46 protein-coding genes and 1 pseudogene (1 of these 47 running past the window's edge) are annotated in these 57,671 nt (G+C 46.9%); 23 read left to right on the forward strand and 24 right to left on the reverse strand.

Translation table 11 applies throughout. The annotated features are described in order from the left end of the window. Positions 1-325: pseudogene (locus tag Q0R17_RS02890) on the forward strand (hypothetical protein); the annotation flags it as partial. A 279-nt stretch (positions 326-604) separates the two neighbouring features. On the opposite strand, the gene Q0R17_RS02895 reads toward Q0R17_RS02890, so the two are convergent. The 4 genes from Q0R17_RS02895 to Q0R17_RS02910 all read right to left on the reverse strand — a co-directional run bounded on the left by Q0R17_RS02895 (position 605) and on the right by Q0R17_RS02910 (position 5,197). Further along, positions 605-955 carry a 5-carboxymethyl-2-hydroxymuconate Delta-isomerase gene (locus tag Q0R17_RS02895; RefSeq protein WP_293931967.1) on the reverse strand — a complete coding sequence of 117 codons (351 nt, stop codon included), beginning with the start codon at positions 953-955 and terminating at the stop codon, positions 605-607. Positions 956-1,012: 57 nt separating this feature from the next. Further along, positions 1,013-1,870 (reverse strand): mechanosensitive ion channel family protein, encoded by an 858-nt coding sequence (locus tag Q0R17_RS02900; RefSeq protein ID WP_293931969.1) that lies wholly within the window; start codon positions 1,868-1,870, stop codon positions 1,013-1,015. A 110-nt stretch (positions 1,871-1,980) separates the two neighbouring features. Continuing rightward, a complete protein-coding gene (locus Q0R17_RS02905; RefSeq protein WP_293931970.1) occupies positions 1,981-3,378 on the reverse strand; it encodes an aspartate aminotransferase family protein in 1,398 nt (465 codons plus the stop codon). A gap of 490 nt (positions 3,379-3,868) precedes the next feature. After that, the gene (locus Q0R17_RS02910; RefSeq protein WP_293931972.1) at positions 3,869-5,197 is read right to left on the reverse strand and encodes a glutamine synthetase family protein; all 1,329 of its coding nucleotides are present in this window, start codon (positions 5,195-5,197) and stop codon (positions 3,869-3,871) included. 140 nt (positions 5,198-5,337) lie between these two features. On the opposite strand from Q0R17_RS02910, the gene Q0R17_RS02915 reads away from it, so the two are divergent. Further along, on the forward strand, positions 5,338-6,114 hold the full coding sequence (locus Q0R17_RS02915) for a type 1 glutamine amidotransferase (protein ID WP_293931973.1): 777 nt from the start codon (positions 5,338-5,340) through the stop codon (positions 6,112-6,114). Between the two features lie 22 nt (positions 6,115-6,136). On the opposite strand, the gene Q0R17_RS02920 is transcribed toward Q0R17_RS02915, so the two are convergent. After that, positions 6,137-6,892 (reverse strand): gamma-glutamyl-gamma-aminobutyrate hydrolase family protein, encoded by a 756-nt coding sequence (locus Q0R17_RS02920; protein WP_293931974.1) that lies wholly within the window; start codon positions 6,890-6,892, stop codon positions 6,137-6,139. Between the two features lie 441 nt (positions 6,893-7,333). On the opposite strand from Q0R17_RS02920, the gene Q0R17_RS02925 reads away from it, so the two are divergent. Then, positions 7,334-7,879, forward strand: a complete 546-nt coding sequence (locus Q0R17_RS02925; protein ID WP_293931976.1) for a cupin domain-containing protein — start codon at positions 7,334-7,336, stop codon at positions 7,877-7,879. Here the strand turns inward: Q0R17_RS02925 and thrH are convergent. The 3 genes from thrH to Q0R17_RS02940 all read right to left on the reverse strand — a co-directional run bounded on the left by thrH (position 7,876) and on the right by Q0R17_RS02940 (position 9,998). Beyond that, a complete protein-coding gene (thrH, locus tag Q0R17_RS02930; RefSeq protein ID WP_293931978.1) occupies positions 7,876-8,499 on the reverse strand; it encodes a bifunctional phosphoserine phosphatase/homoserine phosphotransferase ThrH in 624 nt (207 codons plus the stop codon). The genes Q0R17_RS02925 and thrH overlap by 4 nt on opposite strands. Positions 8,500-8,580: 81 nt before the next feature. After that, positions 8,581-9,198 carry a LysE family translocator gene (locus Q0R17_RS02935; RefSeq protein ID WP_293931980.1) on the reverse strand — a complete coding sequence of 206 codons (618 nt, stop codon included), beginning with the start codon at positions 9,196-9,198 and terminating at the stop codon, positions 8,581-8,583. Positions 9,199-9,215: 17 nt separating this feature from the next. Next, positions 9,216-9,998 (reverse strand): 2OG-Fe dioxygenase family protein, encoded by a 783-nt coding sequence (locus Q0R17_RS02940; protein ID WP_293931982.1) that lies wholly within the window; start codon positions 9,996-9,998, stop codon positions 9,216-9,218. 140 nt (positions 9,999-10,138) lie between these two features. On the opposite strand from Q0R17_RS02940, the gene Q0R17_RS02945 reads away from it, so the two are divergent. Next, a complete protein-coding gene (locus Q0R17_RS02945) occupies positions 10,139-11,041 on the forward strand; it encodes a LysR substrate-binding domain-containing protein (protein ID WP_293931984.1) in 903 nt (300 codons plus the stop codon). 206 nt (positions 11,042-11,247) lie between these two features. Here the strand turns inward: Q0R17_RS02945 and arcC are convergent, their stop codons facing one another. From arcC to arcD, 4 genes are all read right to left on the reverse strand, one after another. Beyond that, entirely contained in the window at positions 11,248-12,177 is a 930-nt protein-coding gene (arcC, locus tag Q0R17_RS02950) for a carbamate kinase (protein ID WP_293931986.1), read from the reverse strand. A gap of 561 nt (positions 12,178-12,738) precedes the next feature. Beyond that, complete coding sequence (locus tag Q0R17_RS02955) at positions 12,739-13,749, reverse strand: ornithine carbamoyltransferase (RefSeq protein WP_293931988.1); 1,011 nt, start codon at positions 13,747-13,749, stop codon at positions 12,739-12,741. A 466-nt stretch (positions 13,750-14,215) separates the two neighbouring features. Continuing rightward, entirely contained in the window at positions 14,216-15,472 is a 1,257-nt protein-coding gene (arcA, locus tag Q0R17_RS02960) for an arginine deiminase (protein WP_293931990.1), read from the reverse strand. A 13-nt stretch (positions 15,473-15,485) separates the two neighbouring features. Then, complete coding sequence (gene arcD / locus Q0R17_RS02965) at positions 15,486-16,913, reverse strand: arginine-ornithine antiporter (RefSeq protein WP_293931992.1); 1,428 nt, start codon at positions 16,911-16,913, stop codon at positions 15,486-15,488. 1,528 nt (positions 16,914-18,441) lie between these two features. Between arcD and Q0R17_RS02970 the strand changes: the two genes are divergently transcribed. Genes Q0R17_RS02970 through vioE form a run of 5 tightly spaced genes read left to right on the forward strand, consistent with a single transcriptional unit; the run spans position 18,442 to position 25,811 of the window. Continuing rightward, complete coding sequence (locus Q0R17_RS02970) at positions 18,442-19,722, forward strand: FAD-dependent oxidoreductase (RefSeq protein ID WP_293931993.1); 1,281 nt, start codon at positions 18,442-18,444, stop codon at positions 19,720-19,722. A 57-nt stretch (positions 19,723-19,779) separates the two neighbouring features. After that, the gene (gene vioB, locus Q0R17_RS02975; protein ID WP_293931995.1) at positions 19,780-22,806 is read left to right on the forward strand and encodes an iminophenyl-pyruvate dimer synthase VioB; all 3,027 of its coding nucleotides are present in this window, start codon (positions 19,780-19,782) and stop codon (positions 22,804-22,806) included. A gap of 3 nt (positions 22,807-22,809) precedes the next feature. After that, a complete protein-coding gene (locus Q0R17_RS02980) occupies positions 22,810-24,099 on the forward strand; it encodes an NAD(P)/FAD-dependent oxidoreductase (protein ID WP_293931997.1) in 1,290 nt (429 codons plus the stop codon). Beyond that, positions 24,099-25,229, forward strand: a complete 1,131-nt coding sequence (locus tag Q0R17_RS02985; RefSeq protein ID WP_293931998.1) for a tryptophan hydroxylase — start codon at positions 24,099-24,101, stop codon at positions 25,227-25,229. Before Q0R17_RS02980 ends, Q0R17_RS02985 begins: the two co-directional genes overlap by 1 nt. Next, positions 25,230-25,811, forward strand: coding sequence for a violacein biosynthesis enzyme VioE (gene vioE / locus Q0R17_RS02990; protein WP_293932000.1), 582 nt, complete (start codon positions 25,230-25,232; stop codon positions 25,809-25,811). It begins immediately after the preceding gene. 110 nt (positions 25,812-25,921) lie between these two features. Here vioE and Q0R17_RS02995 read toward each other — a convergent pair whose 3' ends face one another. Continuing rightward, positions 25,922-27,322, reverse strand: a complete 1,401-nt coding sequence (locus Q0R17_RS02995) for an MATE family efflux transporter (protein ID WP_293932001.1) — start codon at positions 27,320-27,322, stop codon at positions 25,922-25,924. A 467-nt stretch (positions 27,323-27,789) separates the two neighbouring features. On the opposite strand from Q0R17_RS02995, the gene Q0R17_RS03000 reads away from it, so the two are divergent. Further along, on the forward strand, positions 27,790-28,173 hold the full coding sequence (locus Q0R17_RS03000; RefSeq protein WP_293932002.1) for a DUF6394 family protein: 384 nt from the start codon (positions 27,790-27,792) through the stop codon (positions 28,171-28,173). Positions 28,174-28,183: 10 nt separating this feature from the next. Further along, complete coding sequence (locus Q0R17_RS03005) at positions 28,184-29,878, forward strand: TrkA family potassium uptake protein (RefSeq protein ID WP_293932003.1); 1,695 nt, start codon at positions 28,184-28,186, stop codon at positions 29,876-29,878. Between the two features lie 325 nt (positions 29,879-30,203). On the opposite strand, the gene yaaA is transcribed toward Q0R17_RS03005, so the two are convergent. The 7 genes from yaaA to Q0R17_RS03040 form a co-directional block, all read right to left on the reverse strand. After that, the gene (gene yaaA / locus Q0R17_RS03010) at positions 30,204-30,965 is read right to left on the reverse strand and encodes a peroxide stress protein YaaA (RefSeq protein ID WP_293932004.1); all 762 of its coding nucleotides are present in this window, start codon (positions 30,963-30,965) and stop codon (positions 30,204-30,206) included. Positions 30,966-31,131: 166 nt separating this feature from the next. Beyond that, a complete protein-coding gene (locus Q0R17_RS03015; RefSeq protein WP_130106433.1) occupies positions 31,132-31,746 on the reverse strand; it encodes a response regulator transcription factor in 615 nt (204 codons plus the stop codon). An 83-nt stretch (positions 31,747-31,829) separates the two neighbouring features. After that, the gene (locus Q0R17_RS03020) at positions 31,830-34,076 is read right to left on the reverse strand and encodes a PAS domain S-box protein (protein ID WP_293932007.1); all 2,247 of its coding nucleotides are present in this window, start codon (positions 34,074-34,076) and stop codon (positions 31,830-31,832) included. A gap of 150 nt (positions 34,077-34,226) precedes the next feature. Continuing rightward, complete coding sequence (locus tag Q0R17_RS03025) at positions 34,227-35,222, reverse strand: 2-hydroxyacid dehydrogenase (protein WP_293932009.1); 996 nt, start codon at positions 35,220-35,222, stop codon at positions 34,227-34,229. A 24-nt stretch (positions 35,223-35,246) separates the two neighbouring features. Beyond that, entirely contained in the window at positions 35,247-35,504 is a 258-nt protein-coding gene (locus Q0R17_RS03030) for a hypothetical protein (RefSeq protein WP_293932011.1), read from the reverse strand. Positions 35,505-35,540: 36 nt separating this feature from the next. Then, entirely contained in the window at positions 35,541-36,476 is a 936-nt protein-coding gene (locus tag Q0R17_RS03035) for a complex I NDUFA9 subunit family protein (protein ID WP_293932013.1), read from the reverse strand. Positions 36,477-36,488: 12 nt separating this feature from the next. Then, positions 36,489-38,387, reverse strand: a complete 1,899-nt coding sequence (locus Q0R17_RS03040; protein ID WP_293932015.1) for a lytic transglycosylase domain-containing protein — start codon at positions 38,385-38,387, stop codon at positions 36,489-36,491. Positions 38,388-38,719: 332 nt separating this feature from the next. Here Q0R17_RS03040 and Q0R17_RS03045 point away from each other — a divergent pair, with 332 nt between their 5' ends. From Q0R17_RS03045 to Q0R17_RS03075, 7 genes are all read left to right on the forward strand, one after another. Then, entirely contained in the window at positions 38,720-42,358 is a 3,639-nt protein-coding gene (locus Q0R17_RS03045) for a PAS domain-containing hybrid sensor histidine kinase/response regulator (RefSeq protein WP_293932017.1), read from the forward strand. Between the two features lie 121 nt (positions 42,359-42,479). Beyond that, the gene (gene glyQ, locus Q0R17_RS03050) at positions 42,480-43,370 is read left to right on the forward strand and encodes a glycine--tRNA ligase subunit alpha (RefSeq protein WP_130106439.1); all 891 of its coding nucleotides are present in this window, start codon (positions 42,480-42,482) and stop codon (positions 43,368-43,370) included. Positions 43,371-43,379: 9 nt separating this feature from the next. Next, positions 43,380-43,859, forward strand: a complete 480-nt coding sequence (locus Q0R17_RS03055) for a hypothetical protein (protein WP_293932018.1) — start codon at positions 43,380-43,382, stop codon at positions 43,857-43,859. 180 nt (positions 43,860-44,039) lie between these two features. Then, the gene (gene glyS / locus Q0R17_RS03060) at positions 44,040-46,112 is read left to right on the forward strand and encodes a glycine--tRNA ligase subunit beta (RefSeq protein WP_293932020.1); all 2,073 of its coding nucleotides are present in this window, start codon (positions 44,040-44,042) and stop codon (positions 46,110-46,112) included. Positions 46,113-46,180: 68 nt separating this feature from the next. Further along, entirely contained in the window at positions 46,181-46,729 is a 549-nt protein-coding gene (gene gmhB / locus Q0R17_RS03065; RefSeq protein WP_293932021.1) for a D-glycero-beta-D-manno-heptose 1,7-bisphosphate 7-phosphatase, read from the forward strand. A gap of 96 nt (positions 46,730-46,825) precedes the next feature. Continuing rightward, on the forward strand, positions 46,826-47,464 hold the full coding sequence (locus Q0R17_RS03070) for a 1-acyl-sn-glycerol-3-phosphate acyltransferase (protein WP_293932022.1): 639 nt from the start codon (positions 46,826-46,828) through the stop codon (positions 47,462-47,464). Further along, positions 47,448-48,134, forward strand: a complete 687-nt coding sequence (locus tag Q0R17_RS03075; RefSeq protein ID WP_293932023.1) for a M48 family metallopeptidase — start codon at positions 47,448-47,450, stop codon at positions 48,132-48,134. Before Q0R17_RS03070 ends, Q0R17_RS03075 begins: the two co-directional genes overlap by 17 nt. A 339-nt stretch (positions 48,135-48,473) precedes the next feature. On the opposite strand, the gene Q0R17_RS03080 is transcribed toward Q0R17_RS03075, so the two are convergent. The 4 genes from Q0R17_RS03080 to Q0R17_RS03095 form a co-directional block, all read right to left on the reverse strand. Next, on the reverse strand, positions 48,474-49,928 hold the full coding sequence (locus tag Q0R17_RS03080; protein ID WP_293932025.1) for an NAD(P)H-hydrate dehydratase: 1,455 nt from the start codon (positions 49,926-49,928) through the stop codon (positions 48,474-48,476). Beyond that, entirely contained in the window at positions 49,925-50,668 is a 744-nt protein-coding gene (locus Q0R17_RS03085) for a flagellar brake protein (protein ID WP_293932027.1), read from the reverse strand. The genes Q0R17_RS03080 and Q0R17_RS03085 overlap by 4 nt, the downstream gene beginning before the upstream one ends. 133 nt (positions 50,669-50,801) lie before the next feature. Then, on the reverse strand, positions 50,802-51,392 hold the full coding sequence (locus tag Q0R17_RS03090) for a hypothetical protein (RefSeq protein WP_293932028.1): 591 nt from the start codon (positions 51,390-51,392) through the stop codon (positions 50,802-50,804). 91 nt (positions 51,393-51,483) lie between these two features. Further along, the gene (locus Q0R17_RS03095) at positions 51,484-53,787 is read right to left on the reverse strand and encodes a penicillin-binding protein 1A (RefSeq protein ID WP_293932030.1); all 2,304 of its coding nucleotides are present in this window, start codon (positions 53,785-53,787) and stop codon (positions 51,484-51,486) included. A gap of 232 nt (positions 53,788-54,019) precedes the next feature. On the opposite strand from Q0R17_RS03095, the gene Q0R17_RS03100 reads away from it, so the two are divergent. The 5 genes in view from Q0R17_RS03100 to pilQ are tightly spaced (at most 1 nt apart) and all read left to right on the forward strand, a layout consistent with a single transcriptional unit that may run on beyond the window. Beyond that, the gene (locus Q0R17_RS03100) at positions 54,020-55,093 is read left to right on the forward strand and encodes a pilus assembly protein PilM (RefSeq protein WP_293932032.1); all 1,074 of its coding nucleotides are present in this window, start codon (positions 54,020-54,022) and stop codon (positions 55,091-55,093) included. After that, positions 55,090-55,686: a PilN domain-containing protein gene (locus tag Q0R17_RS03105; RefSeq protein WP_293932033.1), complete on the forward strand. Its 597-nt coding sequence runs from the start codon at positions 55,090-55,092 to the stop codon at positions 55,684-55,686. Before Q0R17_RS03100 ends, Q0R17_RS03105 begins: the two co-directional genes overlap by 4 nt. Position 55,687: 1 nt before the next feature. After that, positions 55,688-56,320 carry a type 4a pilus biogenesis protein PilO gene (locus Q0R17_RS03110; protein ID WP_293932035.1) on the forward strand — a complete coding sequence of 211 codons (633 nt, stop codon included), beginning with the start codon at positions 55,688-55,690 and terminating at the stop codon, positions 56,318-56,320. Then, on the forward strand, positions 56,317-56,862 hold the full coding sequence (locus Q0R17_RS03115; protein ID WP_293932037.1) for a pilus assembly protein PilP: 546 nt from the start codon (positions 56,317-56,319) through the stop codon (positions 56,860-56,862). Before Q0R17_RS03110 ends, Q0R17_RS03115 begins: the two co-directional genes overlap by 4 nt. After that, positions 56,859-57,671: the start of a type IV pilus secretin PilQ gene (gene pilQ / locus Q0R17_RS03120; protein ID WP_293932039.1), read on the forward strand. Its footprint extends 1,308 nt past the window's final position; 813 of the gene's 2,121 nt are visible here — the first part of the coding sequence; the start codon lies at positions 56,859-56,861; its stop codon lies off the right edge, out of view. Before Q0R17_RS03115 ends, pilQ begins: the two co-directional genes overlap by 4 nt.

The raw sequence follows: 57,671 nt of genomic DNA on the forward strand, positions 1-57,671 counted from the left end.
AGGCGGCATTCTTAAATATCTGGAAACAGTAAAACAGGAAGAAACCAAGTGGAATGGCGACTGCTTTGTGTTTGATAACCGCGTCACCGTTCGCCACGATTTAAGCGAAGGCGATTTCGACCTCTGCCACGCCTGCCGCCAACCGGTGTCGGTGGAAGAGCGACTATCACCGCATTACGTCGCTGGGATTAGCTGCCCGCACTGCTGGAATTCGCTCAGCGAAAAAACCAGAAATGGCGCGCGCGAGCGGCAAAAACAGATCGAACTGGCCAAAAAACGCAATCAGCCTAATCCGCTTGGCCGAGTAATAAAGAAGGGTGAATAAAGATCTGGCCGTGATTTGATCGTTATTTTGGGATTTACTTCGAGTCCCTCCCTAAATAGATCATGCAATTTGGGTATTTCACCAGTCCTATTAACGTAAGCAATATGCCATTCGTAGGGCGGGTGAAACCCGCGTTTTTTCAATGTCGCTCGCGGGTTTCACCCGCCCTACGATGTTTCAAGGCTTGCAATAAAAGGATTAAAGCTAAAGCCAGTTTGTTGATCAATATCTTGCCCTTAGCTTGCTAGGGCTGGGTATTTCCCCCACCTTATGCTTAGCTTAATTTATATCCTTTTTGCCATATGATGCGCGGTCGATATCGATAATTTCGGTGCGAATCTGAATGCTAAGCTGATTTGGATGATCAATTTGAATGGCATTGAGTAGTGCGTCTGAAAGAGATTTTTTAATTTCGGCAGAGCGGCCACTCAGCATACGCAGCTTAATATGAATAAAGGCACGGCCCTCGCCCACATTGCCTATTAAAAAGTCATCAAAGCTCATGGCGCGGCTTTGGATTTCGTCTTCAATAAAATGGCCAGATTCAATGAGCGCAGTATTTAATTGCAATAGAGCAGCTTGGGCGTTTAATGAAAGATTATTGCTGTATTCAAGATTAAGGTGGGGCATGAGCTGGCCTATATCAGGGCAGGCTAGAAACTAGCCAAACCCTGATCATATCGCTATTTATTCAATGTGCTCAAGTTGGGATGTTGCCAATGGCTTGCCGCGAGTATTCGCCGTATGTTGAATATGGTGTACCGTGCGCTGCGGAAATGGAATAGAGATTTTTGCCATATCAAAAGCCTTTTTGATGTTTTCAGTGGTATCAAAAAAGATAGGCCAGTAATGTTCACTATTAGCCCAAGCGCGTACCGTAAAATTAACCGAACTTTCGGCTAAGGATGACACCACGACCATTGGCGCTGGGTCTTGATGAATGCGGCGGTCTTTATTGAGCACCGATAAAATAACTTGGCGGGCGTGATCTATATCATCGTCGTAGCCAATACCAAATACAAAATCTACACGGCGAGTTGGCATGGCTGAATAATTGGTTAGATTGCCGTTGGCTAATGGGCCATTGGGCACCACAATTAATTTATTGTCACCGGTGCGCAAGCGTGTGGTGAAGATTTGAATTCCTTCTACCGTACCTGCTTGCCCCTGCGCTTCAATATAGTCGCCCGCTTTAAATGGCTTAAACATTAAGATTAATACCCCTCCAGCAAAATTAGAGAGGCTACCTTGTAATGCCAAGCCAATGGCCAAACTGGCCGCACCTAAAATAGCGATAAATGAAGTGGTTTCAATACCTATCATTGAAGCGGCACTAATCAGCAGCAGCGCTTTTAATGCCACATTGGCAAGGCTGCCTAAGAAGTGGCGCAAAGTGGATTCAACATTGCTGCGAGCCAGCATTTTTTCTAGTAATTGCGTGGCAATGCCAATGAGTTTCCAGCCGATAAAAAGTGTGAGCAGGGCAGAAAATAATTTTGGCGCGTAGTTGATTGCTTGTGCTTGCAGTATTTCAATCCAATTCATTCGATACTCATCTATTTGGGTGACAGTTCCTTTTAGTTTCACAGAAATGGCGCTCTATTCGAAGTGAATAAATTACGCTTTGAATAGGAAATGCTGCACACATTGTCTTGTTACCTGCCAATCTCCCGCGCATATTCATCCACGCATTGCAGTGCTAGCGCTACAAATTCGGCGGCTTGTGCACGGCTCATAATCAACGGTGGGGCGGCGATCATGCTATCGCCGGTGGCACGCATAATCAGTTTGTTTTTTAGGCAGATATCGCGGCAGCGCAGTGCCATTTTGCTGCCGTTGCTAAAGCGCTTGCGGCTGGCTTTGTCTTCTACCAAGGTGAGCGCAAAGAAAAATCCTAGGCTGCGCACATCGGACACCAGTGGGTGATTGTCGAAAGCGTCGTGCCAGAGCTGGGCGGCGTAGGGGGCGACGTCTGCGTGCATGCGCTCGATGATCTGTTCATTTTGCAGTATATGAATATTGGCGACGGCAACGGCGCAGGCCACAGGGTGGCCAGAATAAGTAAAACCGTGGTTAAAATCGCCGCCTGCTATCAGCACATCGGCCACTTTATCGTGCACAAGCACGCCGCCAATTGGGATATATCCAGAGCTTAAGCCCTTGGCGATAGTCATGAGATGTGGGCGGATGCCGTAGTGCTGGCTGCCAAACCAGGCGCCGGTGCGGCCAAAGCCGCAGATGACTTCGTCTGCAATCAGTAAAATTCCATAATGATCGCAAATGCGTTGGATTTCTGGCCAGTAAGTGGAAGGGGGGATAATAATGCCGCCCGCGCCCTGCACTGGTTCGCCAATAAAGGCGGCAACGTTTTCAATGCCTAGCTCTAGAATTTTGTCCTCTAGTGCTCTGGCGGCTTTAAGCCCGTATTCCTTGGGGCTAAGCTCGCCGCCATTGGCGAACCACCAAGGCTGCTCAATATGGGCAATACCTGGGATGGGTAAATCGCCCTGCTCGTGCATATAGTGCATGCCGCCCAAGCTGGCCCCGCCTATGGTGGAGCCGTGATAGCCGTTGATGCGGGCGATGATGGTTTTCTTGTTGGGCTGGCCGAGTGTGGCCCAGTAATGGCGCACCATGCGAATAATGGTGTCGTTGCCTTCGGAGCCTGAGTTGGTATAAAAAACGTGCTTAAAGCCATCGGGGGCGACTTGCGCCAGCAGGCTGGATAGCTCAATCACCGGTGGGTGGGTGGTTTTAAAAAAAGTATTATAGAAAGGTAGCTCCAGCATTTGCTGGTAAGCCGCATCCGCCAGCTCACGTCTGCCATAGCCAATATTGACGCACCACAGCCCGCTCATGGCATCAAAAATTTTATTTCCGTCTGAGTCATATAAATAAATCCCTTCGCCTCGGGTAATCACTCGCGAGCCGTGGGCATTGAGCGCGGCGGTATCCGAGAAGGGGTGGATATGGTGGGCGGCATCCAGCGCTTGGTACTCGGCGGTGCTGCGGCTAGGGCTGGAGTTGCCTGGGCTGATGGGATTCGGATTCATCGAGTGCCTCCTTGTTGCGGGGTGGGCCTGTGCCCACGTGGGTGCATTGTAGGACGGGTGAAACCCGCCGTTTAAGTAAGCCAAGTCAAAAACTGTATTTCTATTAAGTGCCTTCGGCACGTTGTATTTTGGTGCGGGCGTCCCGCTGGACCTTCCTTTCTTGCTTCGCCAAGAAACGAAGCCAAAGAAGGCGACCCCTAAAACACGAAATCCCCTCGCTGTGGACAATCGAGGTGGCGTCAATTCAACTCGCTTCGCTCAAACACGAATTGACGACTACCCCGCCCCGCTTGTTCCTCGCTCGGCGTGTTTTCAGGGGAGGGTAAAAGCCCCTTGCTGCGAGTCGTGATATAAATTTATTTTTCAGTGTTTGAATCAATTAAAAACCTAAGACTCGGCTCAACTCTAAAAGCTTTTCCTCCGTGAAACTCCGTGTTCTCTGTGTCCTCCGTGGTTCAATATTTGGGTTTTCTCGGAGCAACATCTGCCATCACACATGCAGCAGCAAATGTTTTCTTTCCCATGGGCTGATGACTCTGGCGTATTCCACGTATTCGGCTTCTTTTACTGCGCAATAGGCTTTGATAAATCGTTCTCCCAGTAGCTTGGATATTGGGGCGCAATCGCTGAGGATTTGCGTGGCGGCATCTAGCCCGCGCGGGAAGGCGAAGGGTAGGGTGTAGGCGTCGCCGGTGAGGGGTTCGCTGGGCTTTAGCTGCTCTTCAATACCTAAATAGGCGCAGGCCAGCGTGGCGGCGAGGGCCAGATAGGGATTGCAGTCCACGCCAGGTAGGCGGTTTTCTATGCGGCGGGCGGCGGGGTCAGAGTGCGGTACGCGTATGCCGCAGCTGCGGTTATCAAAGCCCCATTGCACATTGATCGGCGCGGCGTAGTAGCGGGTTAGGCGGCGGTAGCTGTTTACAAAAGGGGCAAAGAGCGCAATCACCTGCGGGAAGTATTTTTGCATGCCGGCTACCGATTGATAAAACACCTCGCTAGGTGTGCCATCGATATTTGAGAACACATTCTGGCCGCTGATGGCATCCACCACGCTCATATGGATATGCATGGCCGAGCCTGGTTCGTTTTCCATGGGTTTGGCCATAAAGGTGGCGTACATATTGTGGCGGATCGCCGCTTCCCGCACCGTGCGTTTAAATAGGAATACCTGATCGGCTAACTCTAAGGCATCGCCGTGCAGAAAGTTGATTTCCATCTGGCAAGCGCCCACTTCGTGGATCAGCGTATCGATCTGCAAGCCCTGTGCATCGCAGTAATCGTAAACATCTTCAAATAGATCGTCGTATTCATTTACTGCGTCAATCGAATACGCTTTGCGGCCGGTTTCTGGCCGACCCGTGCGGCCTAAGGGCGGCTGCAGTGGCAGATCGGGATCGCGGTTGATATCAACCAGATAAAATTCCATTTCTGGCGCAACAACCGGTTTCCAGCCTCTATCTTCATAGAGTTTGAGCACGCGGCGTAATACATAGCGGGGGGACAGCTCAACGGGGCTGCCATCAAAGTAAAAGCAATCGTGAATTACCTGCGCCACTGGGTCTTTGGCCCATGGCACGATGCGGATAGTGTTGGGGTCTGGGATCAGAATCATGTCCGGATCGGTGATCGGCGTGATGTGTTGCGCGTATTCGCCGGTCACGGTTTGCACCAGCACGGTAATAGGCAGGCGCATGCCTTCTTCTTCACTGAATTTTTCTTTGGGCACAATTTTGCCGCGGGCTATGCCGGTGAAATCGGGCGTGACACATTCCACTTCAGTGATTCGACGTTCTCGCAGCCAGTCGCTGATTAAGCTCATGCTGCCTCCCTTTTTGATTTGTTAAGACGGGGCGGGCCTACATCTTTATATAAATTTAATACTGGCCTGCTATGTTTTTACAGTTTCTTTCCTTTGGAATGCTTAGGCTTAATGCGTCGATTACGCCTAGGAGCTTGCCGGTGAAACCCATTGCCATTTGTCGTCATGAGGCCACTCAGGGGCCAGGCTATTTACAATCTTTTTTAGATAAGCACGGCGTGCCTTATCGGATTTTTGCCATTGATGCGGGGGATACACCTCCTCGTTGTGCTGCTGAATTTAGTGGTGTGGTGGTTCTGGGCTCTAATGCCGGTGTGAACGATGGCCTAGCTTGGATTAAGCGGGAAGAGGCGCTACTTAAAGATGCTTTACGGCTGGAGCGCCCCATTCTTGGCCATTGTTTTGGCGGGCAATTGCTATCCAAAAGCCTGGGGGGCAAGGTACGTCGTAATAGCGTGCCGCAAATCGGCTGGGGCAAGGTGCTGGTGACCAAGTTTGATGAGGCGCGCCACTGGCTGGGCGACAAGCGCGAGCTGGATCTGTTTCACTGGCACTTTGATACCTTTGAAGTGCCGCGCGGTGCAAAGCGGATGCTGTTTGGGTATTACTGCATGAATAAAGGCTTTGCGCTGGGCCCGCATCTGGGCTTGCAATCGCATCTGGAAGTCACTGCGCAGAGTATTCGCCAGTGGTGCGCTGAGGATAGACAGGTGTTGCAGCAGTGGCAAGCACAAAGCTCGGTGCAGAGCGAGGCGCAGATTCTGCATCGCTTGGATGAAAAAGTAGCCGTGCTGCACCAAGTTGCCGATCATGTTTACCGGCAGTGGCTGGGCGGGGTATCGGGTGCTCTGCACGCACATTTGACCAAAACACAGCGTCCACATGGTGGTGCTGGCTGGTTGGAGGCGCTGAAATAGGGGCTGGATAGGGCGCATAGGCTTACCTTTTTTTAGCGCTAAGTTGGCGCTGCGTACAAGCCGCCGCAAATCCAGTTAGCATGGCCATAGAGAGTGAATTATCTTGGAATCTCCACTCTGGGTGCCATTGCACCGCCAGTGCAAAGCGGGCGGCATGGCTAACGCTAAAGGCTTCGATCAGCCCATCGGGGGCCAGCGCTTCTATCTGCAAGCCCGCTCCTAATGTGGCAACCCCTTGATGATGTAAAGAGTTAACTCTGGCGCTAGTCTGGCCATATAACTGGTGTAGTAGCCCGCCGGTGACCAGCTCAATTTCATGCGCTGGGCCGTACATTTCATCAAGGCTGCTGCCCTGTTCACGATGATCGAGCTTGCCCGTTTGCTGATGCACGGCTTGCTCTAGTGTGCCGCCAAACGCCACATTGACTTCTTGTGCGCCTCGGCAAATACCTAAAACCGGTACACCCAACGCAACCGCCGCTCTAATCAAGGGCAGGGTGGTGGCGTCTCTTTGCGGATCATTAAAATCGTTCGCGAGCACTTGGCCTTGGTAGTGCTGTGGCTCGATATTGGATTGGCTGCCGGTGAGTAGCAGGCCATCGATGCTGCTTAAAATTTGCTCAAGCTGGCTGGCGTCCCCCAGCGCGGGGATCAGCAGCGGTAATCCGCCAGCGGCCACGGCCGCCTGAATATATTTCTCCCCCACTAGATGAAAGAAATGGCCATCTTCTTTTAAGCGCCAACGGCAGCAAGTGATTCCAATAATGGGCTGAGCCATGATACGTCTCTGCTGATATGGGGCGAGATAGTGGAGTTACAGGCTCCGCTCTGAGTACTAAGCTGGCTGGCGGGTTTTACCCCAGTCCTATCAACTTAGATCTATCTAAATTGCAAGTATTGAAACATCGTAGGGCGGGTGCAACCCGCGTTTTTTAGCATCGCTCGCGGGTTTAACCCACTCTACAAAACCAAGTCTTTGCTCTAAAGAAGGGCGCTGCGCCTTATTTTTTGTGTTGTTTGAGGCGGGTGCTTGCAGATATGCACGCATGTCACCTTATGTATTAAGACTAGCCTGTTAAATATATTTGACAAGGTGAGGCTTTGCGCTTGGGCTAAGTAAATTCCTGTAGCGCAAAAAAATGCAGCATTGGCCCGCTGGCTTATTCTTGCTGCATGACATAGTTTAAGTGGGTGTTGATTATTTTGAACGGGGCTGGCTATGGACGTTGGCGCAAGGCTAAAACGAGTGCGGCAGCGCTTTGGCTTATCGCAGCGGGAGCTGGCGAAAAGGGCTGGCGTCACCAATGCTACCGTTTCATTAATTGAGCAAAATCGGGTTAGCCCATCGATTAGCTCATTAAAAAAACTGCTGGAAGGCTTTCCGATGTCTTTGGCAGAGTTCTTTATCTTTGAGCAAGATAGTATTGTGCCTAGCTATATCTTCCCCGCTGGCGAGCAACCCAATCTGGGCAATGCCGCTTTGCAAATGCATTTGGTTGGATCTGGGTTTCAGGATCGTCATATCGGCTTATTGCGGGAGCAATACCAGCCGGGGGCGGATACCGGCAGTGAAATGCTGCAACATGAGGGGCAGGAGTGCGGTGTGCTGGTGAGCGGGCATATGGAGCTGACTATTGCTGGGCAGGTGCATCATTTACAGGCAGGGGATGGTTATTACTTTCCAAGCAATTTGCCACATCGTTTTCGAAATATCGGCGCTGGCGCTGCCGAAGTGATTAGCGCCAATACGCCGAGCTCTTTTTAATTCACCGAGCTTAATACGGCGTTATGCTCGAGGATGATGTCATCCAAAATCTCTTGGTAACTTAGCGCCACACGTAAGTCAGGTGCGGCTTGCCTTGTTTCTGCAGAGGGGCAAAATAAATAGCTCTGCGTGGCTTTGCGCAGCATGCTGAGATCATTAAATGCATCGCCTACGGCTAAGGTGCGAGCGCCCATCGCTGCAAATTCTTCGATCACTTCATGCTTACCATGAGCGCGGCTATAGCGGGCGAAGCGAATTTGGCCGTTTGGTTTGCAAACAAAGCGATGGCAGCGTAGCTCTGGCTGGCCCAGCGTATGCCATAGCGGCGTGAGCATTTCTTGAAAAGCATCAGAAACCAGTACAACGCGGTAGTGTTTTTGTAGCTGATTTATAAAATTAATCGCGCCAGGTAAGGGCGCAAGTTTGGCAATCATATGTTCAATATCGGCAATGCCTAAGCGGTTTTCATTCAAAATGCAGATGCGTTTTGAAACCAACTGTACATAGTCAGGCTCTTCACGCGTGGTAATCGCCAGCGATTTAATCCCAGTATATTGGGCAATATGTGGCCACATTTCTGGAATCAACACGCCTTCCATATCGATGCATGCAATTTTCATTTGCTTAGCCCCTTGGGATAAAAGTGTGGATGGAGTAAAGCCGGAAGATGCACTCCATCAGAGCAGAGTGCATTCTTTGGCTTAATGTGTGAGCGGTGCAAAGGCAAGCGATACACCCAGCCCAAGCAGGGCGCTACCAATGATTTTATTGAGCACACTTTGTCCATTAATCATGGCGGATCTTAAGGTTTGGTGAGAGAAAAACAGCGCCACAAGCGAAAACCAAATACCGTGCGCTAATGACATAAATAAGCCATAGCCAATTTGCTGAGTTAGCGGGGTGCTTGGGTTAACCACTTGGGTGTAGGTGCTCACCACGAAAAGCGTGGTTTTAGGGTTAAGCACATTGGTTAAAAAGCCGTTTCTTAGTGCAGATAAAGGGCTTAAAGCTGAATCAGCGCTTAAATCTATATCGAGCTTACTTTTGCTGGTAAAGGTTTTGTAGCCGATATAAATTAAGTAAATCGCCCCCGCTATTTTGATCACGGTAAACAGTGCTGGCGATTGCGAAATGATCAGCCCCACACCCAACATGGTGTACATCACATGGATTTGCACACCCAAGGCAATCCCCAGTGCGGCCAATAAACCGGCTTTGCGGCCATAGAGGTAGCTATTGCGGGTAACCATTGCAAAATCAGCGCCGGGGCTGATAACGGCCAGAATGGTGATGAGCGCGACGGCAAAAATTTCGTTCATTGGATTTATCCTTTAAATCAATCGGCAGTCGTTGGAGATTGCGTTTTGCGGCGGAAGGTAATAACCAGCACATCACGAGCAGCTAGCCGATCACTATCGAGCTGCATGATGGGGGTGACGCCATGGAAAACTTGCTCATCATTGACGAGCGCCATATCCAGCGGGTTGGTTAAAACAAACTGGTCTAAGCGGTTTTTGTTGAGGTCATAAATAGTGGTTGCGCCATTCACCATATTGGCGCGCTGCACCATCAGCATCATCACAAAATTAACGCCATCTCTATGCACGCCTTCTGGTGTGGGCAGGCCTGCTTGCTCTGCATTAGCTTCAATGCGAAATTGGTGCGCTTCAATATGCCAAGCATGCTCTGGCATCAGTTGGCCAAAAATATCGCAAGCCAAGGTGAGCAAGTTATTCATGCTGTGGCTTTGCATTACCGCATCGCTAATTGGTGCGTAGTGGCGAGCAATTCCGCCATTCAAATTGTTGTAAGTTAAACTTTGGTAATGCGGCTGGTGGGCTTCTTTTTGCCAAAGGCGGCTGGCTGCAGGGGCGCTCAGTGTGGCGTGTTTACGTTTGCGATAGCTGCCTTGGTCGGCCATATAGGTGTCTAGAGCCAGATCAGACCAGCTATTTTGAAAAGTACTCCAGTCTTGCAGTGCGGTAGCTTGCTGCTGTTGCAATAGTGATCTGACCTGCTCTGCAGGAATAAAACAGAAGTTTTTTTGAGCCATTTGCATACGAACTTGCTCTAGATCTGAATACGCTTGCTTGTCATCACGATAAGGTGTTTGCAGCATTTGAAAGCCTATTTTTCATGTGTTGATTTATTGATGGAAGTTACGCGTCAGCTATTGCATAGCTTGTTGCTATTTTGTCTATCTTGCTCGTTCAGCAAAATCGATTTATGCTCAATAAAATCAATGAGAAAAAGTCAACGATGAGTATCCGAATTCCTTCACTCAATGCTTTACGGGTATTTGAGGCCGCTGCACGGCATCTCAGCCTGATTCGTGCTTCAGAAGAGTTGTTTGTGACGCAGGGAGCGGTTAGTCGCCAGATTAAGCAGCTAGAAGAAAGCTTGGGTGTGTTGTTATTTGAGCGCCGGAACCGAGCTATTTTTCTGACCAGAGAGGGCGAGCTATTAAAAAACACTTGCCAAGAGATGCTGGCGCAATTGGCGCTTACATTGCAAAAACTCAAGGGAAATCCTTACGACAGGCCTTTGGTTGTATCGTGTGAGCCAACCATTGCCATGCGCTGGCTTATTCCTCGGCTAAGCGATTTTCATAGCCGCTACCCAGCAATTCAGCTGCATTTATTTACAGCAGGAGGCGTGGTTGATTTTCAAGGCGGGCATATTGATCTAGCGATCAGACGCAATGATTTCAACTGGGGGAAAGATTGCTATTCAGAAGAAATAGGGCAGGAAAAAGTAGGGCCGGTGTGTGTGCCAGAGCAGTTGCAAGATGGGTGCATAAACCTAGAACAGAGCAGTCTTTTGCATACCCGCACCCGAGCAAATGCTTGGGCGCGTTGGGGGGAGGAGGCGCAGCAGGCGGTAACGAGCCGCCAAAATTCATATTTTGAGCATTTTTATTTAAGCTTACAGGCGGCAAGCGCTGGCTTAGGTGTGGCGATTGCTTCGGCCTATATGATAGAAGAAGAGCTAAAAAATGGCCGCCTAGTTGCGCCATTTGGCTTAGTGCCCGATGGCTCACGGTATTTTGTTTTGTCCGCAGAGCCGTTTGCCCAAGATGAGCGGCGTTTAGTGTTTTTGGATTGGATTAGGCAGGAGTTTCAAAAATCGGATGAGGTGCTGGGGCGCTTGCTGGCGATTTAGACGCCGTAACGCTTTGCGCTACGGCATGGAAACATAGGTTCCCCCCTTTGAAAAAGGGGGGCTAGGGGGGATTTGGCACGGCATATCATTGCAAAAAGGCAGCAGTTAATGCAAAGGCAAATCCCCCTCAATCCCCCTTTTTCATAGGGGAAACAAATACATCAATCTTATGCAGATACTTATGGAAGTGAAGGGTGCAATCAATATCAACGATAGCTTAACCCTAGTGTGTGGGTTGAAACCCGTGTGCCTGCCGTGCCTTGCACAATGGCTTCAATATCACTGAGCGAGCCGATGACGGCTACTTTGCCAGTATTGCGGGCAAATTCGCAGGCGGCTTGTACCTTGGGGCCCATTGATCCGGCGGCAAAGCCTAAGCGTTCTAATTCATCGGGGTGGGCGCTGGCGATGGCTTTTTGCGTGGGCTTGCCATAGTCAATAAACGTGGCGCTGACATCGGTGGCAATCACCAGTAAATCGGCGCTTAGCTCTTCTGCCAGCAGGGCGGAGCAGAGGTCTTTGTCGATAACGGCTTCAATGCCGTGCAATTTTCCTGCCTTATCGTAGCAAGTCGGAATCCCCCCGCCACCCGCACAAATCACGATGGTGCCGTGCTCTAACAGCCATTTTACTGGGCGAAGCTCAAAAATACGTTTGGGCCTTGGGCTGGCTACCACGCGGCGAAATTTATCGCCATCTGGGGCAATAGCCCAGCCTTTTTCGGCGGCGAGCCTATCGGCGTCTTCTTTGCTGTAAATAGGGCCAATGGGCTTGGTCGGGTTTTTAAAAGCAGGGTCGGCCGCGTCGACTTCTACTTGGGTCAAAATCGTGGCAAACGGCGTTTCAACCGGCAGCAGATTGCCTAGCTCCTGCTCAATCATATAGCCAATCATGCCCTCGGTTTCGGCGCCTAATACATCCAGCGGATAGGGACTGACTTGGCTGTAGGCGGCATTTTGTAAGGCGAGTAGCCCCACTTGCGGGCCATTGCCGTGGGCGATGACTAGCTCATTATTGGGTGCAACACGGGCGATTTGTTTGACGGCGATGATGACGTTTTCACGTTGATTATCTGCACTCATGGCTTCGCCACGACGAAGCAGAGCATTGCCGCCTAGGGCGATGACGATACGCATAATGAATCCTTTATTGCGGTTTACACCGCAACTTTTAGTGCCTTCGGCACCTTGGTTTTTGAGTGGCTGTTACTGCTATACGTCTGCAAGCATTGAATCATCGTAGGGCGGGTGGAACCCGCCGTTTTTGTAGCGTTTTATGCCAATGTCTGGCGGGTTTTTTTCATTGGCGCTAAGCAAAAAAGATCTTTTTAGTGCCTTCGGCACGTCGATTTAGGAGCGGTAGCCACCGCGGGGCCTTCCTTTCTTGCTTCGCCAAGAAACGAAGCCAAGCGACAACAGCAAAGCACGAAGGCTCCTGCTGCGGTCCAATCGAGTCGGCGGCGGGCGGGATTGGCTGGATCCTTCGCTCCCAAGCGATCCCCCGACCCGCTTGTTCCTCGCTCCGGCGTGTTTCAAGGGGGCTCTAAAGCCCCTTGCGGAGAGCTGCGATGACTATTTAGATCACTGAGTTTGAAAATATTCAAAACCCTAAATGAACAGGCTTACTTCAAACCTGTTTTCCTCCGTGAACCTCCGTGGTCCAAGATTTGGGTTTTGCTATGCCCGCGTCAGGCAAAGTCAGATATCCCCCAAGGTTGAAACCAGAATGGCTTTAATGGTGTGCATGCGGTTTTCTGCTTGCTCGAAGGCGATGTTGGCTGGGGATTCGAACACTTCTTCGGTGACTTCTACGCCATTGGCGAGGAAGGGGTATTGCTCGGCGATTTGCTTGCCCATTTTGGTATCGCTGTTGTGAAAAGCGGGCAGGCAGTGCATAAATTTGGTGCGTGGATTGCCGGAGGCTTTCATCATGGCGCTGTTGACTTGGTAGGGGAGCAGCTGTTTGATCCGCTCGGCCCATGCTTCAACCGGCTCACCCATCGATACCCATACATCGGTGTGGATAAAATCGACGCCTTTTACGGCTTCTAGTGGGTCTTCGGTTAGCGTGATTTTTGCGCCGGATTCTTGTGCAAAATGGCGGCATTGTGCAACAAAATCTTCGTGGGGCCACAGCGCTTTAGGTGCGGCAACGCGCACGTCCATGCCTAGCTTTGCGCCAATTAAGAGCAGCGAATTGCCCATATTATTGCGGGCGTCGCCCAAATAGGCGTAGCTGATATCGTGCAGTGGTTTGTCGCTGTGTTCACGCATGGTGAGCACGTCGGCCAGCATTTGGGTGGGGTGATATTCGTCGGTGAGGCCATTAAACACCGGCACATCGGCAAAGGCGGCCAGCTCTTCTACAATTTCCTGACTATAGCCGCGATATTCGATGGCATCGTATAAGCGCCCCAGCACACGGGCGGTGTCTTTCATACTTTCTTTATGACCAATTTGCGATGAGCTTGGGTCGATATAGGTGACGTTTGCGCCTTGATCATAGGCTGCTACTTCAAAGGAGCAGCGGGTGCGGGTGGAGGTTTTTTCAAAAATCAGCGCTATGTTTTTGCGTTTTAGATGCTGCTGCTCGGTGCCGGTGTATTTAGCGCGTTTTAAATCCCGAGATAAATCCAGCAGATAACGTAGCTCACGGGTGGTGTGATGCATTAGGCTAAGCAGATTACGATTATGCATATTGAAGGACATGATTTTCTCCAGCAAACGAAAGAAATACAAAATGGACCAAGCGGCATCAGTAGGCCGCTGATTTCCTATGAGCAAAGCAAAAAAAGATCGTTTAAGTGCCTTCGGCACGTTGATTTAGGTGCGGGATTCCCCCGTGTGGGACTCCCTTTCTTGAACGGCCAAGAAAGGAAGCAAAGAAGGCCGCCCCAGCCAGCACGAAAGCCCCTCACTGCGGATAATCGGCTCGGCGAAAAAGGCTGCTCGGGAGCAAGCCCGCTACCCCTTTTCCGAAATCCCGAGCCGCTTATTCCTCGTGTCGCGGCTTCAAGGGGAGGGTAAAAGCCCCGTGCTACGAGCCAAGAAGAACCACAGATTGCGGCGTTTGAAAAAATTTAAAACGCAAAGAAAACGATTTTTCTCCGTGAAACTCCGTGTTCTCTGTGCCCTCCGTGGTTCAAGATTTGGGTTTTCTAATCACTCCCAATAATTAGTAATCAACTGGGTCGCGGATAATTGGGCAGGTCATGCAGTGGCCACCGCCTCGGCCACGGCCTAGTTCGGCGGAGCTGATGGTGATGACTTCTACGCCTGCTTTGCGTAGTAGGGTGTTGGTGTGGATGTTGCGGTCGTAAGCTAAAACCACGCCGGGTTGTAGGGCGACGACGTTATTGCCGTCATCCCATTGCTCACGTTCAGCTTCAAAGGAGTTGCCGCCGGTTTGCACCACGCGTAGCGCAGGTAATTTGAGCGCTTCGGCGACAACATCTAGGAAGGGTTTGCTTTCGCGGCGCAGATCAATGCCATTCGGTTTGCTTTCATCGGGGCGCAGGCTGAAGGCGACAATTTGTTTGACCACTTCGGGGAAGATGGTGACCAAATCCCGATCACAAAAGCTAAATACAGTGTCGAGATGCATGGCGGAGCGGGATTTTGGCAGGGCGGCTACGATCACTCGTTCGACAGCTCCGGCTTTAAAGAGTGACATGGCGACTTGGCCAATGGCTTGATGCGAGGTGCGCTCGCCCATACCAATTAAGACTACGCCATTGCCAATCGGCATCACATCGCCGCCTTCTAGTGTGGCGCTGCCATGATCGACATCGGGGTCTCCCCACCAAACTTTGACATCGGCGGCGGCAAAATCAGGGTGGAATTTATAAATAGCAGTGACGAGCAGGGTCTCTTGTCGTCGTGCTGGCCAATACATTGGGTTGAGCGTTACGCCGCCGTAAATCCAGCAGGTGGTATCGCGGGTAAATTGGGTATTCGGTAACGGCGGCAAAATAAAGCTAGCATTGCCGAAGTTTTCACGGAAGATGCTCAGCACTTCGGATGGCGTATCGGCTGGCAAATCGGGAGCAACTACACCGCCCATTAAGAATTCAGCCAAATGGCGTGGTTCTAATGAATCTAGCCAGCTGCGTACTTCTTCTAGCAAACCAATGCCGACTAAATCTGCAGTAATCTTGCGATCAAGTATCCATTCTTTGGCTTCAGGAATCGCTACGGTGGTGGTAAGCAGATTGTGCATCTCTATCACATCCACACCGCGCTCACGCATTTTGGAAACAAAATCAAAGTGATCGCGTTTGGCTTGGCTAACCCACAGCACATCGTCAAATAATAAAGAATCGCAGTTATTGGGTGTCAGCCGCATATGCGCCAACCCTGGCGAGCAAACCATCACCCGCCTTAGCATGCCTACTTCAGAATGCACACCCAATTGTAGATTTTCGGTACTCATCACATAGCTCCTATTAAAGCTTTAGAAAACCGGTGTAAAGGCCGTAACTTGCCGCGATGGCCCCAATTACAGCGGCTGCAAAAATGAATTTTTCGATGGAGGTAAAGATAATCTGGCCGCATTCTTTACGCGCCTTGGCATAAAGAATGGCGCCTGGCGCATACAGCAGGGCGGATAGCAGTAAGAATTGCACCCCAGCTGCGTAGATCAGCCATACGCTGTAGAGCGCAGCCACCACGGCAATCACCAAGTCTTTGTTGCGATTACCGCCATGCTCTACGTAGCCTTCCCCCTTGTAAGCCACTATCACGCCGTAAGCGGTAGACAAGAAGTAGGGCACTAAAATCATTGAGGTAGCTAGCAGCAGCAGGCTGGTGTAAGTGCTGGCCGCAAACAGGGTAATAATGAGGAAAACTTGCACCGCGCTGTTAGATAACCAAAGTGCATTGGCTGGCACACCGTTGGCGTTTTCTTTGTGCAGAAAACTCGGCATGGTTTTATCGCGGGAGGCAGAGAACAAAATCTCGGCACAGAGTAGTGTCCATGAGAGCAGAGCACCCAGCAGTGAAATCACCAGCCCAATCGCAATAAAAATCGCGCCCCAGTGGCCCACAATATGTTCCAGCACATAGGCCATTGATGGGTTCTTTAAGCCTGCTAATTCTGGCTGGCTCATTACCCCAAGCGACAACACATTCACCAGTACCAAGAGCAGCAGGGTACTAAGAAAACCAATCACGGTAGCGCGGCCCACATCGGCACGTTTTTCGGCACGGGCGGAATAAACACTTGCGCCTTCAATGCCGATAAACACCCAAACGGTGACCAGCATCATATTGCGCACCTGATCCATCACGCTGCCCAGCTTAAGATTACCCCTGCCCCAAAAATCGGCAGTGAACACATCTAGCTTAAAAGCCACGGCGGCCAGAATAATAAACATCACCAAGGGCACAATCTTGGCCACGGTGGTGACCTGATTAATAAACGCAGCCTCTTTAACGCCGCGCAATACTAAAAAGTGCACTGACCACAGCAAAATTGATGCGCCGATAATGGCGGGAACCGTATTGCCATCGCCAAACATGGGGAAGAAATAACCTAAGGTGCCAAATAGCAAAACAAAATAACTAACATTGCCCAGAAAGGCGCTAATCCAATAACCCCAAGCCGATGAAAACCCCATGTAATTACCAAAGCCTGCTTTGGCATAGGCATATACGCCGGCGTCTAATTCTGGTTTTTGGTTGGCAAGGGTCTGAAACACAAATGCCAGCATTAGCATCCCCACCGCCGTGATAGCCCAACCAATCAGCGTGGCACCCGCACCAGCGCTCTGCGCCATATTCTGTGGCAAAGAGAAAATCCCCCCGCCTATCATTGATCCGACCACCATCGCAGTGAGCGCGGTGAGCCTTAGCTTATGGGACGATTGCGTCATGATTAGAGCCCTCGGTGCGGTATGAGACAAACGCTACTCGTGCTGGCTTTTAGCTCAATTTTGTAAGTAATGTAGATGCTTAAATGATGATATTTTCCATCATTATGTAAGCTTATCTTTTGAGTTTGAGCATGGGTCACAGCAGTAGGTGTTTGTAGTTTGTTCTTTTACGACTACGTATTTTTTGATAAAAAACAAAATTATTATTATTTGTTAAATTTAGAGGTATTTAAAAAAACAAAACGTATATTAATCATTAACTTAGCGATATTTTTAATCTAACTATTAAAATTAAAAAATATTCTATTTGTATTTTTTTGTAAATTAATTAAAAAATTTACAATGTATTTTTATGCAAAATAAATTGTAAATAAAGTATTTATGCTTGTTTTTTGAGGTTTATCCAATAATTTATTGGTTAGATGGATTTGATTTTTTATTGCAATACAGTGTTGTTGTTGATGGGGCCTATTCTTGAGAATTGACAATGTATAAGTAAATAAAATAAAAAGTGTTTTGACGTTATTAAGGTTTTTCTCGTTGTTTGTGTTGGCTAACTACAATTTTGCCATTGGTATAAAAAGCCTTTACTTGCTCATTCGCCAAGGGGGTGTCCCTCTTTGTTGTGTTTTCTGACAAGTTTGCTGGCAAACATTAGTAGTGTTTTATCTAATTTTTGTAAGCAATGAAGGGGGAGGGGTAGGGCTTAAATCGAACAATTTAAGCCTGATTATTGGCATATGCGCGAGTGGGCCTTCGGGCATATCGTGCAGCCAGTTTCTTGGTTGCCTAAACATGAGCTAGCAGCTTCCCTCAATGCGTAAGTACATCTGCAAGGCAGGCTGTCGAGACGTATTGCTTGCTTAAGTCATAGGGGCAGAGAAGAGTAGTTAAAACGACAGTACGTTTTTTAGCTTGTTTTATAGAATCTGTGTGTTAAATGAAAATTTTTAGGCAAGAACTTTTGCCTCTTTCAAATCGCTAAGGGGAGTTATATATCGCTCTGGGGCAGAGCAAAGGTTGCTCGCTGGTTTATAAACTGGTGTACAAGGCTATTTTTTTAGCAGGTCATACCATTTTTAGTGCATATGCTTACTAAATAATTACACTTTCTTTTGTTAACCTTTTATTAAGTTTTCGTTGTATTTACAACAATCTGCTCTACTTATGTTTACAATTGCTGCGTTGTTGAATTACATTCACACAATATTATTTTATTCTAAAGTAATAAAAGTGAAGTTTTATCCTGAATTTTACATATTTGCACCAAGATGCAAAATCAAATGAAATAGACCACACCTAGGCGGTGGTAAATAAAAGCTCGCAATATTTTGCAGCTAAGTGCTATTGCTACGCCTAATGTTATGGTAATTATTATTACCAGAATATGAATGATATAGATCATTGCAAATTATATAAATGGATCTATTACGATTCAACCTCATATTTTTTACAGTTTAGTTATCAGTATTTTAATTAAATACTAAAAGATAGATATTCCTTTTTATTTACATTGAGGTATTTTAAAGTGTTAAACGACAAAGTAATCTCTATAGTAGGTGCTGGGATATCCGGGCTAAGCTGCGCATTAAAATTAGCTGGCTCCAAACTAACTAAAGGCCATACCATCCGCATATTTGAAAATGGGGACAGAACGGGAGGCCGGGCTCACTCAATTAAAGTAGATGATTTCAGCATAGATTTAGGAGCAGGGAGATTTTCGCCAGCTTTACATCCAAATGTTTCAAAACTTATTAATGAGCTAGGCGAGAAAATAGAGGTATTTCCTTTTACAAAAATTGCATGTCCGCACCCACATCATGCTGGCCTAAAAGAAATACTGGCACAATTAAAGCCAAAAATGCTAAGTAGTTATAATGAATCATTTTTTCAATTTCTATGCAATCATATGGGAAATGAAAAATCCCATGCAATTATTAATGGCTTGGGTTATGACTCCTTATACTTGCTGCAAATTTCACCAAAAATTGCATACGATATTATTGAAAAACATCCAGAGATTCAGTGTTTCTCAGATAATGAAGGATATGAGTGGTTTAATTTAGTAGATGGTTTTTCTGCTCTTGTGAAAAGCTTGTACGAAAGAGCTGCCGTATTGGGTGTTGAATTTTATTTCGAACATAAATTAGTCAATATACAAACCAAATCAAATAGTACTTTGCTTGAGTTTTCTGGCTGTGATCAGCAGGAGATATGGAACAACAGTAGCTACACCGTACTAGCGCTTCCGCCAACAGCAATGTCATCACTTAATGTAGATTTCCCAAATAGTTGGAGTGATTTTACTTATGGTTCTATCCCTCTTTTTAAAGGATTCATATTTTTTGATAGCCCTTGGTGGCAAGATTATAATTTAGAAAATAAAGTAACTATTGTGGATAACCCATTAAGAAAATTATATTTTAAAAGCGATAAATATATTTTCTTTTATACCGATAGTGCCTATGCTGATTTTTGGCATGAAGAAACAAAAAAAGGTGATAAGGAATATATAAATACCGTAATGAAATTGATTAGTATGGCCTTAAATATTTCAATTAAAGAATTGCCTAGGCCAAGTAGTAATAAATTTAAGTATTGGCCAAGTGGTGTTGAGTTTGCTTTAGAGGCTTACCCTGAGCACCCCCCTGTTTTATCTAAAAATAACGGCACAATAATTGCCACTTCAGATGCCTATACCCCGCATTGTGGCTGGATGGAGGGCGGTATTATTGCTGGCCGAAATGCGGCAGAGCATATATTAAAGCAATTAGAAAAATCAGGGGTTACTGAGGAAAAAATGAATTAATTCACAAGAAGATATTGGAAAAACCTCCTTTTTAATTCTAATTGGTATTTATATTTAATGAGTATTTTGAATTTTCCACGCATTTACTTTAAAGGTGCTGCACGGCTTAATGTGCCAACGGGGAATAGAAATATTGCCGGTACTTTAGATATTGCAAAAAATAGTGTGTACCAGGATGGCGCGCTATTTGATTTAAAAAAACACCCAAGTGAGTTTCATCAGTACCTAAGGCAACTACCCCCAAGGTTTAACTTACAAGGCTTACCTGATGATGAGGGTGTATTTAATCAAGCTGCTGGGCATAATTTTTTAGGGAATAATCATTTCTCTTGGGAAAATACACAGATTACCGCGCTGCAAATTCAGCCTGGTGTGCTATTGGAAAATGACTCATTACTTGCCTGCAAACTAGAGCTATGGGGGCATTACAATGAATATTTGCGCACAACATTTAATCGGGCAAGATGGGTAGATATTGATCCTAGCCGTGACGATACGTCGCAAATTTATGCAGGGCAACTATGTATTAAAGAAGCGGTTGCCACTGCAAATGCCCCCTATATATTTTCATCAGAGATAGATTGTGTGCATTCGGTTCGTTGTTATGGTGAAAACCATATTCAGCAAAAACAGCCTCACTTTTTAGAGCCGGAATTTTCTAAGACAAGGGTATTTCAATTTTCTATTGCTAAAGACTCGGAGCATTTTATATTCAAACAACTGGATATAAAATCTGAGTTTATTGAATATTTGCAGCAAGAGCTAAAAAGAGATGATGTATTAGGCTTAAGTATTCAGTACAGCGTTTTTAATATGTCTACTCCACTGCAGCCAGATACACCGGTGTTTTATGATTTAAGTGGCACCATCGGTTTATGGCTAAAGCAAGATATGGCAACATTTGCCAATGATAGGATTTTATATCCAGATAATCATCAGGGATTTGGCCCTGTGGGGATTAAGATTCAAGGTGAATGGGCAAGTATCAGCATGCCTTGCAGTATTCCATTTATTAGCCGTGAAGCCAAATGTGCTGGGCAGCAGCTCACTCATGCCTTGGGGCCCAAATACTCGCTAGGCGGATTAGAGCTAAGGAGTAAAGGTGGCGTCTTATTGGCAAAAATTCCCGAGTCGGTTTATTTACCATACTGGGAGACGGCAGGGGTTTTTGATGTCCCATTATTAAATAACTCTACAGATGATTCATTAATATTGCATGGTGCAGGCAATCAATGGGAAGAGTCTGATTGGTTGATTCAAGCAGAGCAAAATGTTATTTCATTAGAAGCACCAGACAGAAAAAACAATAGCTTCTTTTCTAAAGAGTTAAAAATATTTAGCTATTACCGTGGCAAGCTAAAAGAGAAAAAAGACATTAGTGTATTTATTGAGAACAAATCAATTGTTAGCACTTCTCAATTAATAATTTCAAGCAATGAAAGTGGCCAGGCATCCCTTACCATTACTAGCCAAAATCCAGGTGTCAGTGAGGTATTTGTAGGAGATTACAGGGGGAAGATATTAGTTCGTGTACTCTCTGATGATTGGGCTCTCTTGGATACTCCTGATCATCAGGTGGACTATACTTTTCTATATGAACAGGTAATGAGTTATTACGAGTTGATTTACCCATTTATGGCGGATAAAGTATTTAGCATGGCGGATCAATGTAAATGTGAAACCTATGCACGATTAATGTGGCAAATGTGTGACCCATTGAATCGAGATAAAAGTTATTATATGCCAAGCACTAGAGAAATGTCTTATGCTAAATCGATATTATTTCTCAAGTATTTAAGTAATGTTGAAGCATCTGCCTTAAGCAGCCAAAAAAGTACGGCCGTTATTTCAAATGTAAAAGATGCTGAAATTAGCAGCAAAGAAGAATTAATTCAGGTATTAAAGCAAGCCATTAATTTAGAATTATCTATTATGCTGCAATATCTTTATGCCGCATATTCATTGCCTACCTATGCTGCAGGTGAGCAATTAGTGGCCAGTAAAAAATGGAGTGTAGAGCAATTGGCTTTAGTTTGCGGTGGTGCAGATCGAAGGCAGCATTCTGGATGGCGCGGCACGATTTTAGAAATTGCTCATGAAGAAATGATTCACTACCTAATTGTGAATAATTTATTAATGTCTCTGGGGGAGCCATTTTTCCCAGGAACGCCTTTGTTTGGTTTAAAGGCTGCTGAAGAATTTGGTCTTGATACAGATTTTTCTTTTGAGCCTTTTTCAGAAAATGTACTTGCTAGGTTTGTTAGGTTTGAATGGCCTCATTATTATCCTTCTACAGGAAAATCGATTGCTGATTTCTATGCCTTAATTCGTAAGGCATTTGAAAATATACCTGATTTATTTACCAGTGAATTAGCTAAAACAAGTGGAGAGCATCATTTGTTTTTAAATGAACTGACGAATAGAAAATTCCCTGCTTATCAATTAGAAGTAAATAATCGGGAAACCGCGTTATTTGCAATTGATTTTGTTACCGAACAAGGCGAAGGGGCCGCTGCAGATTCACCTTACTATGCACAAAGCCATTTTAATCGATTAAGGGAAATATCCCGCACTTTACTCGCCAGTGAAACGCCATTTGAGCCAGCAATTTCTGTTTTAAAAAATCCTGTGTTAGACCCAACACCGGGTTGCAATACTGTATTAAACCCTGAGGCTAGGCAGCTCATGCTTTTCTATAAAGGGTGTCATGAGCTGACTTTTAATATGATGATTCAACACTTTGGACAAAAACCTTTAGGTAGCTTGCGTCGCTCAAGAGTAATGAATGCAGCTATCGATATTATGGCTGGGATATTAAGGCCATTGTCAGTGCAAATTATGTCCACCCCTTCTGGTATTCCTGGCCGGAATGCTGGGCCACCTGTGCCGCAGGCGATTCAATTTAGCCTGATTGCTGATTATCAGACGGGTTGTGCTGAACTTGCAAGGCAATGTAGGGCGCTTGCAGAATATGCAAGAGGAATTACATTGATTAAACCAGCAGTGGCGCAAATTGAATTACTTGAATTTTATGATAAGCAAATGATGAATCTTGCAAGCGGACAACTTTCACGTGAAGGCTAAAAAATGAAAAAAATCATTATTGTCGGTGGTGGTTTAGCTGGTAGCTTAACCGCTATTTATTTAGCTAAACGCGGCCATGACGTACATGTTTTTGAAAAGAGGGGTGATCCGTTTATTGCGTATTCAGATTATATAGATCAAGTCAGCTCTCGTGCTATTGGCGTCAGTATGACCGTGCGTGGGATTCAGGCGGTTTTAAATGCAGGTGTCCCAAAGGAAGAGCTAGATTTATGTGGGATTCCTATTTCAGGGATGTCTTTTTGTATTGCTGGAAAATTTAAAGTCAGAGAATTGCCTCCTATAGACTATCTATCTCCTCTTTCATTAAGCAGAGCTGATTTTCAAAAATTATTAAACAAATATGCTGCAATAAATAATGTTCATTATCACTATGGGCAGCGTTGTTTGGAAGTTAACTTAGACGATAAAACAATCACCACAAAAGATAATGATGGGATAATTGTTGAGCATAAGGGTGATTTATTGATTGGCGCAGATGGTGCGCGCTCTTGCGTACGGCAAACCATGCAAAATAATTGCCGCAGGTTTGAATACCAGCAATCATTTTTCAAGCACGGTTATAAAACGCTGGTTATTCCTGATGCCAGCCAGTTAAATTTAAGAAATGATTTAATCTATTTTTTTGGTATGGATTCTGGAGGCTTATTTGCAGGGCGGGCGGCTACTATTCCTGATGGTAGTATTAGCTTTGCAGTTTGCCTGCCTTATCAGGGAGATATTAGTTTACAAACTAAAGATACCGCAATAATGAGGCGCTTTTTTGATAAGTACTATGCAATGTTGCCTGAAGAAACAAGAAAAGAAATGTTATCGCAGTTTATGGAAAAACCGAGCAATGATTTAATTAATGTTAAATCATCTGTTTTTCATTATAAGCAGAATGCCCTGATACTGGGCGATTCTGCCCATGCTACTGCGCCTTTTTTGGGGCAGGGAATGAATATGGCATTGGAAGACGCTTATATTCTGGATAAATTGTTTGAAAAACATGGTGAAGATTTTGAAAAAATTCTGCCTGCATTTACGCAGTTAAGAAAAAGAGAAGCCGATGCCATGCAGGATATGGCCATTAATAATTATGAAGTGTTGTGCAAGTCTAATCCTATTTTCTTTATGCGCTCTAAATATACCCGTTATATGAGTAATAAGTTTCCTGCCAGCTATCCTCCAGATATGGCTGAAAAGCTTTATTTTACCTCAATGGCTTATAGCGAGCTAAGAGATATTCAACAGAAACAAAATGTTTGGTACAAACTAGGGAGAGTAAACTAATGAAAATTTTAGTCGTTGGAGCCGGGCCAGCGGGCCTTATGTTTGCCAGTCAGTTAAAGAAAATTAAACAGGATTGGGATATCGCCATTGTAGAAAAAAATACAGTGGATGAAATTGTAGGTTGGGGTGTAGTTTTACCTGGCAGGGTACCTAATCACCCTGCCAATCCACTAAGCTATTTGTCTGATTACACCGACATTGATGCGCAATATATTGATGAATTTTGCCTCGTTCACCAAGGAGAACAGGCAAAGGCAAGCACGGGTATTACTTTGTGTGGAGCAGAAAGGCGATCTTTAGTAGGCGCATTAAGGGGGCTTTGTCGTGATTTACATATTCCAATTACCTATTCTTCCCCATTGTTTGATGGAAAAGATCTAGATACAGAAGCATACGATTTAATCGTAATTGCTAATGGAATTAATAATATATCTAATTACTTTAATGAAGCTTTAGTGCCTGATGTTGAGTTTGGTAAAAATCGTTATATGTGGTATGGCACGCCACATATTTTTGATTCGATGAACTTGATTTTTAAGGCAACAGATCATGGTGTATTTATTGCTCATGCATATAAGTATTCCAGCACAATGAGCACCTTTGTTGTTGAGTGCAGTGAGGATACATATCATTCCTCCGGTATTGAATCTTTATCGGAAGAAGAAGCAAAAACATTTATTGCCAATATTTTTAGCGCTGAGCTTGATCAGCAGCCGGTTGAAGTTCAGCCTGGTTTGCAATGGCGAAATTTTGTAACGCTCAGCCATGCTAAAGCGTATGAGGGCAATTTAGTGCTGATTGGTGATGCATTACAAACAGGCCATTTTTCTATTGGCCATGGTACGACGATGGCGGTGGTTGCTGCACAAATGTTAGTAAAAGCACTTTATGACCATGCACAAGTAAATAGCGCTTTAGAAGATTTTAATGCAAAGGTTATTCCGCTGATGCAATTATTTAGCGGGCATGCCAGCACCAGCCGCACTTGGTTTGAAACTGCGGCAGAAAGAATGGATTTAAGCGCTGGCGAATTGGCAAAGAGTTTTTCTGAGCGCCGAGAGCAGCTTCCCCCTCTGCCTGTGGCTTTGGCACAGGCGCTTGGCATGGCACTATCGTGTAAGGAATCTTAGATGCTTGCAGAGAAAATTGTGCCGCCACGCTTACCTGAGCAATGGAGCAGTAGCTATATTTCTTACTGGCAGCCTATGCAGAAAGATGACCAAATCACTTCTGGCATCTGCTGGTTTGATTATGAGCAAAACCGCTGCCGGATTGATGGCTTATTTAACCCGTGGTCAGAGGAAAAAACGGGTCATCGCTTATGGATGTCAGAAATTGTGACGGCCAGCGAGGGGAAAACAAAAAAGTCTAAAATTGCTTACTATCGTGAGCCCGCTCAGAGTGAGACGGAGTATGAGGCAGTTGTACTCGATGATGATCTAGATGTTTGCCACGACGTTTTATTAACACAGGATGTTTTATTGCAATACCAGGCCAGCTATGCGGGCAGCCAACATTTGCTAGGTAGGGAAACTGAAGCTTGGACTTTTACTAAGCCAGGTAAAGGCCCTTCAACCTATTACTTTGTAAAAGGCACTAATCAATTGATTAGGATGGTGACGGGGGATCCTGAAGTGCATGCTTCTATTCGTGATTTTCCTAATTTTACAACGCATGCCATTGCTGATGAGATATTTTCAAACGGTGCTTAATTACTATTAAGTTAATTAAAAAGGCAGAGCAATTATTGCTCTGCCTTTTTAATTTTACCATTTTAGCCTAAGCGGGTATCTTGTGTTTATATTACATGCCTGATATAGAATCAGTGTTGGTTTGTTTTTATTGGTTTTGTGAGTTTTATTAAATAGCGGCTTGAGAACGTGAGGGCTATTGCTCCACCAATAAAATCAGCAATGGGGAAAGACAGCCAGATTCCCGTGCTATGAAAAAAGAGTGGCAGTATAAAAATAAGAGGAATAAGCAGAATATATGTTCTAGCTGCATCAAGAAGCATGGCAGGTAGTGCTTTTCCCATTCCTTGAAATAAACCGCTAGACATCATACATACGCCCGAAGCAAGAAAACCAAGAAAACAAATTGCTGCAATCTTTTTGCCTTCATAGATAATTTCATTGCTTTGTGTAAAGAGCTGTAATAGCCATTCAGAATTAAAGCAAAGCAGTACTGTAACGAGTAATCCCCATGTTGTACTACAAATAAGGGCAGAAATATAAGCCTGCTGTACTCGTTTAAATTGGCGTGCGCCGTAGTTAAATGCAGATAGAGTTTGTAAAGCGATCATCATGCCAATAATGGGCAGGAATAAAAACATATAGCAGCGCATTAAAATACCGTGCGCGCTAATCAGTGTGCTAGATTGCTCTGGTGCTACAACAGAAATAGAGTATACCGATATGGCCATGATGATTGAAAAACCACCATGTGAAAGTAAAACAGGCATGCCAAAACTGATTATATCTAAATAAACTTTTAATTTAGATACAAGATACTGTGGCTTGAATTTTGCTGCATTCTCGCCTTTGCGTTGTAGGTGTAATGCTAAAACTAAGGCTAAGGTCATGGCACAAGCGGTGGCCCATGCCGCGCCAGCAACGCCCCATTTAAAAACAAAAATAAAGAGGGCATCAAAAATAATATTTAGAATAGATCCAGTAGATAATACCTGCATCATTGCTTTGGGGTTGCCTGATGCACGAAAGCTTTCGGTGATTTGATTGCTAATAAATCCAACGACAGAGAAAATAAGTACCGGTACAAGGTAGCTATCTGCCTCTTGTATAAATTCATTAGGTACGGCCAATAATGCATAAATGGATGGCCTGAAGATCATGAGTAAGGCTGAAATAATAATTGCGCTAGTAATGGCAAGTAAGAATGATGCAGAAAAAACACGAGAGGCTTCTTCGTATTGTTTAGCCCCTAAATGCCTTGAAATAATTGAGGCCATTCCACTGCCTTGCATTGTGCTCATTGCAAGTAGAAGCATTTGGATAGGGAAAACAGCAGAGACGGCACCCATTGCATGATAGCCAATGCCGCGTGATATAAATAAGCCATTTACAACAATATACATGCCGTTAATAACCAGGCCCACAATGGTGGGGAGCGCCATATATAGAAATTGTTGAAAAACGGGCGATTTTAAAAGAGGAGATTCACTGTTTATATGGTTATTATCTATATACGCCAATTCCATTGACATAGTGGGCCTTTGTTGTGTAGTTTTGTTTCGGAGATAAAGCGACTCTGCTTACGATGGCTTATCTAAGATGAAAAATATAAGCTAAAACTATAGCTGTATCTTATTAAGATGCAATTACACATCATAAAATATAGGGTTAAAATTGTCGTGTAATTTAAGTAAAGCGTTGTAAAAATGTAATTTCTAAAATGATGATTGTAATTGTTTGTGTAAGTATTTTTATTTTGTGTCGGAGAGTGTTATTTGTAAAAAAAAGCTGATTAGTAAGCTGCTTAGCAGCGTGTAGTGCTTACAAATTATCAGCTAATTAATCTTGGTCGCTGTCAAATCGATGAGTGCGTTTTTAGTATTTACTGCTGAATGAAGCGAGATAAATATCGAAAGATATTACAAAGTAAAGATATACATTGTGATATATATCCTATGATTTATCATGCTTTGATTAATTGCGATGGATAAAATGCAGCATGAATATTGAAAAAGTAGTATTTGGATTTTTTATCCTGTTGGCATTTACCCTTAATTTTGGCTTTGTGCTGGGGCCAATGGATGTTGCGCATCAGCATGATGTCTTTGAGCTGTTTTTGGCGATAGTGGTGAGCTTGATTGCTACCGTGATTAAATTTGGCGATCGTACCCAAGTGGGGGCTTTGCATTTGGCAACCAGTTTAGTCGCCGATTTACAATTAATTGCTGCAGCTTTAGTTTGGGGGCACGCGATGTATGTTACCCAAGTTGGGATGACGCCAGATGTTACCTCGATGGTGGTGTCTTTTTCTGCCGGAGCACTCGCCGCCAATGTGGTTTCGGTGGTATTGCTGATTGGCGAAACCTTGCAGCATCGGCGCTAGGCTATTTCTGATGCCTAATATCTTTTTTATGGTGATGCGGCGCATGCGTGCGCCGATTATTACGCTGATTCTTATTTATGCCATTTCGGTTTTAGGCTTGGTGCTGATTCAAGGGATTGATGATCAGGGACGCCCTTATCATATGGATTTTTTCCATGCCTTTTATTTTATTAGCTATACCGCAACCTCTATTGGCTTCGGTGAAACGCCTTACCCGTTTTCTTATTCGCAGCGCTTATGGGTTTTATGCTGTATCTATTTGTCGGTAACTGGTTGGGCTTATAATTTAGGATCTATTTTCACTTTATTTAATGATCAAACATTAAAGCGGGCAGTTCAATACGCTAGGTTTAAAAATAAAGTACATCGTTTGCGTGAGCCATTTTATTTAATTTGTGGCTATGGGCAAACAGGTCGTTTGCTCTGCAAAGTACTGGATGATTTAAATATTCGCTTTGTAGTGGTGGAGCAAAAAGAAGCGCGGGTGAATGATTTATCTCTGGCCGGTTTTCATTCAGATCCTGTTTATTATGCGGGGGATGCCTCTAATCCTGAATTACTAAAAATAGCCGGCATTCAGCACGCCATGTGCCGAGGGGTGTTGGCTATTACAGGGGATGAAAACGTTAATTTGGCAATTGCGATGGCGGCCTTTGTTTTACAGCCTAAATTAGTTTCTATTTGCCGCTGTAAGAACAAGGCGGTTGCAGACAATATGCAATCGTTTGGCGCAAATAAAGTAATTAATATGTTTAATGCGGTGGGCAAGCAATTTCAAATGCTTTTACACGCACCGCATACTTATCGCTTATGGAATTTACTTTCAGATTTTCCTGGGCAGCCCATTGCTGGATTAGTGCGCCCTCCTAGCGGGCATTGGGTGATTGTGGGGTATGGCCGTTTTGGTATGTCCATGCGCGCGGCTTTGCTACAAGAGGGGGCGAGCGTTACCGTGATTGATCCTGATCCGCAGCCTGATTTATTGCCAGCAGAGTTTGTGCAGGCCCTAGGCGTAAATGCCCCCGCTTTAATTGCAGCAGGCATTGAGCGCGCTTCGGGCTTATTGGTTTGCCATGATCACGATATTAATAATTTATCGGCATTGGCTACGGCCAGATCGATTAACCCCAAGCTATTTGTGGTGGCAAGGCAAAATCTGCGCGATAACCATTTATTGTTTGAAGCTTTTAAGCCTGATATTACGTCGATTCGTAGCGAGATTGTGGCGCATGAATGTTTACGTTCGATTGAAACGCCATTATTAGCGCAATTCTTAGATTTAATAAAAGATGAGGATGAAGCTTGGGCTAAGGCCTTAATTGATCAATTGACTAATTTATGCCATGGTAAAGTGCCAGAGATTTGGAGTATTACCCTAAATGCTAAAAGTACTGCGGCGGTGCACGCATTTTTAGCCAATCCGGTGCCATCTTTGCGCTTAGGGCATTGGATTAACGATCCTTTTGCCGAGGGAAAATTAAAATGCCAAGTGTTATTGCGTTTGCACGATGAAGAAGCGCAGCTTTGGCCAGCATTAGATACGCCGCTGCGCTTTGGTGATCAATTACTATTTGCTGGGAACCATGATGCTTATCTTGCGCATATAGCGATGCAAGAGGCGACGCATTTATTAGATTTTGCCCGTACTGGCAAAAGAGAACCGCAAAGCTGGGTATTCAGAAAGTGGGCTGAACGCAATAATTAAGTGGTAGGGTGGGTTACGCCCAATCCTATCAACTTAAGGGCAATGTTTTAATTTTTAAACAGGCTTTAACTTGGATTGCACTATTGCAAGCATTTAAAACATCGTAGGGTGGGCGCGTTTTTTGCCCACGCCGCGTATCCGCGTGGGCAAGATAAACCGCCTTGCCCACCCTACATGTTGCTTAAATCTTAAGTTGATAGGATTGGGGTTACGCCTAGCAAAAAACGCTCGTCTAAGCCACCCTAAAAATAATTGAGCTTGAATGGATGAATATAGCTTGTAGCTGGAGGAAGTAGTAATAAAGCACAACAATATGGCGATATTTCTATTCAATATTACGTCTAAATACCCAGCTCATGCCATTTGATACGCTAGGGGTGAATTGATAGCCTTCGCTATTAAAAGCTTTTAAATCTTCGGCCTGATTAATGTTATGGCTGGCGGCCCAGCGTACCATTAGGCCTCGGGCGCGTTTGGCGTAGAAGCTGATGGTTTTATATTTACCGTTTTTATAATCTTCAAATACCGGTGTAATCAGCGGGCTATTTAATAGCTTGGGTTTAACAGATTTAAAGTATTCGGTAGAGGCTAGATTAACCACCACCTTAGGCTGTAGCTGATTGATTGCCTTGGTAATCGTCTCGCCCCAAAAGGCGTAGAGATGATTGCCCGCAGGATTGGGGAGTGATGTGCCCATTTCTAGGCGATAGGGTTGAATTAAATCCAAAGGGCGTAGCAGGCCGTATAGGCCGGATAAGATGCGCAGATGCTTGGATAGATAATCTAGCTGAGTTTGATTCATTTCCCCCGCATTCAGCCCCTCATAAACATCACCCATAAAAGCCAGTACGGCTTGCTTGGCATTGCTTGGCGTGAAGTTTGGATGCCATGCTTGATAACGCCCAACATTCAACGCAGCCAGTGGATCAGATAGCTTCATCAGGCTGGCAATTTGTGCTGGTGATTGTTGCTTAAGCAGCGTAATCAGCTGGGCGGAGTGATCTAAAAAATCAGGCAGGCTGAAGTCAGAGGTGACCGGCGGAGTAGTGTAATCCAGTGTTTTGGCTGGAGAGAGCAGCATGAGCATGGCGGACTTTGATGGCAGGATGAACGTTGAAGAACTAAATGCGGCAAAAAATATGTGGTCTGTAGGGTGGGCACCCGTGCCCACGCGTTTAATTTAGCAAAACGCACCCACCGCGTGGGCACAAAAACGTGCCCACCCTACATGATTGTTTTAGGTTTTTGAAGTATTAAGGCTCAACCCCAGATCCGCGCAGTAGGGCTGCGAGTTCCATGGCGGTTTTGACCTGCATCTTTTCTAAAATCCGTGCGCGGTGAACTTCGACGGTTTTCATTGAGATGGATAAATCATCGGCGATTTGTTTATTTAAGCGGCCGGTAAGGATCAGCTTCATCACTTCACGCTCACGTGGGGTGAGTGTGCCAAGGCGCTTGGTGATTTGCATTTTGATTTGCCACACACCGCGCTTGGTGGCGTCGTTGGCAAGGCAGCGCTCAACCAGATCAACGATATCGTTATCATTAAACGGCTTTTCAACGAAATCGGTTGCACCTTGTTTTAACGCGCCAACAGCCATCGGCACATCGCCGTGACCGGTTAAAAACACCACGGGAGGGCAATATGGGTGCTCTTTAATCCGATCAAACAGCTCTAAGCCGCCCATGCCGGGCATGCGTACATCCAGTAGCAGGCAGCCATAGCGCTCGGGTGAGTAATCCGCAAGCAGCGCTTCGGCACTGGCGTAGCTATCGGCACGATGATTGCGGGTGGAAAATAGCCAGACGAGGGCATCACGAATAGCGTCATCGTCATCAACAATTGCAATGCGGCGATCAAGGTTCATTAGCGTGGGTTCCTCTGATGGGGCAGTCAAGCGGCCGTCAGTTTAAATATGGGATGAAAAAAACGCTGCATTGCATGCGGCGATCAAGGTTCATTCGCCTGAGATTCCTCAGAGAACGGAACAGTAAAGATAAAGCGGCAACCGCCGCTAGGATTGTTTTCTGCCCAAAGACGGCCTTGGTGGTATTCAATAATCGAGCGGCAAATATTCAGCCCCATCCCCATTCCCGTGTCTTTGGTGGTGTAAAACGGTTTGAACAATTGTTCCATTTGTTCGGCGCTAATACCAGTGCCACGATCCGCAATGATAACTTGTAAGTAATCATGCTCGCGGCTGAGCATAATTGCTAATGTTCTTTGTTCGATCGGGGTATCGCTCATGGCTTCCATGGCGTTTCGGATCAAATTGAATAATACCTGTTCCAGCATGATGGGATCGACATAAAGGTCTGGCAAGTCGCTCGATTCTGAAATACTAATCGCAACTTGTCGTCTAACGGCCTCGTGAGATTGCAAATCCAGCACAGTATCGAGCAGGCCGGTAATGGTGCAGCGGCGGCGATGCGGCGCACGGCGCTGCACAAACTCCCTAATGCCACGAATAATCTGCCCAGCGCGTCTGGCCTGCTCGCCCATTTTGTCGATGGCTTGCGATAGCTGCTGCAAATTAGGCGTGGGATTGCCCAGAATATTGCGGCAGCCAGAGGCATAGCTGGCAATCGCGCCCAGTGGTTGATTAAGCTCATGCGCAAGGCTGGAGGCCATTTCGCCCATCGAGATTAAGCGGCTGGTTTGCTGCAGTTTTTCATTTTGTAGCCGTTCGCGTTCGGCAGCAGATTTTAGCGCGGTAATATCGGTGGCAACTTCTAGCCAAACATCGGAATCATCCACCCATAAATTATGGCGGCTTTTAATCTGAAACCAGCGTTTATGAAGGGCGTCATACCACTCGGAATCAACCGGAGTATCAAAGCGGCGGGCGCTAAATGGCACGATGCAGCAGCGGCCACGTCGATCTGGCAGATTAAATGAGCGATCAAATTGCCGGTTGCTCATGAGCAGCTCGCCACTATCGGCGTCGCTCACGGCCACGGCGGTATCTAGGCCGTCGAGTACCGTGACAAAGCGTTGATGTGAGGCTTGTAATACTTCGCGCTCACGTTTTAGCTCGGTAATATCGTAGAGCGAGCCCATCCAGCCAATATGCCGCCCTTCGGCATTGATTAAGTTGGAGCCGTGCAGGCTCACATCAAAGCGCTCACCATTCTTACGCATAAAGCGCACTGCTTGGCCGTTCGGGTCGGCTCTACCTTGGCGAATAGCATCAAAGGCGGCATGGCAGCGTTCTAGTTCTTCAGGCGGCCAGTAAGGCAGTGGCGGTTGTTGGCCGAGTAATTCTTCGGCGCTAAAGCCGGTCATTTCGCAAAAAGCGCGATTCACATAGATAAGTCGGCCATCCTTATCCATCGCCCGCATCCCACTCACCAGTGAGTCTTCCATTGCTTGACGTAAGGCGGTTTCGGCCCTGAGCTGCGATTCGGCAAAGGAGCGCACACGCATCACGCGGTGCAAGAGTGCGGTGGAGGCCAGCATACCAATCGCCAGCACGAGCAATAACCAAGGCAAAGATTCGGTAAGCTTATGCCTTGGCACGTGATATAGCTCGGCCTGTATTGCAAGGCCTAGCGGAGGGGAATCGAGGGCGATACGGGTTTTTAGGCCGCTGGGATCGAGTTGACGGCTAGATTTTGCGGCAAGGGTAACAAAATTGTGATTCAGCAAGAGCACCTGATAGCGCTGGGCAATCCACCACGGTACTTGTTGCTGGAGTAGGCGATCAAACGATAGCGTGGCCACAATAAAATGTTGGCCATCGGCCATCGGCATCGCAAATTGGGCAAGGGGGGGCTGCTCTGGCGCGGTGTGTAAATAGCTCCAGCCACTTTCTCCGTTAAAAGGCAGTGTTTTTTGCTGTGGGGCGGCCCACCAAATATTGGAATTGTCTTGATTTCTGATCACTAGGCTGACGATTTCTGGGCTGTTTTGAATTAAAGACATGGCCCTTGCCTGAAACAGTGCGGATTGCTTGCTGTAATCGGTGGCGGCTAAGGCGGTGATCGCGTCGGTATCGGCGATAATTTGCTGGGTAATGGCTTGTTTTTGCCAGAGTAAATCTTGCTCCAGCTGATTGCTACGCTCTTTTTTGCCTTCGTCGGTGGTCAGTAAAATCCAGCTGGCAAAAGCGAGCGTAAATAACGCGGCAATCAGGCCTGGTAGCAGTTGTAGCCAACGGCCAAATTGCGGGGAACGGGTGATGGAGTGAAGAGTCAATCTGCTAAGCCAAGGTATCGCCCCGAGAAGGTCGGGAATCTTTACAGAAGGCTAATACGGATGTCAGGAATTGTCTAGCTGGCTGTAGGATGAGAGTGCGTTGTATGGCAAGACAAGGCCTACACAATGAGCTGTAGGCCTTGCAATGACTTACGCCGTTACAGGATTAATCAGTGGCTTGCCAAGCGCAAAGGCGCTGACTTCACTGAGTACTGCTTCGGCGATATTTGCTAAGGCTTCAGCGGTTAAAAAACCTTGATGCGAGGTGATCATGACATTGGGGAAGGTGGTGAGCCGCGCCAGCGTATCGTCTTCTAGCGCAGAGCCAGATAGATCTTCAAAAAACACGCCTTCTTCATATTCGTAGACATCTAAACCGACACCGCCTACTTGGCCGCTTTTAAGTGCGTCGAGCAGGGCGCTGGTATCGATTAAGCCACCTCGGCTGGTATTGATCACCACCGCGCCGTGCTTCATTCCTGCCAGTGTTTCGGCATTAATCAAGTGCTTGGTTTCTGGTGTGAGTGGGGTATGCAACGAGATAATATCGGATTGCGCCAATAGCTCGGGCAGCGATACAAACTGGCAGCCCATTTCTGCCGCGCGCTCTGCCGTGGGGTTACGATCAAACGCCAGTACTTGGCAACCAAAGCCATGCGCAATCGCCATGGTGGCGGCACCAATCTTGCCTGCGCCAATCACACCAAAAGTGCGGCCATGCAAATTAAAGCCAACCAAGCCATCTAGCGAGAAGTTGCCTTCCCGAACTCGGTTATAGGCACGGTGTGTTTTGCGCACCAAGGTGAGCAGTAGAGCAAATACATGCTCGGCAACGGCTTCGGGCGAGTAAGCCGGAACCCGCGTCACGCTGATGCTGTGCTTTGCTGCTGCATCTAGATCAACGCCGTTAAAACCAGCGCAGCGTAGGGCTACCAATTTAACGCCTAATTTAGCTAATTGCGCTAAGGTGGCCGCATCAACACGATCATTTACAAATGGGCAAACCACTTCAAAGCCTGATGCCAGCGCTGCAGTTTGGATATTGAGGCGGTCTTCAAAAAACACCAGCTCATGTCCATGGGGAAAATTGGCTTGGCTAAGTGAGGCTTTATCGTATTTCTTGCAGTCAAAAACGGCGATGCGCATGCTGAGACTCGATTGATATTTGATTTAATTTTCTTTAAACATATGGGTGTGACTGCTGCTGAGCTCTCGACCATTCCAGTGAAAGCCTGAAATTTTAGCGGTGAGCACGTCAGCCGCAGCGGCACTTTCTGTATGCAGCTGTACCAAGGCCAGCGCATTGTCTGTGCCGCCTTCGGTGATGGTGATTGTGCCAAATTCATGTAAACCAATTTCATCGGTCAGCAGTGTTTGCACCTCTTCTACGCTAATTTCAGGAGGAAGATTGCCGATAACGATTTGCATGGTTAAATCCTTTTCATTTAGAAAAAAAGTGCAGGCTTATTGTCTGCCTGCATGGCTACGAAAATGGTTGTAGCGATTGGTTTTACCCCTTGCTAAATAGCTGGGGGCGATGGCTTCTAAGGCCATAGGCCGCCAAGCTAGCTCTGGGGCAAGGCCTGCTAAGTCGATATTATCGACTTGCAAAGAGTTAAGATTGTCGTGGCTAAGCGGAGGATTGGGCAAGAAGCTCATTAAACTAGCTTGCACCCTTGCTGCCCAATTGGGTAAGGAAATAATGGGGCGACACACGCCAATAGTCCGTGCTGTATAGCTAACGAGCTCTTTTAAGGTGTAAACCTTGGGGCCAACAAGGCTAAGCGTTTTGCCTATTAAGGCCTTATTGCTCACGCCTTCGGCAAAAGCACGGGTGACATCCTGTACCCATACCGGCTGAAAACGCGTATCGGCTCCTGCTAGCGGCACAAATGGCGCTATTTTAAGCAGGGATGCAAAGAGATTTAAAAATTGATCTTCCTGACCAAATACCACCGATGGTCGATAAATCGTCCAGTCTAAGCGGCTGGCTAAAATTCGGGCTTCTGCCTCGCCTTTGCTGCGCTGATACATGGATGGCCCATGTATATCTGCACCTAAGGCGCTCATATGCAGATAGCGGCGAACGCCTTGCTCAGTACAGGCGGCGATGATTTTTTCAGTGAGGGTGATATGGGCGCGTTTAAAGTTAGCTTCAGAGCCTTGCAAGATGCCGACTAAATTGATTACCACGTCTTGCCCAGCCACTAGCTTTGCCAAGGTGGCCGGATCATGCACATCGGCGTTGATCAGATTAAGGTGGGTGAGCAGCAGTAAATCAGCCCGAACTTGTTCGCGTTGGCGGGTGGGCAGGGTGACTTGATGCCCTGCCGTAGCGAGCTTAGCGGCCAACTGGCGGCCAATAAAGCCGCTGCCTCCTATCAATAGAATCTTTTGCATCTTGCGGCCTTGTTATGGTGCTTCGGCAGAGCCAGCCTTGGCGTTAATATTGGCCAGCCTTTGCTTGAGCGGCATACCTTGCCCTGAAAATGCGTGAGCGTAATGAATGGCGTTGGCCATCACTTTTTTCACGTAATCACGGGTTTCATCAAAGGGAATGGTTTCGATATAAATCACGCCATCCAGTGTTTGTTTGCCTTGCCATGCACGGGCTCGCCCTGGCCCTGCGTTGTAGCCTGCCGTCGCCAAAATCTGGTTATCGTCCAGCTGCTCCCAGATATAACGCAAATAGAAGGTACCAAACGTGACATTGGTCGAAATATCGTGAACTTCTGCGGTGTTAAAGTGCTTATTACCCATTTTTGCCGCAATCCACTTGGCGGTGGCAGGCATAATCTGCATCAGCCCACCTGCACCAACGCCTGAGCGAGCGTTACTGATAAAGCGGCTTTCTTGGCGCATTAGGCCGTAAACCCAAGCGGGATCTAAGCCCTCATTTTTAGCCGCAGGCTCGATCAGCTCACGGTAGGGGGTCAGGTAACGCAGGCTAAAATCATGTAATTGCTTGGTGCGTTCAGCCGAGTAAATGGCGCGGTCAAACCAATTTTGCTTGAGCGCTAGCTCGGATGCGGCCAGTAATTGCTGATCGCTAAGGCCGCGCATCGCCCAATTCCACTCGCGGATGGCCTCGATGCGCCAATCTTGGTCGATCAGGGCTAATGCACGCTGCACGCCAGGCAGGGCGCGAACTTGTTTAATTTCTTCGCTACTTGCCTTGTAGCTCACATTGGCGGAGGCGATGCTATTGCCTAATTCTTCCCTTGATAATAAGCCGTAAAAATCGTGGTTCTCTGCGGTGCTGGCCCAGAGTTGATTCGCCTCAAGGGTTTTATTTTGGCCTTTAAGAATGCGTGCCTTCCAATACATCCAGCTGCTTTCTTGCTGCTCCTTGGCGGGCAGCGCTTCAATGCGGGCGAGTGCGGTATTCCAATCAGAGAATCGCAGTGCCGCGCGAATCGCCCAAGCGCGATCCTCACTTTCCATACCTTGGCCATCGCCCTTGCTCAGCCAGTTGGAAGCGTGTTCGTGTTGTTTTTTTGCAGCAACTAGGCCGATCTGCTGCCAAGCATATGCTTTATCTTTGGCGGGTAATTGCTCCTCTAGATCACTTAATAAGCTAGCTGCGCGGTCTGGGCTTGTCCTGGCAATTCGGCCTAAGGCATAGATGACTAATTCGCGGCCAGCGGGGGTGGCGAGCGAGAGCTTACTTAGCTGTTTGTCGGGCGAGGCAACGACTGCATTTACATTTTTAACGCCAAATTCAGCAGGAAAGCCCACGCGGGGCGCTAATTGGCGGGCCAGCTCGGTACGATTACCGCTCAGTGCAATACGAATACGAGCCCAAGCATCCGCCTTATCTAGATCATTGCTATTGAATAAGGCATCAAACACGGGGTTACAGGCTTCAGCTTGTGGCTTGGATGAAAACCATAGTTTTTTGGCTTCTAGTAAAGGGCCACGTTCATTATTGGCTAAGCCGGCTTGCGCACGCAGGCAGACTAATTCATTGCTTGGGTTATCAACCTTTGCGTACTCGGTTTCAAAACTCCCCCAGCTTTTACGACGCCCCAATTCTTTGAGCCATTCCCCTCTAAAACGCTCTGCGAGTGGGCTATTGTCGTAATTTTTTAAAAAGCTTTGCGCATCACTTTCGCTGGCGCTGGAGATCTGTGTGCTAAGCCAGTAATAACGTGGATACATTTCTAGCGGCTCGCCAGCGCTAGCATCGGCCATTTTGGCGATGCTGGGTAAATCGCGGCTGCGGGCGGCTTCACGCAGCTGAGCAAGATCTAAGCGGGCTTGAGCACTGGCAGAAAGCGTCAGGGAAGCAATCAATAATAGTTTTTTCATAGTTCTTTAAATGTATTGAGCAGGCAAGCGTAGCTTAAGCATAACTTAGGCTTGTTGTTATTCGTAGGTTAGTAATTGTAAAAAATGGAAAATATTTGTTTTAGCTGCACAATGTGATGTGCAATAGGGGCGATGGCTAACAAGTGCTGGCCGTGCCGAGCGCTGCCAGAGGCTTTTCTTTTGGCTAAGGCCTGCATGATATGGGTTTTGTGTATTTCTGCTTGCGATTGCACATGGCACGATGTTCTTGGGCGGTCTATTTTTAAATATCACTGGCCTTGCTAACGCACTTTTTAACTAAACCTTTTATATTTATTCGGGATCAATGCCTGATGCCGCAACGAATTTTCCAAGACCTTCTGGGAAAGCTAACTGCGTTTCAGCTTAGGCTTACTTATGCGCTGATGATAGTGGCGGGTGTGCTAGCTATTGCGCTGTGGCCCCAGTCATTTTGGCTTCCCAAATTAGTGCTTAGCGGATTATTGCTGGCTCTGCTATTGCAGTGGCAAAAAATACGTCGCTCGCAAGCTGCAATAAGGCAGCAGGCCAAACAATTGGCTGCTTTAATTGCAAAAAATGAGCAACTTAGCAATACAGAACTCACCATCGCTAAGGCGCATCAACAAGTATTGGAAATGTCCAACGCTCTTCCTTTTGCGGTATTTCAGTTGCAAACCTTGGGCAAAGGCAAGTATCGATACAACTTTATTAATCGCCGGGTTGAAGAGGTGCTTGGCGTTTCAGCTGCGGAGTTAAAAGAAAATCCAGAGCTATGTTGGCGCTATGTTGAGGAGCAAGACCGGCTTAGTGCGCTCAAAAAAATAAAAGAAAGCTCCGTGCAATTAAGGGCAAGTGGTGAGCCTCAGAGTATTGAAGCTTCTGTGCGGCTTACTTTAAATGGCCAATTGCACTGGGTGCTATTAAGCGGCTTTTCCTCGCCACTTCAAGCAGATGGGTCGGTGATTTGGAATGGCTATTATCAAAATATCACCGAGCGTAAGCATGCCGAAGATGAGTTAAGAGAGAGCGAAGACTATAACAAAATGCTGTTTCAAGAGTCGCACCGTCCTTTGGTGGTGCATGATCCTCTTATTAATGGCTTTATTGATTGCAATGCGGCGGCGGTAAAAATATATGGTTTTTCAAGCAAGGAAGAATTGCTAGGAAAAACACCGCTGGATGTATCTGCCGCTTTTCAATATGACGGCACCGATACTAAAACCGCGATGGAGCGGCAAGATCATTCCGCGCTTGAGCATGGAATTGAAGCCTTTGAATGGCGGCATCAGCGGGCTAATGGCGAAATTTGGGATGCCATGGTGTATTTGATGTTATTTAATTATCATGGCCGACAATTACTGCAATTTACGCTTGACGATATTACTGAGCGCAAACGGGATGAAAGAAAAATTCTGTTTAATCGTTATGTTGTAGAAAATGCGGGCGCTATGCTGTGGCTAGACTCTGAAACGGCACAAATAAAATATGTAAATAAGGCAGCAATTGAATATTTGGGTTACTCCGCTGAGCAGTGTTTAACGCTCACCGTGCCTGATATTGATCCAGATTTCGATCTAAATCGTTATCATCTAGCCGTACAAGCTTTACGGGAGACGGGTAAGCCACGGACGTTTGAGACTCGTCATCGCTGTGCCGATGGCAGAATCTTAAATGTAGAAATCACCTCTTCTTTGGTGGAAGACGAGGAAAGAATGTTGGTTATTGCCAGTAGCAAAGATATTACCTCGCAAAAGCAGGCAGAAGCCGCCATGTTGCGTGCTAAAGAAATAGCCGAAGATGCCACACAAATGAAGTCTGATTTTCTCGCCAATATGAGCCATGAGATTCGCACGCCAATGAATGCCATTATTGGCTTAAGCCACTTAGTGCTTAAAACTGAATTAAATCCTCGGCAGAATGATTATTTAAAGAAAATTCAACAATCAGGCCAGCATTTGCTTGGAATTATTAATGATGTACTGGATTTTTCAAAAATTGAAGCTGGCAAGCTGACGGTAGAGACGAGTGAGTTTAATCTGGAGGATTTGCTAGATAACGTGGCAAATCTTGTTTCTGAAAAAGCTTACACTAAAAATTTAGAGTTGATTTTTGATATTGGCTTGGATGTGCCTATTCATTTAATTGGTGACTCGCTGCGTTTAAGCCAAATATTAATTAACTATGCCAATAATGCAGTTAAATTTACCGAACAGGGTGAAATAGATATTGTTATTCGCGTGCAAGCACATGATGAGGGTGAAGTGCTGCTTTATTTTGCAGTGAAAGATAGCGGCATTGGTTTGACTGCCGAACAAGTTAGCCGTTTATTCCAAAGCTTTCAGCAGGCAGATAGCTCCACCTCCCGCAAATACGGAGGGACGGGCTTAGGCTTGGCTATATCCAAAAAACTGGCTGAGTTAATGGGGGGAGAGGTTGGCGTTGAGAGTGAATACGGGAATGGCTCCACCTTTTGGTTTACTGCAAAACTAGGCATCAGCCAGCTAAAAACACCGAGTAGCTTGCCAGCTATTGATGCGTGTCGTCGCCGTATTTTGGTGGTGGATGATAATCACACTGCGCGTACGATCTTGGCCGATATGCTAAACAATATGGGCTTTGTGGTAAGCAAGGCGTCGTCTGGCCCTGAGGCTATTGATGCGGTTATGCAGGCCGCTCCCTCTCATCCTTTCGATGTGATTCTTCTTGATTGGAAAATGCCTAATATGACAGGCATTGAAACGGCTGAATTAATTCAAGCTTTAGGACTGCAACCCATGCCTAAAATCGCGATTGTGACGGCTTATGGCCGAGAGGATGTTTTGCTGGACTGCCAAAAGCTTGGGATTGAACATATCTTGGTAAAACCCATTAATGCCTCCTTAATGCTGGATACCCTGATGCATCTCTTGGGCGATCAACTGAGTGAGCGTGCTACACAGGTGCATGTTTCTCCTCCTTTAAGGGCACTGGAGAGTATCCAAGGGGCGCGCATTCTGTTGGCTGAAGATAATCTGATAAACCAAATGGTGGCGACTGAGTTACTTAAAGACGCAGGTTTTGTGGTTGAGGTGGCGGCAAATGGGCGAATTGCCGTTGAGATGGCGCAAGCCAAACCATATGACTTGGTGCTGATGGATATGCAGATGCCAGAAATGGATGGCTTAGAGGCAACACGTTATCTTACTGCTTTGCCACAGCTTGCCCATTTGCCCATTGTGGCGATGACGGCTAATGCGATGCAGGCAGATAGAGAGCGTTGCCTAGAATCAGGGATGGTGGATTTTGTTAGCAAGCCGATTGAGCCAGATGATTTATTTAAAACCATATTGCGATGGATTAAGCCTCTACAAAGGGGGGGAGATCTTGGCGCTCCAATGCCAGCGCTTTCGGTCTTACCTGAGCAAATATTGGGTTTGGATCGCGTTGTAGGCTTGCGGCGAGTTTTAGGCAAGGAGGATCGATATATTGCGATGCTGCAAGGGTTTGCACTAAATCAAGCCCATATTGTGGCTGATATTCGTGCTGCCTTAGCCAAAGATGATCGGGTGACGGCAGAGCGTTTGGCGCATGCTTTAATAGGCTGGGCCGCCAATATTGGGGCGGCCAGCTTGCAGCGGGTGGCTGTGGCCGTGGAGCAGGGCATTCATATGTCCACACTAAGAGATGAAACTCTATCGGTGTTGCAAACCTCACTTGCCAAGCAAATCGAGTCTATTCATAAGGCTTTACCTACGGCGGTAGCGAGCAATGATGTGCCGTTTGATCCACTAAAGCGTGATTTGCTTTGCTTACAATTGGTGGCGCTGTTAGCAAATGCAGATGCACAGGTCGAGGCGCTGATGAATAAAAATAAAGTTTTATTGCAGGCGGCATTTCCCAAGCATTTTTATCAAATAGAAAACGCCGTGCAACAGCAGGAGTTTAAGCAGGCACTTCAGTTGCTTGGTGAAGCAAACAAATCACTTCAATGAGTGCTTACACAGCAAAATACTGTGATTAGCATAAGCTGAGGATCCATCCTGATCTCCCGATAAAGGGTAAAAGCAAGTAGAATCAGGGCGTTTAAGAATATTAAAGAACGAGAATGGGAATATGCTGACTTTCCAAGAAATTCTGCTCACGCTGCAAAACTACTGGGGCCGTAATGGTTGCGCGCTATTGCAGCCTTACGATATTGAAGTAGGTGCGGGTACATTCCATACCGCAACCTTTCTGCGCTCCCTAGGCCCAGAGCCTTGGAATGCCGCCTATGTGCAGCCTTCACGCCGTCCTAAGGATGGTCGTTATGGCGAAAACCCAAATCGCTTGCAGCATTATTACCAATTTCAAGTGGCTCTAAAGCCATCGCCAGACAATATCCAAGATCTCTATTTGGGTAGCTTGCGCGAGCTGGGCATTGATACCAGTGTGCACGATATTCGCTTTGTAGAAGACGATTGGGAAAGCCCAAGCTTGGGTGCGTGGGGCTTAGGTTGGGAAGTGTGGTTGAACGGGATGGAAGTCACCCAGTTTACTTATTTCCAACAGGTGGGTGGTATTGATTGTAAGCCAGTGCTGGGCGAAATCACCTACGGTGTGGAACGACTAGCCATGTATTTGCAAGGCGTGGAGAACGTTTACGATTTAGTGTGGACAGTTTATCCAAATGGCCAAAAAGTGACTTACGGCGATATCTACCATCAAAATGAAGTAGAACAATCAACGTATAACTTTGAACACGCTAATGTGCCGCTGCTGCTCGATTTATTTAATAAATTTGAGAGCGAAGCCGCGCGCCTGATGGAAGCCAACTTGGCCTTGCCAGGCTACGAGATGGTGATGAAGTGCTCTCACGTCTTTAACTTGCTGGATGCGCGTGGCGCGATTTCGGTGACAGAGCGTGCAGCATATATTGGCCGCGTACGGACGCTTTCGCGCTTAGTAGCAAGGGCGTATTACGATTCGCGTGAAGCATTGGGTTTCCCAATGTGCCAAGTTAGCTAGGTGATGGTTATGATCCGCTATCTCATCTTGATTGCTTTGCTGGCTGGCTGTGGAAAATTTGAAGATGAGGTCTATGGCCCGCTTGAAGTTCCCAAAGAGGGCGATTGGCGCAGTTATGGGGTGATGGCGGATTATGAAATGCTCGTCGATGTGAAATCGATTACTCACGATGACGATTACGCGCCTACTAAATACACCTACGTTTGGTTGCAACAGAAGTTTAATGAAGATCAAACGGATGAAGTAACTAAAAAGCAATTTCGCGTGAAGTATTCGCGCCATGCCATTGATTGCCCATCTAAAAAAATGGCCGGCACTTTGAGCGATATGCGTGATACAGAAAACCGGCAGGTGGCACGTTATGATATTCCTGGTTATCAGTGGGAATTCGATGAGCCGCTAGCCAATAGCTTTGGCGGTGATTTTGTGCGTCAAGTCTGCAAAATTATGGCAGAGAAAGAAGCTAAAGCTAAATTAGAAGAAAATTAACAGATGTTACAAAAACATCTTTTATCCGCAAAAGACACCCACAATGTGTGGCAAAATCGCCTGTATTTGCTGCATATTGCCGACTAAATATGGGCGAAATCAGTGGCTCAGTTTTCGTGATCTTTGTGGGCGAAACCTTTTTCCAAAATGCCACTGCGTCATATCAGAGAATTAAATCCCATGTCCAATTCTGTATCTCAAACACTGCTCATAGAAATTTTTACCGAAGAATTGCCACCTAAAGCACTGCCTAAATTGGGCGCTGTATTTGCTAGTGGTATTTTTGATGAATTAGCCAAATTGGGTTTTGTCGCCAAAGACGCCGAAGTGGAATCCTTTGCTAGCCCACGCAGGCTGGCGGTATCGATCTCCAATGTGCTGGCGGTGCAGCCCGATCAAGCCATTGAGCGCCGCGGCCCTGCCGTGGCTTCTGGCTTTAAAGATGGCGTGCCAACCCCTGCCTTAGCAGGCTTTGCACGTAGCTGCGGTGTGGATGTGGCGCAATTGGCGCAAGGCTCAGATGGTAAGCAAGATGTCTTTGTCTTTTCCTCGGTCAAAGCTGGTGAAGCCTTGGTTAAAGTGCTTTCGGCGATTATCGCCGCCACACTTAAAAAACTGCCTGCACCTAAAATGATGCGTTGGGGCGATAGGGACGGCCAATTTATTCGCCCAGTGCATGGCCTAGTGGTGCTGCATGGTAGTGAAGTTATTCCTGCCCAGTTCTTGCACCTAGAAGCCGGCCGTAGCACGCTGGGGCATCGCTTTTTATCCACAGAAGCCATTGAGCTGGCTAATGCGGATGAATACGCCGCCCGTTTGTTTGATGATGGCTTTGTTGAAGCGAGCTTTGATGCCCGCCGTGCCTTGATTGCAGATCAGCTTAGCAATGCCTGCCTAGAGTTAAATGCACAAATCGCACCATCTGATGGCCTACTGGATGAAGTCACTGCGCTGGTGGAATGGCCTGTGGTCTACACCGGCAACTTTGATGAAAAATTCTTAGCTGTGCCACAGGAATGCTTGATTTTATCTATGCAGCAGCATCAAAAATACTTCCCGTTGCTGGATCAAAACGGCAAGCTACTGCCTAAGTTCTTGGTGGTTTCTAACTTAGAAACAGCCGATCCTAGCCATATTATTCATGGCAATGAGCGGGTATTGCGCGCACGTTTATCCGATGCTGAGTTCTTTTTTGAACAAGATAAAAAGAAAAAGCTGGATTCCCGTGTGCCGCAATTGGCCAATGTGGTTTATCACAACAAAATTGGTAGCCAGCTCGAGCGTGTTGAACGTCTACAAAGCATTGCTGGTGCAATTGCCTTAAAACTGAACGCCAATGTGGCCGATTGCAAGCGTGCCGCTTATCTAGCCAAGGCTGATTTGATTGCGGATATGGTGGGTGAATTTCCTGAGCTGCAAGGCGTAATGGGCATGTATTACGCCCGTATTGATGGCGAAAACGAAGCCGTTGCTGCCGCAATTGAAGGGCATTACCACCCACGCTTTGCGGGCGATAGCTTGCCGGTGGGGGCTGTAGCACAAGCCGTTTCTCTAGCTGATAAGCTGGAATCCATTGTGGGAATTTACGGCATTGGCCTGATTCCAACAGGGGATAAAGACCCATTTGCCTTACGCCGTGCCGCACTGGGCGTATTGCGTATGGTGCTGGATCTACCGTTGGATCTAAAAGAGCTGCTAAGCATGACCGCCGCTAGCTTCCCTGACGGCGTAGTGGCAGAGGGCACGGTAGAAGGCGTGTACGGCTTTATGCTGGATCGCCTTAAAAACTACCTCGCTGCAGATTACCCCGCTGCGGATATTGACGCGGTGTTGGCGCTGAAACCAACGCTCTTAAATGAGATGGTGATTCGCTTGCAAGCGGTAGCGGCATTTAAAGCGTTGCCAGAAGCCACCGCCTTGGCTGCGGCCAATAAACGTATTCGTAATATTCTGAAGAAGGTCGAAGGCGATTTGCCTGAGCTGAATGCCGCCTTGCTGAGTGATGCCGCTGAAATTGCATTGCACGCCGAGCTATTAAAGCTGCAGCCTGTGGTGAGCCGTGCTTTAGCTAGCCAAGACTTTACTGGCGCATTGAAAGCGCTGAGTGCTTTAAAAGAGCCAGTCGATGCTTTCTTTGATTCGGTCATGGTGATGAGCGATGACCTAGCCGTACGCGGTAATCGCCAAGCCCTGCTCGCTGCTTTGGCAAGTCTGATGAATCGAGTTGCAGAGCTGTCTTTATTGGCTGAGTAAAAAACAATGTAGGGTGGGCACAAAGACGTGCCCACCCTAAGCTTGTTAGATGAAAAACGGAGTCGCGTATGAAGTTATTGATTCTCGACCGCGACGGCGTAATCAATGAAGATAGCCCTGACTATATCAAGACACCGGAAGAGTGGATTCCCGTTGCTGGCAGTTTAGAGGCGATTGGCGAATTATCCCGTTCGGGCTGGACGATTGTCGTGGCCACCAATCAAAGCGCAATTGGCCGCAAGATGATTAGCGTGGATGCCTTGAACCGCATTCATGCCAAGATGCATCGTGCCATTGCCGAGCAGGGTGGGCATATTGATGCGGTGTTTTTTTGCCCTCATGCACCGGACGCTGCATGCGTTTGTCGTAAACCTAATCCAGGCATGCTCTTAGATATCTCTAGCCGCTTCCATGTGCCGAGCGCGCAATTGGTGATGGTGGGCGATTCGCTACGTGATTTGCAAGCCATTGCGGCTGTGGGTGGCAAGCCTGTTTTGGTGCGCACTGGGAATGGCATTAAAACTGAACGAAAAGGTCTGCTGCCCGATGGTACGCAGATATTTGACGATTTGGCGGCCTTTGCCGCGCATTTATTGGCCCCTGAAGGTGTGGATTAAATGATTTGGTTGCGCTCCATTTTGTACTGGTTAGCTGTGCCTATAGTAACTCCGATTTTTTGTGTAATTGCGATCCTCATTCTGCCGCTTCCACCTATGCTGCGTTACCGCATTATTCGTGGCTGGTCATGGATTATGCTCAAATGGCTTAAATTTACCTGTGGCCTGACTTACCGTGTGGAGGGCCTTGAAAACCTGCCTGCCAACCCCGCCGTTGTGATGAGTAAACACCAATCGGCTTGGGAAACGCTGGCGCTGCAGCATGTGTTTCCACCGCAAGTTTGGGTGTTAAAAAAAGAGCTATTAAAGCTACCGATTTTTGGCTGGGGCTTGGCTACTTTATCGCCAATTGCGATAGATCGCTCTAACCGTGCCGAGGCGCAGAAGCAGTTAATTTCTCAAGGTAAAGATCGCTTAGCTAAGGGTTTTTGGATTGTGATTTTCCCTGAAGGCACGCGTGTACCATCCGGTGCTTATAAGCCTTATAAACAAGGTGGGGCGCGTTTGGCGCTGGATTTAGAAGTACCGATTGTGCCGGTTGCGCATAATTCGGGTGAGTATTGGCCGCGCAATTCCTTTTTAAAATGGCCAGGCGAAATTGTGATGGTGGTGGGTAAGCCGATAGATCCTGCAGGACGCAGCCCGCAAGATGTCACCCAAGAGGTTGAAAACTGGATTGAGGGTGAAATCCAGCGTTTTGGTGGTGTTGGCCCCTGTTATGCGCCCAAAAAATGAAGCCTATTTATTGCGGCTGGCCGATCAAGAAATCGCTTATCAAATAGAGCGTAGCAGCCGTCGCCGCTCCATTGGCCTGAAAATCACCGCCGCTGGGCTGACGATCGTTTTGCCTGCACGCGCTCCAATCAAAGAAGCTGAGCGGGCTATTCAAAGTAAATTAAAGTGGATATTAGCCAAGCTGGCGCAACCTATGCCCGCCGTTGTGGCCTTGGCGGCGGGAAGTAGCGTGCTGTGGCAGGGCCAAGCTAAGTTTGTGCAGCTGGCTGCGGGTAGGACACGACTAGAAGCAGAAATTTTATACGTTTCTGAGTTGATCCCCCTTCCAACTGCGCTTACTCGCTTTTATCAGCGCAGCGCTAAAGCCTATTTTTTACAGAGACTCGGCTTTTGGAGCGAGCAGATGGGCTTGCAGCCAAGGCAGTTATTTTTAAGCTCGGCCAAAAGCCGCTGGGGGAGTTGTACTGCTTTAGGTGATATTCGGCTGAACTGGCGCTTAATGCAGGCCCCGCCGCAGGTGATTGATTATGTGGTGATCCACGAGCTAGCGCATTTGGCTGAGCTTAACCACTCCTCTCGGTTCTGGGCCATTGTTGCAGCAGCATGCCCAGATTGGAAAACGCAGCGGCTTTGGCTCAAACAAAATGGCGCGCTGCTGTTTGCGTGGTAAGCGCCACTCTCTACTCTCTGCAAATAGGTTGTACGTATAAGTAATCCTGATTGTGTCTCTTGCTCAATCTCATTATAAATATCGTAGGGCGGGTGAAACCCGTGTGTTGATTCAGCCTTGCTCGCGGGTTTCACCCGCCCTACATATTCCAAAACCAAGCCAAGCACTCAAGAAACCCATCTATACAGAGCCCATTGAGCAAGAGACATAATCAAGTAAGTAATTGTTGGACGCACAAAGGCATACGTCTAGCCAATGGGGAATGACAACGCGTCATCTGTTTGTGCTTTATGTGTTTTTCGTGGACTAGTCATTTTACTGCGTAACATCAGTAAGCAATCACTCGCAATCCGCCAAAGCATGATTCAACGCCGCTCTGGCATAGATGATGGTTTCGCTGGCAGTTAACCCGATCCCGCCTAGATTTTCCCTGTACCAGTTATCTGCGGCTTTGCCGTGTAGCCAACAGCCGCTTTGTACTGCCGCCAATGGCGCTAGGCCCTGTGCGATGAGTGCGGCGATGATGCCGGATAACACATCGCCTTGGCCTGCACTGGCAAGGGCGGCATTGCCGCTACCGTTGATGCTCCACGCTTGCCCATCTGCACAGATTGATCCCGCTCCTTTGAGCAGCACTGTGGCGTGATAACGCTTGGCAATGGCTTGAGCTGCTTCTATGCGATTGGTTTGTACCGCTATGGTGCTGGTTTGCAGCAGCCTTGCCGCCTCGGCTGGGTGTGGGGTAAGAATGGTGGTGGCAGTACGCTGAGTGATCGTCGCAGCCTGCTGACTTGAGCTTGCCAGTAGATTAAGCGCATCTGCGTCTAGTAGCAGTGGCAGCGGACTAGCAATGCTTTGCTGCACGAGTGCCATCGCCTCTTGGCTTGTGCCAAGCCCTGGGCCAATTACTAGCATGCTGAGTGCGGGGTGTTGTAGCGCTTCTGCTGCAGAATGCAGCATAAGCTCGGGTTGTGTGGGGTCGACGCTCAATACTTTATCGAGTAAGCCAAGCACTACTCTGCCTGCGCCTAATTTTAAGGCGGCGCGGCCAGCGAGCAGCGTGGCCCCAACCATCCCTGTTGCACCACCAATAATCCCAACTGTGCCGTAACTGCCTTTATGGCTATCGGCTTTGCGCAGTAAATTGGCAATGGTGCTGGGTGCTGTGCTTTGTAAATAGCCATCTGGCTCAGGGTAGCAAGACTGGGGTATTTGTAAATCTAGCAGGTGGATGTCACCGCAGGCATTACAGCCTTGGCCGGTAAATTGGCCAGGTTTATGCGCCATAAAACTGAGCGTGTGATTGGCTTGAACTGGGCTGCCTGTGCCGCTATCGCTGATTAATCCACTGGGAGTATCCAAAGCAATAACAGGGCAGGCCAGCGCCTGCAGTTCTTGGATTATTTGGCTATCGCGGGCAGATAGCGCGCGATTTAGCCCTATACCATAGAGGCCATCAATGGCTAAATCGGCATGTAGAGGGGTATGGTTTTGGGTTTGTCCGCCGCAGGCCAACCATTCGGCCAAAGCCTGCTGTGCGCCGGGCGGTACTGCTGGCGCACTAAGTCGTAAAAAAATATTTTTACCGGCAAGATGTAGCTGTTTTGCGGCGAGTAAAGCATCGCCGCCATTATTGCCTGGGCCTGCCAATACATAGATATTTTGCGCATTGGGGTAATGTTTCAGCACCCATGCCGCGCTGGTTTTGCCCGCTCTTTGCATGAGCGATAAGCTGGCCGCAGCGATTTCGATTTGCCTTAAGCCATGGCTAAAAAAGAGCGGGATGTTTTTCATTCGCGGGAGATCCTTTGGCGTTCAATCTTATTAATAAAACGCTGGATCTGCGTTTGCATTTTTCCTGATAAATCAAAGAAACGGCAACCTACGCGCTGGGTTTTAATCCCGTTTTTAAGTGTTACATCAATCACAATGCATATCTGCATATCGATCTCAATCAGTCCAACGTCAAGTAGTTGAATTCGACAATTGTGCAAGGTATCTCCAACCACCATGGGTAGATCGGGAGACACTCCCAGTAAACTTAAACCGCCTAAGCTAATGTCCGTGACCGATAATTCGGTGTGACCGCCATTGGCTAAGGGGATGGTGCAGTCCATTCTTTGTGACATTGGAATATCTAGGCGATAAAAATCTCGTCTTTGCATTCGCAATGTTTGTACAGGGCCTGAACTACGGATTGCGGTTCGGCCCTCAAAGAGAACTTGCTGGGCATTAGGTAGCTCGAATTGAATTTTTACTTTATTCACCACACCCACAAGAAAAATGCGATTTTCTTTAGTCAGGGCGTCGTTGGTTCTGCTGTCATTACTACCGTCAAACAACAGGCCTTGATCATCAATAGCCAGTAAGGTGCTGATTGCAAAAGGCTCACGCTTACCTGCAGGGTACAGGCAAATAATCTCACCTTTCTCTAGTAATTGGCTAAGTAGGTATTTGATTTCGATGCTAGAGGTAACTAGATAAGGCCCTGGGTCAGAAACAAAGACCGGCTCTAGTGTTGGGGGTTGTTGCATTGTGTAATCAGCAAATAAGAGATAAGCCACTTTATATCATTGGTGGCGGTTTAATCCTAGGATATACGCGTTGCTACTTAGTTATGGCTAGGGGCTATTGATGTTTAATTTGTCATTTATAAATATAGGCTGATTAAATAACCATGCCATTAAAGGAGAGTAATGTTTCTAGCTCATCAAGGCGCATTCTTTCTTCTTTAATTCTTTCTGCGGCTCTTGGTTTTACATGCAAACTAACCTGAGTATTGTCATACCAAAAAGAAAGTGAAGGATAATCAGCGAGTTGGCGGCCATTAGCGGCGGGGAGAAGGTCGTAAGCGATGTGCTGATTGAGTAGAAAAATCTCTGCAGATTTAGGGTCATCTAAAAATAGCAGCAAATTAATATCAGAATTGGGACCCGCCACGCCAGAGAGTACAGATCCCGCTAGATAAGGATGAAATTGCGCCAAGATACGCATGATTTTGAGTGCTTTGAGCCGTAAATGATTCAGGCTATCGTCGTGTTCAGGCTGATAAACCGCTCGATAGCTGGCTAAAGCGATTTCAATTTCTTGATTGGAGGGCATCATTCGCCCTTCACTAATCCCAAGTTGCTTCGCGGCTTTTTTCTTGGCTAAGGCAAAATCATGCAAGTGATCTTCAGCAATTAAGCGTGCGGCACGTTCACAAATCTGTGCGCGTAAATGGGCATACTGGTGGTCGAGAACGTGTGGCTTGCTCATGATTAGGCACCCCTAAAAGAGTACTCCTTTATCTCGCTATGAGGGTGGGCCAAGTAGTGCTCAGCCCACCCTCACCTTATGCGTTGCAATCTTAAAACAGTAATTCTTTAATCTCATCCAGTGGCTGGGCTGCCCCTGTCCCACCGCCCAATCCTAATTCTGGATTGGTTTGCAGAAATTCGCTGAAGAAATATTCAGTGTATGAGCCACGCTCGGTTTGTATGGTCTGCGGTGTTACGCCTTCAGGCACAGGATAGCTGACATTTTCCACGCCTTTTAGCGCTTTATTCATAAAGTTAACCCAGATAGGTAGCGCCGCCACGCCACCATACTCTCTTGCACCCAAGGAGCGGGGTTGATCAAAACCTACCCAAGAAATAGCCACTAAGCCAGGTTGATAACCGGCAAACCACGCGTCATTAGCATCATTGGTGGTCCCCGTTTTACCGGCCAAATCACTACGGCCTAAGCTATTGGTTTTGGCACCAGTACCCTGTGTCGCCACATCGTGCAGCAGGCTATTCATGACGAAAGCATTGCGAGCATCTAAAGTACGGGGTGCATTTTCACCGGCAACTTCAGGCTGGGTCTTAGCCAGAATACGGCCATGACTATCTTCAATTCTATCCACATAATAGGAGCGAACTCGATAGCCGGTGTTAGCAAATACCGCATACGCCTCGGCCATTTGCAGTGGCGTCACACTGCCCGCACCTAGCGCCATCGTTAAATAAGCGGGGTGTTGCTTAGGGCTAAAGCCAAAGCGGCTGATGTGCGCCTGTGCATAATCCACGCCAATCGCTTGCAATACTCGGATGGTGACCAAGTTTCTAGAACGTGTAAGTGCAGTGCGTACACTCATCATCCCTTCGAATTTACCATCGCTATTTTTAGGCTCCCAACTTTGCCCTCCCACTTGAGCTGGGTCTATCACCAATGGCGCATCGTTCATTTGAGTGGCAGGGGTTATGCCGCGCTCTAAAGCTGCCGAGTAAATAAAAGGTTTAAAGCTGGAACCAGGCTGCCGCCAAGCTTGGGTGACATGGTTAAAGGAGCTACGGTTAAAGTCAAAGCCACCTGCTAGCGCTCTAATTGCCCCATTTTGTGGATCTAATGCAACAAGCGCGCCTTCAACTTGAGGAAGTTGTGAAATAGTCCAACCTTTTTCCATTCGCTTGATTCGCACAATGGCACCTGGGCGAATTCTGATCGCTGGGGCCACCTTTTCAGAAAGCATCGCCTTGGCAAATCGTAAGCCTTCGCCTTCAATTTCTAATTGCTCGCCACCTTTTTTATAGACGCGAACCAATTGGGGGCTGGCACTTAAGACAATCGCCGCTTGCAAATCGCCCGAATCTTTCTGCTCTGAAAGCGCTTCGTCGAGCAGCTCTTCTTTGCCAGGTAGGATGACTTCAGGGGCAACAAAGCCTTCTGGCCCACGATAACCGTGGCGAACATCATAGTCGACTAGGCCTTGTCTTAGTGATTGATAGGCAGTTTCTTGGCTATCGCTACGAAGGGTGGTGTAAACTTTATAGCCTTCAGTGTAAGTTGATTCTTTGTAACGCTCCAGCATCATTTGCCGCACCATTTCTGCTAGGTATTCGGCATGGACGGCGTACTCTTGCTGGCCTCGCTTGAGAACGAGCGGGGCGCTCTTAGCGATCTCATAATCACTATCATTGATGAACTTAAGCTCATGCATACGTCTTAGAACGTATTGCTGCCGCAGCTGAGCTCGTTTAGGGTTTACAACTGGATTATATGCGGAAGGGGCTTTAGGTAAGCCAGCAAGCATAGCCATTTCAGCTGGGCTAAGTTGTTTTAGCTCTTTGCCGTAATAGGTTTGTGCTGCTGAGGCGAAGCCATAGGCGCGTTGACCTAGGTAGATTTGGTTGAAGTACAGTTCAAGAATTTGATCTTTAGAAAGATTGTGTTCAATTTTAAACGAGAGTAATGCCTCGTTAAACTTACGTGTAAAGGTTTTTTCGTTAGATAGGTAGAAGTTGCGTGCTACCTGCATGGTGATCGTACTGGCTCCTGATTTGGATTGCCCCGAGCTTAGGTTACTGACCATGGCTCTGAGTACACCAAGGTAGTCGATACCACCATGTTCATAAAAGCGCTCGTCTTCTGCGGCCAAAATGGCTTGTTTCATTAACAAGGGCACTTGGTCTATTGAAGTAAAGGCGCGACGCTCTTCGCCAAATTCACCAATTAACACGTTATCACTGGTGTAAATGCGGAGCGGGATTTTAGGGCGGTAATCTGTGAGTGCTTCTAGGGAGGGTAGGCGCGGATAAGTGATTACCAGTGCAAATGCACCCAAGCCTGCGGCAAGGATCATTAGGCTGATTAAAATACCGGCAAAAATAAGTAGGAGGCGTTTGCTCATCGCTAAAGTATAGATATTAGAAGTGCTGCTAATTTACGCGAATATGAGAATGTATGTTTGGCATTTATTTTTTCGCGCCAAATATTAAAAAAGCACTAATGTTAGTAATAATGTTGCATAACAATCGATAATGAGCTTCTTGCTTTACAGGTATATGTTGCACTGCTACGATCTACAGAAAATTAGCAAATGCTTACATTTAAGAAATCTATTTTATTAAAAGGAAAGTGAGTTGAATCTCGATTTCCTCAAACCCAAAGCACCTGCGCTGATTGGGGTTGATATTAGCTCTTCGTCCGTAAAAATGGTCGAGTTGAGCCTATCAGGAACCACCTACAGCCTTGATCGCTATGTGATTGAGCCCCTACCTAAAGATGCCGTAAGTGATGGCAATATCGCCAATATGGATTTGGTGGTGGAAGCCATTAGACGCGCGTGGCGGCAAATGGGCTCTAAAGTTAAAAATGTAGCGATTGCCTTGCCGCCTGCGGCAGTGATCACTAAAAAAATCTTGGTGCCAGCAGGCTTGACCGAGCGTGAGCTTGAGATGCAGGTTGAGACTGAGGCAAATCAGTACATTCCCTTCTCTTTGGATGAAGTGAATCTGGATTTTCAGGTGCTGGGTATTTCCCCTATTGCTCCTGATGAAGAAGAAGTACTGATTGCGGCCGCTAAAAAAGAGAAAGTTGATGAGCGCGTAGCAGCAATTGAAGCTGCAGGATTACGCGCGTTGGTGCTCGATGTAGAGTCTTATGCCACACAAGCCGCTTTTGAATTGATGCAGCCACAATTGCCTAATAACGGCGATAAACAAATTGTGGCCGTGGTGGATATTGGTGCCACGGCTATGCATATGAATATCTTTAAAGATGGTCAGTCTATCTACAGCCGTGATCAGGCTTATGCCGGTAATCAACTGACGCAAGAAATTCAGCGCAAATTCAATATGTCGAGTGACGAAGCCGAGCAAGCTAAGAAGCACGGTGGTTTGCCAGAAAATTACGAGCCAGAAGTACTGCAGCCCTTTATTGATACTTTAGCGCTAGAAATCTCTCGCTCCTTGCAGTTTTTCTATACCTCCAGTAACTACAACGCGGTAGATCATATTCTGCTGGCCGGTGGTTGCAGTGCTATTTATGGCCTAGATGATGCGGTATCTAGCCGCACCAATGTCAGTAGCGCCATGCGTGCCAATCCATTCCAAGGAATGGCAACGGGTAAGGTGCGTGGAAAACAAGTGCAAGTTGATGCTCCTTCTCTTTTAATTGCCTGCGGATTGGCGATGCGGAGGTTTGACCCTTCATGATTCGGATTAATCTGCTTCCACACCGCGAGCAAAGACGTGTTGCACGTCAAGCTCGGTATTTAGCTTTGCTTGGGGTAACTGCCTTGGCGGCGATTGCCGTGATTGTGGCGGGCTACCTTTTTTATGCCGCACGAATTGAAACCCAAAATCAGCGCAATCAGTTTCTAACCGATGAAAATACCAAGTTAGATCGTGAGATTTCTGAAATTGAGAAATTAAAATCAGAAAAACAATCGCTACTTGATCGTAAAAAGATTGTTGAGCGCTTGCAGTCTGGGCGATCAGAAGCGGTTATCGCGATGGATCAACTGGTTCGGCAGACGCCTGATGGTGTTTATTTGAAAGAAGCAAAGGCGCTTAATGATCAAATTACTCTAGTGGGTTATGCGCAATCCAATGCCCGTGTTTCTACTTTAATGCGTAATTTGAATGACTCAGAAATTTTTGAGCAGCCTGTGTTGATTGAGGTGAAAGCCGCACAAGTGGGTAATCAAAAATTATCGGAGTTTACCCTTACGATTAAAATAACGCGGACTGTGGATGAGGCGGCTAATGCTTCAGCGCCAGCTTCGCGTAAACGGCAGGGGAGCTAACATGACTCTCGACGAATTACGGAATTTAGATCCTAAAGACATCGGCAATTGGCCAATTGCCGCACAAATTGGTTTGATTGTTTTGCTGTTTGTTACGCTGACTTTGGGTGGCTATTTCTACGTCTGGGGTAGCCAGATGGATGAGTTAGAAACCGGCAGGGCAAAGGAAGAACAGCTTAAAACTGATTTTGTAGAAAAGAAACGTAAGGCAATTAACTTGGATGCCTATCGCCAGCAGTTACAAGATATTCAACAATCTTTTGGTGCTTTACTGCGGCAATTGCCTAATAAATCAGAGATGGAATCATTGCTCACCGAGATTAACCAAGCGGGGGTTGGCCGTGGTTTGTTTTTTGAGCTATTTAAACCAGGTACTGAAGTAAAAACGGCGGAGTTTGCCGAATTACCGATTGATATTCGTATCTCTGGCAACTACCACGATTTAGCGGCTTTTGTGAGCGATGTGGCGCAGCTCTCGCGTATCGTTACTTTAAGTAATCTATCTCTTACTGCAACGAAAGATCCTGAGGTGATTTCAATGCAAGCGATCGCAAAAACATATCGCTCGCTGGATGAGGCCGAGGCACAAGCGTTACATCAAGCTGCATTAGACGCTAAGAAGAAACAGAAATGAACATTCGACCTAGCTCAATCAAATTAAGCGCGCTGATGATATTCGCCGCATTTTCTTTAAGTGCTTGTTTTGGCGAACAAAATAGCGATTTAAAAGACTGGATGAAAGAAAATAGTGAAGGCTTGCGGGGTAAAGTGGAAGCACTGCCTGAGGCAAAGCCTTATGTTTCATTTGAATATAAAGCGTTTGATTTAAGTGACCCATTTCGTGCTGCAAAAATGGAGTTAGCCAAAAAAGGCTCAGGTGGAGGGCTTGCGCCCAACACTAGCCGTGCCAAAGAAATTTTGGAAAACTACGATTTAGAAAAATTACGCATGGTAGGAACCATCACTCAAGGTAAGACGGTGAATGGTTTAATCCATGCCCCCGATGGCAATATTTATCGGGTAAAGGTGGGCAGCTATATGGGTCAAAATTTTGGCATGGTGACAGCCATTACTGATATCGAAGTTCAACTCAAAGAAATCGTTGAAGACAGTGGGGGTGATTGGGTGGAGCGCACCACGAATTTATCCCTTGATGAAGCGGAGCAAAAAAAATGAAAATACTCAATGTCATCAAGCTGGCAAGTCTTTTGTGCATAGCTTGCCTTGCCTCTTTTGCTGCTGCGGCAGCGAGCATTACTGCCATTGATGTCAGCAATGTATCAGCAGATAAGCAGGTTATTCGATTAAGTTTTAATGGCCCTGCGCCCGTTCCTACTAGCTTTTCTGTGAATACGCCACCTCGGGTTGCTTTTGATTTTGCTGATACTACAAATACAGCGGGTAAAAGCTCGGTTCAAGTGAATGGCGCTGCGCTGCGCTTGATTAGCTTAGCTGAGGGCTCAGGGCGCACGCGTGTTGTGCTGAATATGCAAAAGCAAGCGGCATATCAAACCAGAGTGGAAGGGAATGATTTTTATATTACCGTAGATGGCACCAGTAGTGCGGTGACCGCTCAGGCAAGAAACACGCATTTTGCTGAGAGCAAAGCGCCTGAGGCTAGCGGCAAAAACAAACGGGATAGCATCGAGAACATTGATTTTCGCCGTGGTAAAGATGGTGAAGGTAAGGTGGTTATTGATCTATCCAGCCCCAATGTGGGTATTGATATCCGGCAGCAGGGTAAAACCTTGTTGATCGATTTTAATAAGGCGGTTTTACCTAAAAAGCTAGAGCGCCGAATGGATGTCAGTGATTTTGGTACGCCGATCCAAAAAGTGGATGCGTATAGCCAAGGTGAAACCAGCAAGATGATTATCGAGCCTAAGGGCAACTGGGAATACTCGGCTTATCAAACTGAAAATCGTTTTATTGTTGAAGTGCGTGAGGTAAACGACGAGCGCAATAAACAAGCGGGGATTAAGCCA

The organism is Iodobacter sp. (assembly GCF_025352645.1).
Classification (GTDB): domain Bacteria; phylum Pseudomonadota; class Gammaproteobacteria; order Burkholderiales; family Chitinibacteraceae; genus Iodobacter.

Excerpts from the sequence above, each read along its gene's own strand:
- Q0R17_RS02905 (WP_293931970.1), bottom strand. The coding sequence starts at position 3,378 with ATGAATCCGAATCCCATCAGCCCAGGCAACTCCAGCCCTAGCCGCAGC.
- vioE (WP_293932000.1), top strand. The coding sequence starts at position 25,230 with ATGCTTGCAGAGAAAATTGTGCCGCCACGCTTACCTGAGCAATGGAGC.
- Q0R17_RS02895 (WP_293931967.1), bottom strand. The coding sequence starts at position 955 with ATGCCCCACCTTAATCTTGAATACAGCAATAATCTTTCATTAAACGCC.
- Q0R17_RS03040 (WP_293932015.1), bottom strand. The coding sequence starts at position 38,387 with ATGAAAAAACTATTATTGATTGCTTCCCTGACGCTTTCTGCCAGTGCT.
- glyQ (WP_130106439.1), top strand. The coding sequence starts at position 42,480 with ATGCTGACTTTCCAAGAAATTCTGCTCACGCTGCAAAACTACTGGGGC.
- Q0R17_RS03085 (WP_293932027.1), bottom strand. The coding sequence starts at position 50,668 with ATGCAACAACCCCCAACACTAGAGCCGGTCTTTGTTTCTGACCCAGGG.
- Q0R17_RS02920 (WP_293931974.1), bottom strand. The coding sequence starts at position 6,892 with ATGGCTCAGCCCATTATTGGAATCACTTGCTGCCGTTGGCGCTTAAAA.
- Q0R17_RS02935 (WP_293931980.1), bottom strand. The coding sequence starts at position 9,198 with ATGAACGAAATTTTTGCCGTCGCGCTCATCACCATTCTGGCCGTTATC.
- Q0R17_RS03015 (WP_130106433.1), bottom strand. The coding sequence starts at position 31,746 with ATGAACCTTGATCGCCGCATTGCAATTGTTGATGACGATGACGCTATT.
- Q0R17_RS02940 (WP_293931982.1), bottom strand. The coding sequence starts at position 9,998 with ATGCTGCAAACACCTTATCGTGATGACAAGCAAGCGTATTCAGATCTA.
- Q0R17_RS02985 (WP_293931998.1), top strand. The coding sequence starts at position 24,099 with ATGAAAATTTTAGTCGTTGGAGCCGGGCCAGCGGGCCTTATGTTTGCC.
- Q0R17_RS03070 (WP_293932022.1), top strand. The coding sequence starts at position 46,826 with ATGCTGCGTTACCGCATTATTCGTGGCTGGTCATGGATTATGCTCAAA.
- Q0R17_RS03115 (WP_293932037.1), top strand. The coding sequence starts at position 56,317 with ATGAACATTCGACCTAGCTCAATCAAATTAAGCGCGCTGATGATATTC.
- arcC (WP_293931986.1), bottom strand. The coding sequence starts at position 12,177 with ATGCGTATCGTCATCGCCCTAGGCGGCAATGCTCTGCTTCGTCGTGGC.
- Q0R17_RS02955 (WP_293931988.1), bottom strand. The coding sequence starts at position 13,749 with ATGTCCTTCAATATGCATAATCGTAATCTGCTTAGCCTAATGCATCAC.
- arcA (WP_293931990.1), bottom strand. The coding sequence starts at position 15,472 with ATGAGTACCGAAAATCTACAATTGGGTGTGCATTCTGAAGTAGGCATG.
- Q0R17_RS02900 (WP_293931969.1), bottom strand. The coding sequence starts at position 1,870 with ATGAATTGGATTGAAATACTGCAAGCACAAGCAATCAACTACGCGCCA.
- Q0R17_RS03055 (WP_293932018.1), top strand. The coding sequence starts at position 43,380 with ATGATCCGCTATCTCATCTTGATTGCTTTGCTGGCTGGCTGTGGAAAA.
- glyS (WP_293932020.1), top strand. The coding sequence starts at position 44,040 with ATGTCCAATTCTGTATCTCAAACACTGCTCATAGAAATTTTTACCGAA.
- Q0R17_RS03110 (WP_293932035.1), top strand. The coding sequence starts at position 55,688 with ATGACTCTCGACGAATTACGGAATTTAGATCCTAAAGACATCGGCAAT.
- Q0R17_RS03075 (WP_293932023.1), top strand. The coding sequence starts at position 47,448 with ATGCGCCCAAAAAATGAAGCCTATTTATTGCGGCTGGCCGATCAAGAA.
- Q0R17_RS02995 (WP_293932001.1), bottom strand. The coding sequence starts at position 27,322 with ATGTCAATGGAATTGGCGTATATAGATAATAACCATATAAACAGTGAA.
- Q0R17_RS03035 (WP_293932013.1), bottom strand. The coding sequence starts at position 36,476 with ATGCAAAAGATTCTATTGATAGGAGGCAGCGGCTTTATTGGCCGCCAG.
- Q0R17_RS02910 (WP_293931972.1), bottom strand. The coding sequence starts at position 5,197 with ATGAGCTTAATCAGCGACTGGCTGCGAGAACGTCGAATCACTGAAGTG.
- Q0R17_RS03095 (WP_293932030.1), bottom strand. The coding sequence starts at position 53,787 with ATGAGCAAACGCCTCCTACTTATTTTTGCCGGTATTTTAATCAGCCTA.
- Q0R17_RS03045 (WP_293932017.1), top strand. The coding sequence starts at position 38,720 with ATGCCGCAACGAATTTTCCAAGACCTTCTGGGAAAGCTAACTGCGTTT.
- Q0R17_RS03080 (WP_293932025.1), bottom strand. The coding sequence starts at position 49,928 with ATGAAAAACATCCCGCTCTTTTTTAGCCATGGCTTAAGGCAAATCGAA.
- Q0R17_RS03105 (WP_293932033.1), top strand. The coding sequence starts at position 55,090 with ATGATTCGGATTAATCTGCTTCCACACCGCGAGCAAAGACGTGTTGCA.
- thrH (WP_293931978.1), bottom strand. The coding sequence starts at position 8,499 with ATGAAAATTGCATGCATCGATATGGAAGGCGTGTTGATTCCAGAAATG.
- Q0R17_RS02980 (WP_293931997.1), top strand. The coding sequence starts at position 22,810 with ATGAAAAAAATCATTATTGTCGGTGGTGGTTTAGCTGGTAGCTTAACC.
- gmhB (WP_293932021.1), top strand. The coding sequence starts at position 46,181 with ATGAAGTTATTGATTCTCGACCGCGACGGCGTAATCAATGAAGATAGC.
- Q0R17_RS03025 (WP_293932009.1), bottom strand. The coding sequence starts at position 35,222 with ATGCGCATCGCCGTTTTTGACTGCAAGAAATACGATAAAGCCTCACTT.
- vioB (WP_293931995.1), top strand. The coding sequence starts at position 19,780 with ATGAGTATTTTGAATTTTCCACGCATTTACTTTAAAGGTGCTGCACGG.
- Q0R17_RS03090 (WP_293932028.1), bottom strand. The coding sequence starts at position 51,392 with ATGAGCAAGCCACACGTTCTCGACCACCAGTATGCCCATTTACGCGCA.
- Q0R17_RS03005 (WP_293932003.1), top strand. The coding sequence starts at position 28,184 with ATGCCTAATATCTTTTTTATGGTGATGCGGCGCATGCGTGCGCCGATT.
- Q0R17_RS02925 (WP_293931976.1), top strand. The coding sequence starts at position 7,334 with ATGGACGTTGGCGCAAGGCTAAAACGAGTGCGGCAGCGCTTTGGCTTA.
- Q0R17_RS03030 (WP_293932011.1), bottom strand. The coding sequence starts at position 35,504 with ATGCAAATCGTTATCGGCAATCTTCCTCCTGAAATTAGCGTAGAAGAG.
- yaaA (WP_293932004.1), bottom strand. The coding sequence starts at position 30,965 with ATGCTCATGCTGCTCTCTCCAGCCAAAACACTGGATTACACTACTCCG.
- arcD (WP_293931992.1), bottom strand. The coding sequence starts at position 16,913 with ATGACGCAATCGTCCCATAAGCTAAGGCTCACCGCGCTCACTGCGATG.
- Q0R17_RS03000 (WP_293932002.1), top strand. The coding sequence starts at position 27,790 with ATGAATATTGAAAAAGTAGTATTTGGATTTTTTATCCTGTTGGCATTT.
- Q0R17_RS02945 (WP_293931984.1), top strand. The coding sequence starts at position 10,139 with ATGAGTATCCGAATTCCTTCACTCAATGCTTTACGGGTATTTGAGGCC.